This is a genomic window from Neisseria sp. P0022.S009 (assembly GCF_051956675.1).
Lineage (GTDB): Bacteria > Pseudomonadota > Gammaproteobacteria > Burkholderiales > Neisseriaceae > Neisseria.
On record NZ_JBQCXE010000006.1, the window covers coordinates 55,647 to 112,205 of the forward strand.

Annotated in this window: 57 protein-coding genes, 1 tRNA gene and 2 pseudogenes (2 of these 60 running past the window's edge); 26 read left to right on the forward strand and 34 right to left on the reverse strand. The window is 51.0% G+C overall.

The genetic code is table 11. The features are described from left to right. Together ACTHUG_RS08965 and rplQ are read left to right on the forward strand one after the other, a co-directional pair. Window positions 1–272 carry the 3' end of a DNA-directed RNA polymerase subunit alpha gene (locus ACTHUG_RS08965; protein WP_440386593.1) on the forward strand. It extends 715 nt beyond the left edge of the window, so the window shows 272 of its 987 coding nt (coding positions 716–987); its start codon lies off the left edge, out of view; its stop codon occupies window positions 270–272. Between the two features lie 24 nt (window positions 273–296). After that, a complete protein-coding gene (gene rplQ / locus ACTHUG_RS08970) occupies window positions 297–671 on the forward strand; it encodes a 50S ribosomal protein L17 (RefSeq protein ID WP_036493502.1) in 375 nt (124 codons plus the stop codon). Window positions 672–949: 278 nt separating this feature from the next. Here rplQ and cas2 read toward each other — a convergent pair whose 3' ends face one another. The 9 genes and pseudogenes from cas2 to ACTHUG_RS09015 form a co-directional block, all read right to left on the reverse strand. Continuing rightward, the gene (cas2, locus tag ACTHUG_RS08975) at window positions 950–1,276 is read right to left on the reverse strand and encodes a CRISPR-associated endonuclease Cas2 (protein WP_036493500.1); all 327 of its coding nucleotides are present in this window, start codon (window positions 1,274–1,276) and stop codon (window positions 950–952) included. Continuing rightward, window positions 1,269–2,182, reverse strand: a pseudogene (gene cas1 / locus ACTHUG_RS08980) (type II CRISPR-associated endonuclease Cas1). The gene cas2 and the pseudogene cas1 overlap by 8 nt, the downstream one beginning before the upstream one ends. A 163-nt stretch (window positions 2,183–2,345) precedes the next feature. Beyond that, window positions 2,346–2,652, reverse strand: a pseudogene (locus ACTHUG_RS08985) (type II CRISPR RNA-guided endonuclease Cas9); the annotation flags it as partial. A gap of 125 nt (window positions 2,653–2,777) precedes the next feature. Then, on the reverse strand, window positions 2,778–4,202 hold the full coding sequence (locus tag ACTHUG_RS08990; RefSeq protein ID WP_440386592.1) for an alanine/glycine:cation symporter family protein: 1,425 nt from the start codon (window positions 4,200–4,202) through the stop codon (window positions 2,778–2,780). Between the two features lie 262 nt (window positions 4,203–4,464). Next, the gene (gene lysS, locus ACTHUG_RS08995; protein WP_049331866.1) at window positions 4,465–5,976 is read right to left on the reverse strand and encodes a lysine--tRNA ligase; all 1,512 of its coding nucleotides are present in this window, start codon (window positions 5,974–5,976) and stop codon (window positions 4,465–4,467) included. Between the two features lie 75 nt (window positions 5,977–6,051). After that, window positions 6,052–6,336 carry a hypothetical protein gene (locus ACTHUG_RS09000; protein WP_440386591.1) on the reverse strand — a complete coding sequence of 95 codons (285 nt, stop codon included), beginning with the start codon at window positions 6,334–6,336 and terminating at the stop codon, window positions 6,052–6,054. Between the two features lie 70 nt (window positions 6,337–6,406). Beyond that, entirely contained in the window at window positions 6,407–6,982 is a 576-nt protein-coding gene (locus ACTHUG_RS09005; protein WP_314059357.1) for a hypothetical protein, read from the reverse strand. Window positions 6,983–7,119: 137 nt separating this feature from the next. Further along, window positions 7,120–8,562 (reverse strand): aldehyde dehydrogenase, encoded by a 1,443-nt coding sequence (gene aldA / locus ACTHUG_RS09010; RefSeq protein WP_254343434.1) that lies wholly within the window; start codon window positions 8,560–8,562, stop codon window positions 7,120–7,122. Between the two features lie 307 nt (window positions 8,563–8,869). Further along, window positions 8,870–8,945: transfer RNA gene (locus tag ACTHUG_RS09015), tRNA-Lys, on the reverse strand. Between the two features lie 182 nt (window positions 8,946–9,127). Here ACTHUG_RS09015 and ACTHUG_RS09020 point away from each other — a divergent pair. Beyond that, window positions 9,128–9,559, forward strand: coding sequence for an Ag473 family lipoprotein (locus ACTHUG_RS09020; RefSeq protein WP_003749309.1), 432 nt, complete (start codon window positions 9,128–9,130; stop codon window positions 9,557–9,559). 68 nt (window positions 9,560–9,627) lie between these two features. On the opposite strand, the gene ACTHUG_RS09025 is transcribed toward ACTHUG_RS09020, so the two are convergent. Together ACTHUG_RS09025 and ACTHUG_RS09030 are read right to left on the reverse strand one after the other, a co-directional pair. Next, window positions 9,628–10,602, reverse strand: coding sequence for a TerC family protein (locus tag ACTHUG_RS09025; protein WP_254343436.1), 975 nt, complete (start codon window positions 10,600–10,602; stop codon window positions 9,628–9,630). A 33-nt stretch (window positions 10,603–10,635) separates the two neighbouring features. Next, entirely contained in the window at window positions 10,636–11,085 is a 450-nt protein-coding gene (locus ACTHUG_RS09030; RefSeq protein ID WP_128581381.1) for a CopD family copper resistance protein, read from the reverse strand. 254 nt (window positions 11,086–11,339) lie between these two features. On the opposite strand from ACTHUG_RS09030, the gene ACTHUG_RS09035 reads away from it, so the two are divergent. Beyond that, window positions 11,340–11,552: a glycine zipper 2TM domain-containing protein gene (locus tag ACTHUG_RS09035; RefSeq protein WP_003684747.1), complete on the forward strand. Its 213-nt coding sequence runs from the start codon at window positions 11,340–11,342 to the stop codon at window positions 11,550–11,552. Between the two features lie 63 nt (window positions 11,553–11,615). Here ACTHUG_RS09035 and ACTHUG_RS09040 read toward each other — a convergent pair whose 3' ends face one another. The 5 genes from ACTHUG_RS09040 to ACTHUG_RS09060 form a co-directional block, all read right to left on the reverse strand. Further along, window positions 11,616–12,536, reverse strand: coding sequence for a hydrogen peroxide-inducible genes activator (locus ACTHUG_RS09040; RefSeq protein ID WP_003749313.1), 921 nt, complete (start codon window positions 12,534–12,536; stop codon window positions 11,616–11,618). Window positions 12,537–12,539: 3 nt separating this feature from the next. Beyond that, window positions 12,540–12,803, reverse strand: a complete 264-nt coding sequence (gene minE, locus ACTHUG_RS09045; RefSeq protein ID WP_003680625.1) for a cell division topological specificity factor MinE — start codon at window positions 12,801–12,803, stop codon at window positions 12,540–12,542. 3 nt (window positions 12,804–12,806) lie between these two features. Then, window positions 12,807–13,622 carry a septum site-determining protein MinD gene (gene minD / locus ACTHUG_RS09050; protein ID WP_440386589.1) on the reverse strand — a complete coding sequence of 272 codons (816 nt, stop codon included), beginning with the start codon at window positions 13,620–13,622 and terminating at the stop codon, window positions 12,807–12,809. A gap of 26 nt (window positions 13,623–13,648) precedes the next feature. Continuing rightward, window positions 13,649–14,368 (reverse strand): septum site-determining protein MinC, encoded by a 720-nt coding sequence (gene minC / locus ACTHUG_RS09055; RefSeq protein ID WP_440386588.1) that lies wholly within the window; start codon window positions 14,366–14,368, stop codon window positions 13,649–13,651. Between the two features lie 147 nt (window positions 14,369–14,515). Then, window positions 14,516–15,751 carry an FAD-binding domain-containing protein gene (locus tag ACTHUG_RS09060; protein ID WP_440386587.1) on the reverse strand — a complete coding sequence of 412 codons (1,236 nt, stop codon included), beginning with the start codon at window positions 15,749–15,751 and terminating at the stop codon, window positions 14,516–14,518. A 125-nt stretch (window positions 15,752–15,876) separates the two neighbouring features. Here ACTHUG_RS09060 and ACTHUG_RS09065 point away from each other — a divergent pair, with 125 nt between their 5' ends. From ACTHUG_RS09065 to ACTHUG_RS09095, 7 genes are all read left to right on the forward strand, one after another. After that, window positions 15,877–16,719, forward strand: coding sequence for an ATP-grasp domain-containing protein (locus ACTHUG_RS09065; RefSeq protein ID WP_440386586.1), 843 nt, complete (start codon window positions 15,877–15,879; stop codon window positions 16,717–16,719). Between the two features lie 303 nt (window positions 16,720–17,022). Continuing rightward, window positions 17,023–18,414, forward strand: coding sequence for an alanine/glycine:cation symporter family protein (locus ACTHUG_RS09070; RefSeq protein WP_440386585.1), 1,392 nt, complete (start codon window positions 17,023–17,025; stop codon window positions 18,412–18,414). Continuing rightward, on the forward strand, window positions 18,362–19,753 hold the full coding sequence (locus tag ACTHUG_RS09075) for a D-amino acid dehydrogenase (RefSeq protein ID WP_440386583.1): 1,392 nt from the start codon (window positions 18,362–18,364) through the stop codon (window positions 19,751–19,753). The genes ACTHUG_RS09070 and ACTHUG_RS09075 overlap by 53 nt, the downstream gene beginning before the upstream one ends. A gap of 381 nt (window positions 19,754–20,134) precedes the next feature. Continuing rightward, a complete protein-coding gene (locus ACTHUG_RS09080; protein ID WP_440386582.1) occupies window positions 20,135–21,127 on the forward strand; it encodes a WG repeat-containing protein in 993 nt (330 codons plus the stop codon). A 169-nt stretch (window positions 21,128–21,296) separates the two neighbouring features. Further along, on the forward strand, window positions 21,297–22,106 hold the full coding sequence (zupT, locus tag ACTHUG_RS09085; RefSeq protein WP_002224778.1) for a zinc transporter ZupT: 810 nt from the start codon (window positions 21,297–21,299) through the stop codon (window positions 22,104–22,106). Between the two features lie 96 nt (window positions 22,107–22,202). Continuing rightward, window positions 22,203–25,034, forward strand: coding sequence for a valine--tRNA ligase (locus ACTHUG_RS09090; protein WP_440386581.1), 2,832 nt, complete (start codon window positions 22,203–22,205; stop codon window positions 25,032–25,034). Window positions 25,035–25,279: 245 nt separating this feature from the next. Beyond that, window positions 25,280–26,788 carry an AIPR family protein gene (locus tag ACTHUG_RS09095; RefSeq protein ID WP_440386580.1) on the forward strand — a complete coding sequence of 503 codons (1,509 nt, stop codon included), beginning with the start codon at window positions 25,280–25,282 and terminating at the stop codon, window positions 26,786–26,788. A gap of 191 nt (window positions 26,789–26,979) precedes the next feature. On the opposite strand, the gene ACTHUG_RS09100 is transcribed toward ACTHUG_RS09095, so the two are convergent. Further along, window positions 26,980–27,921 carry an ABC transporter ATP-binding protein gene (locus ACTHUG_RS09100; protein ID WP_440386579.1) on the reverse strand — a complete coding sequence of 314 codons (942 nt, stop codon included), beginning with the start codon at window positions 27,919–27,921 and terminating at the stop codon, window positions 26,980–26,982. A gap of 15 nt (window positions 27,922–27,936) precedes the next feature. Beyond that, a complete protein-coding gene (locus tag ACTHUG_RS09105; RefSeq protein WP_440386578.1) occupies window positions 27,937–28,827 on the reverse strand; it encodes a DUF4743 domain-containing protein in 891 nt (296 codons plus the stop codon). Window positions 28,828–28,947: 120 nt separating this feature from the next. Between ACTHUG_RS09105 and ACTHUG_RS09110 the strand changes: the two genes are divergently transcribed. The 7 genes from ACTHUG_RS09110 to ACTHUG_RS09140 all read left to right on the forward strand — a co-directional run bounded on the left by ACTHUG_RS09110 (window position 28,948) and on the right by ACTHUG_RS09140 (window position 37,660). Next, a complete protein-coding gene (locus ACTHUG_RS09110; protein ID WP_440386577.1) occupies window positions 28,948–29,532 on the forward strand; it encodes a beta-class carbonic anhydrase in 585 nt (194 codons plus the stop codon). 17 nt (window positions 29,533–29,549) lie between these two features. After that, window positions 29,550–30,155 carry a nicotinate-nucleotide adenylyltransferase gene (gene nadD, locus ACTHUG_RS09115; RefSeq protein WP_003749340.1) on the forward strand — a complete coding sequence of 202 codons (606 nt, stop codon included), beginning with the start codon at window positions 29,550–29,552 and terminating at the stop codon, window positions 30,153–30,155. A 58-nt stretch (window positions 30,156–30,213) separates the two neighbouring features. Beyond that, a complete protein-coding gene (gene rsfS / locus ACTHUG_RS09120; RefSeq protein WP_002246503.1) occupies window positions 30,214–30,600 on the forward strand; it encodes a ribosome silencing factor in 387 nt (128 codons plus the stop codon). Between the two features lie 108 nt (window positions 30,601–30,708). Then, window positions 30,709–32,103, forward strand: a complete 1,395-nt coding sequence (hrpA, locus tag ACTHUG_RS09125; RefSeq protein WP_440386576.1) for an ATP-dependent RNA helicase HrpA — start codon at window positions 30,709–30,711, stop codon at window positions 32,101–32,103. A gap of 114 nt (window positions 32,104–32,217) precedes the next feature. Next, entirely contained in the window at window positions 32,218–32,805 is a 588-nt protein-coding gene (locus tag ACTHUG_RS09130) for a hypothetical protein (protein WP_070825797.1), read from the forward strand. 257 nt (window positions 32,806–33,062) lie between these two features. Beyond that, a complete protein-coding gene (locus ACTHUG_RS09135; protein WP_440386609.1) occupies window positions 33,063–34,640 on the forward strand; it encodes a phosphoethanolamine transferase in 1,578 nt (525 codons plus the stop codon). 65 nt (window positions 34,641–34,705) lie between these two features. Next, the gene (locus ACTHUG_RS09140; protein ID WP_440386575.1) at window positions 34,706–37,660 is read left to right on the forward strand and encodes a DUF3418 domain-containing protein; all 2,955 of its coding nucleotides are present in this window, start codon (window positions 34,706–34,708) and stop codon (window positions 37,658–37,660) included. Window positions 37,661–37,725: 65 nt separating this feature from the next. On the opposite strand, the gene ACTHUG_RS09145 is transcribed toward ACTHUG_RS09140, so the two are convergent. From ACTHUG_RS09145 to ACTHUG_RS09160, 4 genes are all read right to left on the reverse strand, one after another. Continuing rightward, window positions 37,726–38,763: a ParA family protein gene (locus ACTHUG_RS09145; protein ID WP_440386574.1), complete on the reverse strand. Its 1,038-nt coding sequence runs from the start codon at window positions 38,761–38,763 to the stop codon at window positions 37,726–37,728. Window positions 38,764–39,026: 263 nt separating this feature from the next. Continuing rightward, window positions 39,027–39,797, reverse strand: coding sequence for a ParA family protein (locus ACTHUG_RS09150; protein WP_049336841.1), 771 nt, complete (start codon window positions 39,795–39,797; stop codon window positions 39,027–39,029). A gap of 67 nt (window positions 39,798–39,864) precedes the next feature. Continuing rightward, a complete protein-coding gene (gene rsmG, locus ACTHUG_RS09155) occupies window positions 39,865–40,494 on the reverse strand; it encodes a 16S rRNA (guanine(527)-N(7))-methyltransferase RsmG (RefSeq protein ID WP_036493627.1) in 630 nt (209 codons plus the stop codon). Between the two features lie 82 nt (window positions 40,495–40,576). Continuing rightward, window positions 40,577–41,071, reverse strand: coding sequence for a hypothetical protein (locus tag ACTHUG_RS09160; protein ID WP_440386573.1), 495 nt, complete (start codon window positions 41,069–41,071; stop codon window positions 40,577–40,579). A gap of 431 nt (window positions 41,072–41,502) precedes the next feature. Between ACTHUG_RS09160 and ACTHUG_RS09165 the strand changes: the two genes are divergently transcribed. The 3 genes from ACTHUG_RS09165 to ACTHUG_RS09175 all read left to right on the forward strand — a co-directional run bounded on the left by ACTHUG_RS09165 (window position 41,503) and on the right by ACTHUG_RS09175 (window position 44,335). Next, window positions 41,503–42,975: a malate:quinone oxidoreductase gene (locus ACTHUG_RS09165; protein WP_254343461.1), complete on the forward strand. Its 1,473-nt coding sequence runs from the start codon at window positions 41,503–41,505 to the stop codon at window positions 42,973–42,975. Window positions 42,976–43,116: 141 nt separating this feature from the next. Further along, window positions 43,117–43,899 carry an indole-3-glycerol phosphate synthase TrpC gene (gene trpC, locus ACTHUG_RS09170; protein ID WP_440386572.1) on the forward strand — a complete coding sequence of 261 codons (783 nt, stop codon included), beginning with the start codon at window positions 43,117–43,119 and terminating at the stop codon, window positions 43,897–43,899. 64 nt (window positions 43,900–43,963) lie between these two features. Then, window positions 43,964–44,335 carry a DUF488 domain-containing protein gene (locus ACTHUG_RS09175; protein WP_036493639.1) on the forward strand — a complete coding sequence of 124 codons (372 nt, stop codon included), beginning with the start codon at window positions 43,964–43,966 and terminating at the stop codon, window positions 44,333–44,335. Window positions 44,336–44,407: 72 nt separating this feature from the next. Here ACTHUG_RS09175 and ACTHUG_RS09180 read toward each other — a convergent pair whose 3' ends face one another. The 5 genes from ACTHUG_RS09180 to argG all read right to left on the reverse strand — a co-directional run bounded on the left by ACTHUG_RS09180 (window position 44,408) and on the right by argG (window position 47,925). Next, window positions 44,408–45,040, reverse strand: coding sequence for a DUF421 domain-containing protein (locus tag ACTHUG_RS09180; RefSeq protein WP_440386571.1), 633 nt, complete (start codon window positions 45,038–45,040; stop codon window positions 44,408–44,410). Window positions 45,041–45,052: 12 nt separating this feature from the next. Beyond that, entirely contained in the window at window positions 45,053–45,502 is a 450-nt protein-coding gene (locus ACTHUG_RS09185; protein WP_440386570.1) for a DUF3290 domain-containing protein, read from the reverse strand. Between the two features lie 178 nt (window positions 45,503–45,680). Next, window positions 45,681–46,277, reverse strand: coding sequence for a DUF4240 domain-containing protein (locus tag ACTHUG_RS09190; protein ID WP_003749374.1), 597 nt, complete (start codon window positions 46,275–46,277; stop codon window positions 45,681–45,683). Between the two features lie 45 nt (window positions 46,278–46,322). After that, window positions 46,323–46,538, reverse strand: a complete 216-nt coding sequence (locus ACTHUG_RS09195) for a DUF4177 domain-containing protein (RefSeq protein ID WP_295700129.1) — start codon at window positions 46,536–46,538, stop codon at window positions 46,323–46,325. 43 nt (window positions 46,539–46,581) lie between these two features. Further along, complete coding sequence (gene argG / locus ACTHUG_RS09200; RefSeq protein ID WP_070583756.1) at window positions 46,582–47,925, reverse strand: argininosuccinate synthase; 1,344 nt, start codon at window positions 47,923–47,925, stop codon at window positions 46,582–46,584. Between the two features lie 109 nt (window positions 47,926–48,034). Here argG and ACTHUG_RS09205 point away from each other — a divergent pair, with 109 nt between their 5' ends. The 3 genes from ACTHUG_RS09205 to ACTHUG_RS09215 are packed head-to-tail and all read left to right on the forward strand — an operon-like array spanning window position 48,035 to window position 50,424. Then, window positions 48,035–48,835 carry a competence/damage-inducible protein A gene (locus ACTHUG_RS09205; RefSeq protein ID WP_440386569.1) on the forward strand — a complete coding sequence of 267 codons (801 nt, stop codon included), beginning with the start codon at window positions 48,035–48,037 and terminating at the stop codon, window positions 48,833–48,835. After that, window positions 48,835–49,461, forward strand: coding sequence for a phosphatase PAP2 family protein (locus tag ACTHUG_RS09210; protein ID WP_440386568.1), 627 nt, complete (start codon window positions 48,835–48,837; stop codon window positions 49,459–49,461). The genes ACTHUG_RS09205 and ACTHUG_RS09210 overlap by 1 nt, the downstream gene beginning before the upstream one ends. Before the next feature lie 12 nt (window positions 49,462–49,473). Then, entirely contained in the window at window positions 49,474–50,424 is a 951-nt protein-coding gene (locus tag ACTHUG_RS09215) for a YheT family hydrolase (RefSeq protein WP_440386567.1), read from the forward strand. Between the two features lie 94 nt (window positions 50,425–50,518). Here ACTHUG_RS09215 and ACTHUG_RS09220 read toward each other — a convergent pair whose 3' ends face one another. From ACTHUG_RS09220 to ACTHUG_RS09245, 6 genes are all read right to left on the reverse strand, one after another. Beyond that, window positions 50,519–50,815, reverse strand: a complete 297-nt coding sequence (locus ACTHUG_RS09220) for a helix-turn-helix domain-containing protein (RefSeq protein ID WP_003680641.1) — start codon at window positions 50,813–50,815, stop codon at window positions 50,519–50,521. Window positions 50,816–51,218: 403 nt separating this feature from the next. Next, a complete protein-coding gene (gene map / locus ACTHUG_RS09225; RefSeq protein ID WP_223168821.1) occupies window positions 51,219–52,019 on the reverse strand; it encodes a type I methionyl aminopeptidase in 801 nt (266 codons plus the stop codon). Between the two features lie 42 nt (window positions 52,020–52,061). Next, the gene (locus tag ACTHUG_RS09230; RefSeq protein ID WP_440386566.1) at window positions 52,062–52,667 is read right to left on the reverse strand and encodes a hypothetical protein; all 606 of its coding nucleotides are present in this window, start codon (window positions 52,665–52,667) and stop codon (window positions 52,062–52,064) included. 67 nt (window positions 52,668–52,734) lie between these two features. Further along, window positions 52,735–53,346, reverse strand: coding sequence for a BON domain-containing protein (locus tag ACTHUG_RS09235; RefSeq protein ID WP_039862284.1), 612 nt, complete (start codon window positions 53,344–53,346; stop codon window positions 52,735–52,737). A 73-nt stretch (window positions 53,347–53,419) separates the two neighbouring features. Then, window positions 53,420–54,013, reverse strand: coding sequence for a phosphoheptose isomerase (locus ACTHUG_RS09240; RefSeq protein ID WP_440386565.1), 594 nt, complete (start codon window positions 54,011–54,013; stop codon window positions 53,420–53,422). A gap of 4 nt (window positions 54,014–54,017) precedes the next feature. Then, window positions 54,018–54,365 carry a YraN family protein gene (locus ACTHUG_RS09245; protein WP_440386564.1) on the reverse strand — a complete coding sequence of 116 codons (348 nt, stop codon included), beginning with the start codon at window positions 54,363–54,365 and terminating at the stop codon, window positions 54,018–54,020. Window positions 54,366–54,430: 65 nt separating this feature from the next. Here ACTHUG_RS09245 and rsmI point away from each other — a divergent pair, with 65 nt between their 5' ends. Together rsmI and ACTHUG_RS09255 are read left to right on the forward strand one after the other, a co-directional pair. Then, window positions 54,431–55,318: a 16S rRNA (cytidine(1402)-2'-O)-methyltransferase gene (gene rsmI, locus ACTHUG_RS09250; RefSeq protein WP_440386563.1), complete on the forward strand. Its 888-nt coding sequence runs from the start codon at window positions 54,431–54,433 to the stop codon at window positions 55,316–55,318. A gap of 219 nt (window positions 55,319–55,537) precedes the next feature. Beyond that, window positions 55,538–56,158, forward strand: coding sequence for a DUF1269 domain-containing protein (locus tag ACTHUG_RS09255; protein ID WP_440386562.1), 621 nt, complete (start codon window positions 55,538–55,540; stop codon window positions 56,156–56,158). A gap of 233 nt (window positions 56,159–56,391) precedes the next feature. Here ACTHUG_RS09255 and ACTHUG_RS09260 read toward each other — a convergent pair whose 3' ends face one another. After that, on the reverse strand, window positions 56,392–56,559 hold the 3' end of the coding sequence (locus ACTHUG_RS09260; RefSeq protein ID WP_440386561.1) for an alpha/beta hydrolase. 642 nt of this gene lie beyond the right edge of the window; the window shows 168 of its 810 coding nt (coding positions 643–810); its start codon lies off the right edge, out of view; its stop codon occupies window positions 56,392–56,394.

Below are 56,559 nucleotides of genomic sequence, written 5' to 3' on the forward strand. Positions count from 1 at the left end.
AAGAGGTTGAAGAAAAAGCGCCTCCTATCGATCCTATCTTGCTGCGTCCTGTAGATGATTTGGAATTAACCGTACGTTCAGCTAATTGTCTGAAAGCTGAAGATATTTACTATATTGGCGATTTGATTCAACGTACTGAAACCGAGCTTCTCAAGACCCCTAATTTGGGTCGTAAATCTTTGAATGAGATCAAAGAAGTGTTGGCCTCTAAAGGTCTGACATTAGGTTCCAAATTAGAAGCTTGGCCGCCTGTAGGCTTAGAAAAGCCGTAAGTTTGAAGATTAAAGGATAATGACATGCGTCATCGTAATGGCAACCGCAAATTAAACCGTACTAGCAGCCACCGCGCTGCGATGCTGCGCAATATGGCGAATTCCTTGTTGACTCACGAAACCATCGTGACAACTTTGCCGAAAGCAAAAGAATTGCGCCGCGTAGTTGAACCCTTGATTACTTTGGGTAAAAAACCATCTTTGGCAAACCGTCGTTTGGCTTTTAACCGCACTCGCGATCGTGATGTTGTAGTTAAATTGTTTGACGAATTGGGTCCACGCTTTGCTGCTCGTAACGGCGGCTATGTTCGTGTACTGAAATACGGTTTCCGTAAAGGTGATAATGCTCCTTTGGCATTGGTTGAATTGGTTGATAAAGCAGCTGATTCTGCTGAATAAGCAAATTGATATGAAAGCACTACCTGTTTAGGTAGTGCTTTTTTCATTTAGGAAGTCTCTATTTTATTTTACAACGCTACAATTTTATTGTTTCATTCAATGGGGTGAATATAGTTGTAGCTCCCTTTCTCATTTCGCAGTGCTACAATAAACTTTATCCGGTACTGACCCCGTTGCGTGTTGTAGCTCCCTTTCTCATTTCGCAGTGCTACAATAATCCAACGGGAAATCCTTATTCTATAAGGGTTTCCCGTTTTATTTTGACTAAAAAAGTGGCTTTAAAATAATAATAGTTGGTCTGAATTGACCCTTTTTTCTTGGGTTTTTAGCTCTCCCAACAGCAGTTTCATGGTGGCAAATTGCTTTTCTGTTACTTCCAAACAGCGGATTGAGCCTTCTTGTGGCAGGTTTGCACATAGTCTATTGTGGTGTTTTTGCAACGAATCTCGACCTTTGACAATACGGCTGTATACGGAAAGTTGGAGCATTTGGTATCCATCTTTTAATAAAAACTGGCGGAATTGATTGGCGGCTTTGCGCTTGGCCGCCGTGGTAACCGGTAGGTCGAAGAAGACGATAATCCTCATAAATTTGGCCTCACTCATATTGGTATTCTTTCAATGGCAAGATTTCAGGCAATTTCAGCTGTTTGGCGTTTTTGTCGGTGATGCTGGCTTGAAATGAAGAAATCATTTTGTCGATAGCGGCCAAGGTGCTGAAATATTGCCGTTCGATGCAGATTTGACAGTGAAGGGTCTTGATAAGGTTTTGTTTGATGTTAGGGGTCAGATCAGTTTTCAGACGGCCTTGTTCATGCAAATGTATAACGAACAGGTCGGCCAATGGGCGTAAGGGTTCGATAAAGTCATCGGCGAGGTTGAATGGATTTAGTTCGCTTCTATGAAACAAGCCTAATGCAGGTAACCAACCATATAAGGTCAGGGTGCGTGCAACTGCTGCACGGAGTACGGCGTAGGTGTAGTTCAATGTGGCATTGACGGTATTGTTGTCATTACGGGTAAACTTTTCTCCAAAGAGGGCTTGGAAGTAGAGGGCGGCAGCTTGGGCTTCACGGTTTCCGGTGTCGCCCGAACGGACTTCGACTGCCAAAGTGCGCAGCCGTTTGGCTGCAAGATCATTGCCTGTTTCGTCTGCGACAAATGCTTGATTTAGGATTTTTTGGCGGACGATATGTTGCCAGAGTTGCTTTTTTAAGGGTTCGCTTATATTTAGCTGCAGCTTGAGGATTTTGAGTTGGCGGTGATATTGGGCATAAGGCAGCCATTGTCCGCAGGGAGGAACTGCTCGTCACATGTCAGCAGGGTTGTACCATGCTCGGCTAAGGCTGATAAGAGCGGGGCGGTAATCAGGGTTTCGCGGTTTTCGATGATGATTACGGCAATGTCTTCTAATGGTACGGTATGGAACTCACCGTTTTGTTGAATCAGCAGTTGCCGGCGTTGCAAGGATAGTTTGCCGCCGTTTTGAATGAGCAGGCTGCGCCAAGTCATGTTTTTCCCCTTATTTGTATATAAAAATCCCTGCTTCAGGCCGTCTGAAACAGGGATGGATTAATTTAACGGACAGGCGGGCGTTTTTTCAGACGGCATAGTCTGATTTCTTTGCCCAGTTCGTCAATTTGGTATTTTGGGAATGAAAGGGCGGTTTTGACACCAACATTTTGGAAAATGCCGTTTTTCCCTTTGGTGCTATCCGTATCATGTGTACGAATATCAATCGCCGGTATAAGTTAACTTTTTTATACGGCTCGTCCATAAGTATAGAACGCTCAGAATCAGTCAATGGCCGCTCGCTGCCTTGCTCTAAAATACGCAGGTTGTTCAGCTTGGTCAGCCAGATGAAACTTCGGCTGTGTAGGTGTTTTTAGCGGCTTTCGGCTCTGTCGGTTCAAAGGTGCAATGCCCCAATATTTTTTGAACAGCATCAGGCGTTGCGTCATCAGCAGGATTTCAATACTTTTTTAAGGCCGTCTGAAAAGATGTGCCGCAACGCTCTGCCCCTTAAGGCTTCTGCTTTAAGAGGCATCGTTTTGTCTAAATGGCAGGGATTAAAAAGGCCGTCTGAAATTTCAGACGGCCTTTGGTTTTACCAGATATCGGATTTGATTTTTCGTTTCAAGCCCGGGTGTTCAGAGAGTTTGAACTCTGGGTCTTTGCCCATTTTCAGCTTGGCTGTGTAGTCTTTCAACAGCAGGAAGGCAAGTGGGGACAGGAGCAGGATAGCAACGAGGTTAATCCATGCCATGATGCCCATGGCCATGTCTGCCATATCCCATACCAAGGGTACGTTGGCAACTGCACCGAAGTAGACCCATGCCAAAACCAGCATACGGAAAACGGCGGTAACCAGCCAATGGCTCTTGATGAATTGGACGTTGGACTCGGCATAGGCATAGTTGCCGATAACGGTTGAAAAGGCAAACATAAACAGGATGGCAGCAAGGAAGCCCGCTCCCCATTCGCCTACCTGGCTGACGATTGCCGCTTGGGTTAGCGCCGCACCGCTCAGGTCGCCGTAAGGCTGTTGATAGGTCAAGACGATAAAGGCGGTGCATGAGCAGACGATGATGGTATCGACGAAAACGCCCAGCATTTGAATCATGCCTTGGGAGACGGGGTGTTTTACTTCGGCTGCGGCTGCGGCGTTCGGCGCGGAACCCATACCCGCCTCATTGGAATACAGGCCGCGTTTGATACCCTGCATCATGGTGATCGAAATCAGACCGCCGAGGAAACCTCCTGCAGCCGAATCAAAGTTGAACGCGTTGGAGAAAATCTGACCGAACACGTCAGGAATCAGGGAAATATTGGTAGCAATGATGAAGAGTGCTATGACGAGATATAAAACCGCCATCAGCGGAACGATAATTTCCGCGGCTTTAGATACGCGACGGATACCGCCGAAGATAATCGGGGCAGTCAGAATGACCAGGGCGACACCGACATAGTGTTGATCCCAGCCCCATGCCGCTTTGGTGGTATCGGCGATGGTATTGGTCTGTACGGCTTCAAATACAAAGCCGAAACAGAAAATCAGGCTCAGGGCGAACAAAACGCCCAGCCATTTTTGTCCCAGGCCTTGAGTGATGTAGTAGGCAGGACCGCCGCGGAAGTGGTGGTTGTCGTAGTCCCGGACTTTAAAGAGTTGGGCCAGTGAAGATTCGACAAACGCCGAACTCATGCCGATTAAGGCGGTTACCCACATCCAGAATACCGCACCCGGCCCGCCGAGTTTGATGGCAATCGCCACGCCGGCGATGTTGCCCACGCCTACGCGGCTGGCCAAGCCGGTAACGAATGCTTGGAATGGTGTGATTCCGTGCGGATCATCACCTTGTTTGCGGCCGCCCAACATTTCTTTGATACTGCGGCCGAAGAGGCGGAATTGTACAAAACCGGTGGTAACGGTGAAAAAGAGGCCTGCGCCTAAAAGCATATATACCAACCCCGACCACATTGGGTCGTTGATGGCGTTTACCCAGCCGTGAAGCTGTTCGAAAAATTGATCCATACAAACCTTTCAGAGTTTCTGTATTTTCAGACGGCCTGTGTGTGGAGGCTGTCTGTAACTGGATGTATTCTAGCAGACTGTCAACAAACTGAAAAACGTTTACATATTCTTTTTTATATTATCTTTTTGATTATCATGTAATTTTATTATTATGGTGTAAAGGATTTATCGATTTTAATTTTCCCGTTTTACATATTTGAACAAAAAGGCCGTCTGAAAACAGAGTCTTGTTTTCAGACGGCCTTGATTTTATTTCAATGCGTTATTCGGGACGCATTTGCGGGAACAGAATCACGTCACGGATGGTTTGCGAATCGGTCAGCAACATTACTAAGCGGTCGATACCGATGCCGCAGCCGCCTGTCGGCGGCAGGCCGAATTCCATCGCGCGGATGTAGTCGGCATCGTAGTGCATGGCTTCGTCGTCGCCGGCGTCTTTTTGTGCTACTTGCGCTTTGAAGCGTTCGGCTTGGTCTTCGGGATCGTTCAACTCGGAATAGCCGTTTGCCAGCTCACGGCCGACAACGAACAATTCGAAACGCTCGGTCAGACCCGGTTTGCTGTCGGATGCGCGTGCCAATGGCGACACTTCGACAGGGTAGTCAATGATGAAAGTCGGGTTCCATAGTTTGCCCTCGGCGCAACCTTCAAACAGGGCAAGTTGCAGGCTGCCGATGCCCGGAGACGGAGGCAGACTTTCACCGTGTTTGACGATTTCTTTTTTCAGCCATTCTTCATCGTTCAACTGCTCGTCGGTGTAGTGCGGATTGTATTTTTTGATGGCTTCGAGAATGGTCAGGCGTTCAAACGGGCTTTCCAAATCGACTTCTTTGCCGTTGTAGCTGATTTTCGCCGTGCCGTTTACCGCGCGGGAAGCGTTGCGGATGATATCTTCCGCCATCTGCATCATGCGCTCGTAGTCGGAGAAGGCTTCGTAGAATTCGATCATGGTGAATTCAGGGTTGTGGCGCACGGACATGCCTTCGTTGCGGAAGCTGCGGTTGATTTCAAACACGCGCTCCAAACCGCCGACCACCAAGCGTTTCAGATACAGCTCGGGCGCGATGCGCAGGTAGAGCGGAATGTCCAAAGCGTTGTGGTGGGTCACGAAAGGTTTCGCCGTTGCGCCGCCGGGAATCGGGTGCATCATCGGGGTTTCGACTTCCAAATAATGCTCGTTCACCATGAAATTGCGCACGGATTGGATGATTTGGCTGCGTTTGATGAAGGTATTGCGCGATTCTTCGTTGGCAATCAAATCGACGTAGCGTTGACGGTATTTGGTTTCCTGATCGCTCAAACCTTTGTGTTTGTCGGGCAGAGGACGCAGGGATTTGGACAGCAGGCGGATATTAGATACGCGCACGGTCAATTCACCGTGGTTGGTTTTGAACAAAGTACCTTCCGCGCCGACGATGTCGCCCAAGTCCCAGTGGTTGAAGTCATCCAAGACTTCTTGGCTCACGCCTTTGTTGTTCAAATAAAGCTGGATTTGACCGGTCACGTCTTGAATGGTGGCGAAGCTGGCTTTGCCCATTTGACGTTTGAGCATCATACGGCCGGCCACTTTGACGGGAATGCCTTGCGGGTCGAGTTCTTCTTTGCTGATTTCGCCGTATTGGGTGTGCAGGTCGGCGGCAAAGCTGTCGCGTTTGAAATCGTTAGGGTAAGCGTTGCGTTCTTTGCGGATGTTGTGCAGTTTTTCGCGGCGCAGGGCGATGATTTGGTTTTCGTCCAACTGCGGCTCGATTTGAGGATTGTTTTGTTCGCTCATGATGTTTTCCGGAAAAATAAGTCAGGCTGCCCATGTGTTCAGACGGCCTGAATAAAGTGAAAAATTGGCTCTATTTTACGCGATGTCGGTATTTTTTTCTATAAAGGCAGAAAGGTCGTCTGAAACCTGAACTGCCTCCAAAAACAGTATTTTTGTGATCGGCTTGTCGCCGATAAAGGTATTTTTGCGGTAGTCGGTCAAGATTTTGGACTGAAGGGTTTGAGTGGGCAGATGCCGCTTTCCTGACAGGCGGTTATCCAACGTCGCAGATGGGTGCGTGAGATGCGGTATTGGTTTGCGTACGCGGACAGGTAGTGGAATACGGTTTGGTATTTTGAAGTGTAATGTATATTGGGTCATAAAAAACTGCACCTTGTTAGTTGGAGGGCAACTTTGGGGGTGCAGTTCATTCTGTCTAATATCTTGCTCTTCAATTATCAAAACCGTTGGATTGAGATACGGAAATTGCCTCAATACGTCCCGTTTGACGGTAACGCCGAGTTTGATTCGGCGCTTCACCTTTACCCGGATAAATCCCTGTTCCACGTTCCACTTCAAATGTAAAATTTTTAGGTTGGCGGGCAAATGTTACATATTCACGCGCTTCTATTTCCGACATTATGATTTTTTTGACTTTGCCCAACTTGGCTTCTGCATCTTTAATCTTCATGCCCGGGTGTACACCTGAAGCCGTGTGACAGGCGGGAGAATAGGTGCTCAAAGAATCAATTTTTTTATGGAGTTTTATAGGAGAATCAGGATCGTCGTCTCCATCTTGAAAAGCGATAACCATAACGTCTTTAGACAGCGTAATGGCAACATACGCCACACCTTCGGCATCGCTTGTTCTCTCCATTTTCGCCTTCGGGAATTTCTGTTTTACCTGCTTTAAGTTCTGCCCTAATTTAATTCCTCCGATACCATCTTTTTGAATCAAACATTCAGCAGCGGCAGGCATGGCAAGACCCAAAATCAACGCGCTCATTATCCCGATTTTGTGCAACATGGTTACTTTCCTATTTAATAAAAATTAGTTATAAAAAACTGCACCTTGTTAGTTGTAGTAGCAACTTTTTGGGTGCAGTTTAACCTGAAAAATCAGCTTCAGACGGCCTTTTGTTTCATGAAGGGCCGTATCGGCAGTTAGATATCAGTTTCCAAATAGACGACTTGGGTTTGCAGGTATTCTTCCAAACCGTGTTTACCGTCGGCGCCGCCGATACCTGATTTTTTCCAACCGGCATGGAAGCCTTGCATGGCTTCGAAGTTTTCGCGGTTGATGTAGGTTTCGCCGAAACGCAGGCGACGGGTTACATAAAACGCTTCATTCAGATTGGTGGTATAGACGGAACTGGTCAGGCCGAACTCGCTGTCGTTTGCCAAAGCGATGACTTGGTCGAGCGTGTCGAAAGTGGCAACCGGCAGGACTGGGCCGAAGGTTTCCTCTTTCATGATGTCCATGCTGTTGTCGGTATCGGTCAGCAGGGTAGGTTCGAAGAAGTAGCCTTTGCCGTCGGCACGTTTGCCGCCGCAGACCAGTGTCGCACCTTGTTTGACGGCGCGTTCCACTTTTTCAGCAACGGCTTTGACGGCGCGCTCTTCAATCAGCGGGCCCATTTCCAGCGCGCCGGGTTCGGCTTCGGCCGGGTTGCCGTAGCGAACGCCTTTCATGGCGGCAGTCATTTTTTCAATGAACGCGTCTTTCAGGCTGCTGTGGACATACACGCGCTCGGCGCAGTTGCAGATTTGGCCGGTGTTGCCGACGCGCGAAGCCAAGATGGATTTCACTGCCAAGTCCAAATCCGCGTCTTTCAAAACGATGGCAGGGGCTTTGCCGCCGAGTTCCAATGAGACTTTGGTAATGTTGGTGGCGGCAGCTTCCATTACTTGGCGGCCTGCTTCTACAGAACCGGTCAGGCTGACCATGTCGACTTGCGGATGTGATGCCAAGGCATTGCCGATTTCTGCACCCGGGCCGTTGACGACGTTGAATACGCCGGCCGGTAAGCCTGAAGCGTGAACGATTTCAGCAAAGATGTGGCAGTTGATCGGGGTAACGCTGCTTGGTTTGACGACGATGGTATTGCCTGTTACCAAAGCCGGGCCCATTTTGCGGGCGATCAGGAAGAAGGGGAAGTTCCACGGCAAAATGCCGGCAATTACGCCCAAAGGACGTTTGAACAATAAAATATTTTCGCGCGGGCGGTCGCTTTGGATGATTTCGCCTTCATAACGGCGCGCCCATTCGGCTTGGTAGTCGAGATAATCGGCAGTGAACATAACTTCTATGCGTGCCAAGTCTTTGGTTTTGCCGCCTTCGGCGACAATGGTGTCGGTCAGCTCGTCGGCACGTTCGCGTATGCCTTGGGCGATTTTGCGCAAGTATACGCCGCGTTCAACAGCAGGCAAACGCTCCCATGCGGCTTGCGCCTCTCTGGCGGCAGCAACGGCACGGTCAACATCGGCTTTTCCGCCTTTAGGCTCGCGCGCGATGACTTCTTCGGTTGCCGGATTCAATACATCGCGCCATGTACCGTTAAAATCGGTTTCAAAACGGCCGTTAATATACATAGACAGTTGTTTCATCAAACTTTCTCCTATTGTTGTAGTTGAATGTAGTTTTAGTCTATGCCTAAATTGTCTGGCATACAAGAGGATTTAGAGTGGGTTGACGGTAGGTATTTGGAAGTTTTTAGAAAAAGTTGATGGAAGGGGGAGTCGGGCTTGGTTGATTATAGGTTGGTGCTGGTGTGATGCGTTGGGTAACGTTCATACGCGGCATTGGGACAAAGCCTGTATATGGCTTGATTTTGAAGATAGGGGAGGTATCGTATGGAGAAGGGTTTGATAAAGATGTAAAAAAACCTGCTTTTTTAAAGCAGGTTTTTATATTTGGTGGGTCGTGAGCGATTCGAACGCTCGACCAACGGATTAAAAGTCCGCTGCTCTACCGACTGAGCTAACGACCCGATAAGCTGTGCATTATAGGGAGCTTGTTTCTTTTCGTCAACTGTTTTTTTGAAATTTTTTTCAAAAAACGTAAATCGGTTGTTATTTGGCGTTAATTCTCCCGTTTCCGAGTATTAATTATGTTATGATTTTTTAATCTGTCAGTTCTGATGGATATTTTTTAGACCAAAGGATATACAACATGAAAAAATTATTGATTGCTGCGATGATGGTGGCTGGTTTGGCTGCTTGTTCTCAAGAGGCGAAACAGGAAACTCAAGAAGCGGCTTCTGCCGTTGCTTCTGATGTGAACGCTGCTGCCGAACACGCGGCTTCTGCTGCTGATGCTGCTGCTTCCGAAGCTAAAGGCGCTGCTGAACAGGCTGTTTCTGACGCTAAAGAAGCCGGTGCCGATGCGAAGGAAACTGCGGAGAAAGCAATTTCCGATGCTAAAGAAACTACCGGTAAAGCCATCGATGGTGCTAAAGAAGCCAGCGACAAAGCTTTGGACGATGCAAAAGCTGCTGTGGGCGAAGCTAAAGACGCTGCCAAAGATGCGGCTAAAGATGCTTTGGGTAAAGCTGCCGATGCAACTCAAGAAGCTGCCGACAAATTGAAAGATGCTGCTAAATAAGCTGGTGTCCGATATTTGAAAAGGCCGTCTGAAAAATGTTTTTCAGACGGCCTTTTTGTATCGGCGGATTATTTTTTTTCTTGCTGACGCGTGTACACCAAAGAAGTCAGGATGGATGCGCCCAGTGCGCCGAAGACGACGGACAGGGAAATGGAAATCGGGATATGTACCCAGTGCATAATCAGCATTTTGATACCGATAAAGCTCAATACGAAGGCCAAGCCGTATTTGAGGAAGATAAAGCGTTCGGCAAAATCCGCCAGCAAAAAGTACATGGCACGCAGGCCTAAGATGGCAAAAATGTTGGAGGTAAGGACGATGAACGGGTCGGTGGTGACGGCAAAAATAGCGGGAATGCTGTCCACGGCGAAGATGATGTCGCTCAATTCGATCATAATCAATACCAGTAAAAGCGGCGTAGCGATGCGTTTGCCGTTTTCAATGGTAAAGAATTTTTCACCGTCAAACTGTGGGCTGGTCGGGATGACTTTTTTGAGCAGGGTCAGGATTTTGTTTTGGGAAAGGTCTTCCTCTTCTTCCGATTCGGGTTTCATCATGTGGATGCCGGTATAGAGCAGGAATGCGCCGAACAGGTAGAGAATCCATTCGAATTGCTGTACCAGTGCCGCGCCGATGAAAATCATGATGGCGCGCAGGACGATGGCGCCGAATACGCCATAGAGCAGGACGCGGTGTTGGAATTTGGGTTCGACTTTGAAATAGCCGAAAATCATCAGGAAAACGAAGATGTTGTCGACGGCAAGGGATTTTTCGAGCACATAGCCGGTGAAGAATTCGAGGACTTTTTCTTTGGCGACAACGGCCCCGTAAGCCGGGTTGCCCGCCAGTTCGAAATAGAGCCAGCCGGCAAACGCGCAGGATACGGCCACCCAAATGCCGCTCCAGGCGAGGGCTTCTTTGATGCTGACTTTGTGGGCGCCGTTTTTTTTCAGCGACACCATATCGATGGCGATCATGATTAAGACGGCAATAAAGAAGATGCCGTAAAACATCGGCGAGCCGACGGACGGGTATTGGGTCATAAACAATCCTTGTGTGTGGGGTATGGGTAAGGTTTACCAAGACAGGTAGAACATTGCTTTGGCAAAAAAGACGATAAATAGCATATGGCTGAATACGACGGCGTGTATGTATTTCGACCAGCCGACGGTGAGGGTGTGCCGTGCCATTTTGACGACGGCGATGGCAAAATGTACCAAAACGCTTACTGCCAACAGGATTTTGATGCTCAGCATGATGCCGAAGGAGCTGTCGAATGGGTGGTGTAGTATCGGCAGGTAGCGGTTGTACACCATCACGATGCCGCTGATGAACAGGGTAATGACGACAGGCGGCATCACGCGGACGGCACGATGGGACATGGCACGTTCGACTTCGCGGCGCGATTCGCGTGAAACGCGGCCGGTGTGTAAAACGGAGAGGACCAGCATTTCGAAAAATACGCCGCCGACAAAGGCAATCGCGCAATAAACGTGGATGATGTGTGCCAGTGCGTAGATACTCATGACGGGTGTTTCCGGTAATTCAGACAAGTCGTCATTGTATCACTACCGAATGCGGTTGATGTATGCGCAATTTTATGCCAAATATATTAAAATTTATAAATATTCTTTTGGAATTGCCGTTTGTTTTTGCATTTAACCGTTCATCAAGAGCGTTATCTTAGTTTAATCTGTCTTTACTTATCAGAAAATATATTAATGAAAGGTTGTGCCATACTGTTCCATATAAAGCTTAACCCCTGATGGAGAATCAAACCATGAAGAAAACTTTTGCAAAAACTGTGACCTTGATCATGCTGGCCGCTTCTTTGGGTGCGTGTGCCAATATGACTCAAACTCAACGCAACACTGCTGCTGGTGCGGTATTGGGCGGCGTGGCAGGTAATTTGATTGGTGGCGATACCGGCTCTACCTTGGGTGGCGCGGCTTTGGGTGGTGTTATCGGCAGTCAAGTTCATACCCGCTACTAATCCTTTATTTGGTTAAAAATAAAAAGGCCGTCTGAATGTTCAGATGGCCTTTTGTTTTACGGTTTATTCGTTGACGAACGTTACACCGGTCAGTTGCGATTGCAAAATAGCAGTGCGCAAGGCAGTCAGTGCTTTCGGACGGACAAAGTTGCGGCGATAAGCCAAAACGACACGGCGGTGCGGTGCAGTGCCTTCAAACGGGATAATGCTGAAAAGCATGTGGTCGTTTTCGGTCAATGCGGTAGCCGGCATGACGCTGATGGCCAGGCCGCTGGCAACCATGTGGCGGATGGTGTTAATGGAGCTGCCTTGTAGGGTATTGGTCAAGCCCTGGATTTTTTGCTTGGAAGCCAATTCGGAACAGCTTGCCAACACTTGGTCGCGCATACAGTTGCCTTCGGACAGCAGCAACACTTGTTCTTCGCTCAAAAGCTGAGGCGTAACGGCATCGAGTTCTTCAAAGTGATGTCCTTTGGGAACGATGACGAAGAAAGGTTCGTCATACAGAGGCTCGGTTACGATGCCCGGCTCTTGGAACGGTTCGGCAACGACGATTGCATCGACATCGCCGCGTTTGAGCGACTCGGTCAGGATGTGGGTATAGTTCTCTTCCAGCATCAGCGGCATTTTCGGCGCAGTTTCACGCAGCGCGGTAATGAGCTTGGGCAGAAGGTAGGGGGCAACGGTAAAAATCAGGCCGAGTTTGAACGCGCCTTCCAATTCGTTTTGCTCTTCATTGGCAAGGTGCTTGATGAGTTCGGCTTCTTCCAGAACCCGGCGGGCTTGGGCAACAATGCGCTCGCCCGCTTCGGTCGTGATGATGTCGTTGCTGCTACGGTCGAACAGGGATACCGACAGCTCTTCCTCCAGCTTTTTGATGGCGATGGAGAGGGTGGGCTGGCTGACAAAGCAGCGTCGTGCGGCACGTCCGAAGTGACGTTCTTGTGCGACGGCTACGATGTAACGCAATTCGGTCAAGGTCATGTGTTAAGCCTTTTTTTGTTCCGGCAGGGTGATGTTCAGCTCAAGAACGTCCAAGCCGTCTTGTTTCTCTTGGGAGATGCGGATGTCGTCCAATGATACGTTGACGTATTTGGACAGGACTTCCAGCAACTCTTTACGCAGGGTCGGCAGATAGTCCGGAGCTTGGCCTTCTTGTGCGCGTTCTTGCGCGATGATGATTTGCAGGCGGTCGCGCGCGACTGTGGCGGTTTTCGGCTTTCTGCCGAACAGCATATCGAGCAGTGACATGTATTAACCTCCGAACAGTCGTTTTAAGAAGCTTTTCTTCTCAGCTTCGAGGAAACGCATTTCGCGGTTTTCACCCAAGAGGCGGGCGATAACGTCTTTATAGGCTTCCGCGGCGGCGGCATTGTCTTGGTGGATGACAGGTTCGCCGGCGTTGGAAGCTTGCAGGACGTTTTGTGATTCAGGAATCACACCGATCAACGGAATACGCAAGATGTCGCAGATGTCTTGTACCGACAGCATTTCGCCTTTGGCCACGCGCTCTGGGGAGTAGCGGGTAATCAGCAGGTGCTCTTTAACTGTGCCGCCTTGTTCGGCTTTGCGGGATTTGCTTTGCAAAATGCCCAAGATGCGGTCGGAGTCGCGGACGCTGGATACTTCCGGATTGGTAGTGATGATGGCTTCGTCGGCAAAGTAGAGCGCCATCAGTGCGCCTTGTTCGATACCGGCAGGGGAGTCGCAGATAATGAACTCGAAGCCCATTTTTTTGCTGGACAGCTCTTTCATCACGTTGTCGACGCCGTCGCGGGTCAGCGCGTCTTTGTCGCGGGTTTGCGAGGCGGGCAGGATGTAGAGGTTTTCGCAGTTTTTGTCTTTAATCAGGGCTTGGTTGAGTGTGGCTTCGCCTTGGATGACGTTGATGAGGTCATACACGACGCGGCGTTCGCAACCCATAATCAGGTCGAGGTTGCGCAAACCGACGTCGAAGTCGATTACGGCGGTTTTGTGGCCGCGCAGGGCCAGGCCGGTTGCGATGCTGGCGCTGGTAGTGGTCTTGCCTACGCCGCCTTTACCTGAAGTTACTACGATGATTTTGGACACGATATTTCCTTTTTAAGTACTGATGTTTATTCGGCGTCGATTGCGCTGATAACCAGTCGGTTGTCTTGCAATGATACTTGTACGGGTTTTTTGTGCAGATGCTCGGGCAGGTCTTGCTCGAAGTTGCGGTAGATGCCGGCAACGGAGACTAACTCGGCCTGCATGGAATGGATGAAGATGCGCGCGTTGGTGTTGCCTTTTGCGCCGGCCAACGCTCTGCCGCGCATGGGGGCGTAAATATGGATGTTGCCGTCGGCGATAAGTTCTGCGCCTTGGCTGACGATGCCGGTAACGATGAGATCGCCGTTTTCAGCGTACACCTGCTGGCCGGTACGCACGGGCGTGCTGACCAATACGGTCGGATTGTTGATGACGGTGGCCTGTACGTCTTGCGGCTGCGGTGCCTGGCGCGGGGTGGGCGCTGCCTGTGTGTCGGCTGCCTGGGTGGCGTTGCCTTGTTTGAAGACCAAGTGGTAACGCGCCGCCGCCGCCGCCCAGGTATCGCTGATGTGGTGCAGCCCTAAAATTTGCATACCGTAACGGGCAAACAGGGAAATCATGCCGCCCAAATCGATGGATTCGGGATGGTCGAAATCTTGTACGTCTAAAATGAAGGGAACGAATTCGTCTTGGGACTGGCCTGCCAGTTGGCGCAGGAATTCTTCCAATTCGGTTAGATCTGCGGTGTGCAGATGGATGGATAAGACGTCCAAACGTGACGTTTTTATGTCGAATGCGGGTTTCATTGTAATGAAATAATAAAATTTTTTAATGACGTAAGTTTACCGTGTAAATCTTGGCTATTCAATCTGTTTGGCCGTCTGAAACCAAAATATTTTGTTTGAACGTTTTTCAGCTGTATTTAGTGTGGTTTTTTGGTGTGAACGCAGGTTTCAGACGGCCTTAGGAAAGGGATAGCCGTGTGTGTCGATGTCATCGGCGGCCGCCCACGGTGTGTGGATGAGGGTGGACGGCAGGTGTGCCAATTCGGGGAGGTAACTGCGGATGTAGCTGCCGTCGGGGTCGATTTGGTGCGAACGGTGGGCATAGCGGACGGTGGCTGTGTCTTGGGCGGCAAGGTGCCAGTTGGCTTGGTTGAGCGCGGGGTCGGTGCCGGTTTGGACGGAGGCTGTCCACGTGATACCTTGGTTGGGGTCAAGGTTGAGGGCATGGCAGAAATAGTGGGCGCACAGCTGCTGGAGAACAGGATGTAGGTGGCCGGTGGCTTCGAGGCTGCGGATGGAGGCGTCGATGACGGGTACGCCGGTTTGGCCGTTGCGCCAGTATTCGCGCACCGGGGCGGCATCGGTTGTTTCGGGCAGACGGCGGTGGTAGGCGAGCTGGTAGCAGTAGTCGCGGAAAATAAGCTTGTCCAGCCACTCGAAATGTCGGTTTGCCAAACCTTCGGCGGCCAGCAGGCGAGGTGAAATGCAGCCTGCGGACAGGTAGGCATTGAGGAGGCTGGTGTTTTTTCGTGCCGGAAAGTTTTGGGTAATCGGGTAGTGAACCAAATTTTGTTTGAACGCGTGCCATTGCGTTAAGGCTGCGGTTTCGCCGCCCTGTTGATAGGCAGGCAATACTGCGCCGCGATGGGCTGGAAATAGTGGAACGTTTTGTCCGGTTTGAACAGGCAATTCGGTTTCAGACGGCCTTTGTCCTGAATAGGTCTGCAACCATGCTTGTTTATAGGCGGCAAAATCGGTGTATGGCAGGCCGTTGGCATCCATGAGGGGAGATTTGGCCAAAATGCCGCGGTCGTTGGCGTGTTGCAGGGCAATGCCTGCGCGGTCGAAATTGTGCCAGAGGAGGTTGTCTTGGCGGATTTCGGCTTCGGTGTAGGCTTCGTCAGTGATGACGGTATGGGCATGGAGCGCAGCGGCCAAGGGGAGGAGGTCTTCGTCGGAAGCGACGGCATATAAGGGAATATGGTGTGCCGCCAGACGGGTATGCAGCTCTTGCGCGGCTTGATAATGGAACAGGCTTTGACGCGGATTGTGGTTTTCAGACGGCCTTTGGCTGACCCAGACGCAGGCGATGGGCAAACCGCTTGCAACGGCGGCATTAAGCGCGGCATTGTCGTGCAGGCGGAGGTTGCGGCGGAACCAGACAAGGACGTGGGCAGATTTCATGAGCATGTTCCGACGGAAAAGGGGGAAACCATTTTATCAGAATCGGCCTCATGTATCAGGCTGTCTGAAAAATCTTTTGGTTTGATTTCGCTATATAATTTTGGTTTTAGCAACGAGATGCAACCATGACCGAGCAAACCGTTTTGGCACTCATTACCTGCCAAACCTATCCCGAACCGTCAGACAACCTGAAAACATTGGCGGGGCATTTGGAAACCATGGGTGTGAAAACCGTATTTGATACGTGGCAAAACCATCCGTCCGCGCCGTTTTTGCTGCCTTTGTGCGCATGGGATTATGCCGCCGAACCCGAAGCCTTCCGCCAATGGCTGGAGCATGCCGGGCAGGCGGGGCAGCGTTTTATCAATCCGCCCGAATTGATGGCTTGGAATATGGAAAAGACTTATTTGTGCGATTTGGCGGCGCGCGGCGCGCAAGTGATTCCCAGCGTGTTCGTTCCCGCGCACAAAGACAAATTGGCCGATATTCTGAAACAACAAGGTTGGACGGAAGCAGTTATCAAGCCCGCATTCGGACAGAGCGGCAAAGGCGTGGTCAAAGTTTGTGCGGAGGCATTGGACGTGGATATGGCGGATTATCCGCAAGGCATGATGGTTCAACCGTATATCCGCGAAATCGAAACGGCGGGCGAAACCTCGCTGGTGTTTTTCAACGGCGCATTCAGCCATGCCGTGCGCCGTCAGCCGCCGCAAGGCGAATGGCGCGCCAACTCGGCCTATGGCGTGTCGGTGTTCGGTATCGAGCCGCCCGAGTTTGCCGTCCGTGCCGCGCAAGATGTACTGGCCGTCTTGCCGCAAATGCCGGTTTATGCCCGCGTGGACGGCACACTGATTGGCGATACCTTCCTGCTTAATGAGTTGGAACTCATCGAACCTGCCCTGTACCTGCACACCAGCGAAGGCGCGGCGGAGCGTTTTGCCCGAGTGTTGGCCGGGTTGCTGAAATAGGGTTGCGGCACGCACATTCAGGCCGTCTGAAAGATTTTTTTCAGACGGCCTGAATTTTTTTAAACAGTTGGCAGGAAGATGTTTTAAAGCATGCTTTTATTTGTCATTTTAATTGGGCTGGGGTCTTGGCCTGCTCTGGATTGTAAACAATTTTCTTGGTGTCGATTAGGTTTTATTTAGGGTAAAAATACGAAAAGCTTTTGAAAATAAATATGTTGTAATCTTAAACATTCTGTGCTGAAATTACAGGACACTACAAAAAAGTGGTGTTTTAAAAAATAAAACAGACAAAGGAGAAAAACCATGCAATTGCTTTTAGACAATCTCAAAGCTTTTTTTGAAACCATCAGCGGCTGGGTCTGGGGGCCTATTATGTTGATGCTGCTGGTCGGTACGGGCATTTTGCTGACCGTTTTGCTGAAAGGCTTGCAGTTCACCATGCTGGGTTATGCGTTGAAACAGGCGTTTGTGCCGTCAAAGAAGCATGAAGACGGTGAAGACCACGAAGGCGATATTTCCCATTTTGCAGCGTTGATGACCGCGCTGTCGGCCACCATCGGTACGGGCAATATCGCCGGCGTGGCGACTGCGGTGGTAACCGGCGGCCCGGGCGCGGTATTTTGGATGTGGATGACCGCCATTTTCGGTATGGCCACCAAATACGGCGAGGGCGTGTTGGCGGTGAAATACCGCGTGACCAACTCCAAAGGCGAGATGTCCGGCGGCCCGATGTATTACATCGAAAAAGGCTTGGGCAAAAACTGGAAATGGATGGCTGTCGCATTTGCGCTGTTCGGCACATTCGCTTCCTTCGGTATCGGCAGCTCGGTGCAGTCCAACTCGGTTGCGCAGGCAGTGCAAACCAGCTTCGGTGTTGAACCTGCCTACACCGGCGTGATATTGACCGTATTAACGGCCATTGTGCTTTTAGGCGGCATTAAGGGCATCGCCAAAGCGGCGTCCTTTATCGTGCCTGCCATGGCAGTATTTTATGTAGTGGGCGGTATTTCCATTATTGTCGTGAATTCTGACACACTGATGCCTGCCGTCAAACTGATTTTCTCCGATGCGTTTAGCGCACAGGCCGTGGCTGGTGGAGCCATCGGCACGGTCATCCGCTACGGCGTGGCACGCGGCGTGTTCTCCAATGAGGCGGGCATGGGTTCTGCGCCGATTGCCGCCGCCGCCGCGAAAACCGACCACCCCGTCCGTCAGGCTTTGGTTTCCATGACCGGTACTTTTTTGGACACCATTGTTGTCTGCTCGATTACTGGTATCGTGTTGGTCATGGGTCTGCTCGGCGCAGGCGGCGAGTTTGTGAAACCTGAATTGAGCGGCGCGGCGCTGACAACCGTCACTTTCCAGAAAATGCTGCCCGGTATCGGCGGCTGGATTGTTACCATCGGCCTGATTTTCTTTGCCTACTCAACCATTCTCGGCTGGTGTTATTACGGCGAGAAATGCGCGGTGTACGTTTTCGGTGAACGCTTTGCCGGACTGTACCGCGTGGGTTACGTCTCTTCCGTCATGCTGGGTACCGTGTTGAGCCTTGATTTGGTGTGGCTGGCTTCGGATACGTTCAACGGCTTGATGGCCTTGCCCAACCTGATTGCGCTTTTGTTGATGGCGAAAGTCATCGTCAATGAAACGCGCGACTTCAAACAAAAAATCAAAAACGGCGAATTGCCGCATTGATGTCCAAGGCCGTCTGAAACGGAACATTCAGACGGCCCGATGTATATCAGTTTGTTTTGAAAAAAGTCAGAGGAGGAGAAAAATGAAAGTGCTGGTTTTAGGTGCCGGAGTTGCCGGCGTATCTTCCGCGTGGTATCTGGCAGAGGCCGGACATGAAGTAACGGTCATCGACCGCGCCGAGGGCGTGGCGATGGAAACCAGTTTTGCCAACGCAGGCCAGCTCTCTTACGGCTATACCACGCCCTGGGCTGCACCCGGCATCCCGACCAAAGCGCTGAAATGGCTGTTTAAAAGCCATCCGCCTTTGCTGTTTCGCCCCGACGGCAGCCTGTATCAAATCGAATGGCTGTGGCAAATGCTGCAAAACTGCACGGCAGCGCGCTATCAAATCAATAAAGAGCGCATGGTCAGGATTTCCGAATACAGCCGAGAAATGTTCCGCCGTTTTGAAGTGCAAACCGGCATGAATTTTGAAGGGCGCAAAAAAGGGACGTTGCAGATTTTCCGCCAAACCAAAGAAGTCGAAGCGGCAGAACAAGACATTGCCGTTTTGGAACGCTACGGCGTGCCCTACCGCCGTCTGAAACCCGAAGAATGCGCAGAATTCGAGCCTGCGCTGGCGCGCGTTACCGCCAAAATTGCCGGCGGCCTGCACCTGCCTGCGGATGCGACCGGCGACTGCCACCTCTTCACCGAAAACCTGTACAAATTGTGTCAGGAAAAGGGCGTACAGTTTCATTTCAACCAAACCATCCGCCGCATCGAACACAACGGGCTGCGCATCAGCGCAGTGGAAACCGAAACAGAACGGTTTGAAGCAGATGCCGTTGTCTGCGCACTCGGCTGCTTCAGCAGGACGGTTTTGGCGCAGTTGGATCTCGATCTGCCCATTTATCCCGTCAAAGGCTATTCCTTGACCCTGCCGGTCACAAATTCCGACGGCGCGCCGGTTTCCACCGTTTTAGATGAAAGCTACAAAGTCGCCATCACACGATTCGACAACAGAATCCGCGTCGGCGGCATGGCGGAATTGTCGGGCTACGAAATCAAACTGCCCGAAAAACGCCGCGAAACATTGGCTTTGGTCGTCAACGATTTATTCCCCGAAGGCGGCGATTTGAATCAGGCATTGTTCTGGAGCGGCCTCCGACCGATGACGCCCGACAGCACGCCGTTAATCGGGCGCACCCGCTTTGAAAACTTATTCCTGAATACCGGCCACGGCACTTTAGGCTGGACCATGTCGCTGGGTTCGGCAAAATTGACCGCCGATATCGTGAGCGGCAAAGACACCGAAATCCGCAGCGACGACTTGAGCCTGTCGCGCTATCAGGCTTAAGCTGGAAAGCGATAAGGTTTGGTGATATTTCAAACTTAAGGGCCGTCTGAAAACCATTTTTCAGACGGCCTTTTGTTCCCAGTATGTCTTGTTATACTGCAATCAGACTGACGTAAAGATTTTTTGTAAAAGAAATACGGATGGATTTGAAAAAAGTTTGTGGCCTGTTCTTCATGTTGGCGGTATTGCCGGTATTTTCCAAAGGCAGTGTGATTTAGCAAAACAACCCGGTTGCGGCTATGTTGAGGGACGGTAGCAGCTTGGGAAAAGCATAGGAGATTGTCCCATATTTCCTTTCAGTAACATTGCCGTTTTTGAAGATGGACATGCCTTATAATTTTTTTATAGAATCTATACATCATTTTTTAAAAAGGTTAATGTGTGAAGAAAATATTTTTAGGTGTTTTTATTGCATCAGTGTATATGCCTCTTGCGCTGGCTGATACTTGCGAAGAACCAAAATTAACCGGTAGAGAAGGTTACAGCACGGTTGATTGCCTTAGTGAAGAAGGCCTGTCTATGGTTACTAAGCCGGGTAACAAGAAGGCTCCTTATTTGTATGGTTTTGTCAATCGACAAGGGAAAGTTGTTGTTCCGCTCAAATATTACGTTGCTCGCGATTTTTCTGAAGGATTGGCGGCAGTTTGTAAAACAGTAGGAAAATCAGATCAGCTTTTATGCGGCTACATCAACGCCAGTGGTAAAGAAGTGATTCCTTTGAAATTTGAGGACTTGCCTGGTGATTTTGCACAAGGTCTTGCTCCTGCCAAACAAAAAGGCAAATGGGGCTTTATTGACAAAAATGGCAAAGTTGCCCTCCCATTTCAATATGATAAAGCCGATTCATTCAGCGAAGGATTGGCTGCGGTTGTCCCTGCTGATACAGATAAATATGGCTATATCAATACAAAAGGTGAGATGGTTATTCCACCAAAATATGAAAATGCCTTTTATTTTAATGAAGGATTAGCTGCTGTTCAGATTCTTGATAAATGGGGTTATATCGATAACAGAAATCAGTGGGTAATTCCTGCGCGATATAAAAGTGCTTCTAATTTTCAGGATGGTATGGCAAAAGTTGTACAAAATGATAAATACGGTTATATCGATAAAAAGGGAAAGGTAGTTATCCCTTTTAAATATACGTATCTAGGTTCATTGAGTGAAGGTTTGATCGGTGCAGAATTAAACGGCAAATTCGGTTATTTAGATAAAACTGGTAAAGTAGTTATACCGTTCAAATTTGGTACTTTCAATGATTTCCAAAATGGTGTGGCACTTGTTAATATGAAGAATAAATTTAAAGACGAAGATTTTAGTGAAGATGAATTCTTTTATATTGATAAGCAAGGCAAACCAGTTGAGATTGAATAGCAATTCCTGAATTTTTTGTCAGTAGGTAGGGTCGTCTGAAAACTATTTTTCAGACGACCTTATGTTTCAAAATCCGGGTATCTAATCAATAAAATAAATAATAACTATTATCATACGTATTAAAAAGTGTTAGTCTGAACCTGTCCCAGCTTTTAGCGCAGGTTTTCTCATGCCCGATTTTTCGATGTCCAATTTGGCCGTTGCCTTTTCTATCACGCTGGCTGCCGGTTTGTTTACCGTATTAGGCAGCGGTTTGGTGATGTTTTCCAAAACGCCCAATCCGCGCGTGTTGTCGTTTGGTTTGGCATTTGCCGGCGGTGCGATGGTGTATGTTTCCCTGACGGAGATTTTCAGTAAATCCAGCGAGGCGTTCGCTGAAATTTATGATAAAGACCATGCGTTTGCGGCGGCGACCATGGCATTTTTGGCCGGTATGGGCGGCATTGCGCTGATTGACCGCCTGGTGCCGAACCCGCATGAAACCTTAGACGCGCAAGACCCGTCGTTTCAAGAAAGCAAACGCCGCCATATCGCGCGAGTCGGTATGATGGCGGCGTTTGCGATTACGGCGCACAATTTCCCCGAAGGTTTGGCGACGTTTTTTGCCACCTTGGAAAATCCGGCGGTCGGGATGCCTTTGGCCTTGGCGATTGCCATCCATAATATTCCGGAGGGCATTTCTATCGCCGCGCCGGTTTATTTTGCCACCCGAAGCCGTAAGAAAACGGTATGGGCGTGTCTGTTATCCGGTTTGGCCGAGCCTTTGGGGGCGGCTTTGGGCTATTTGGTTTTACAGCCGTTTTTGTCGCCTGCCGTGTTTGGCTCGGTGTTCGGCGTGATAGCCGGTGTGATGGTGTTTTTGGCGTTGGACGAGCTGTTGCCGGCCGCCAAACGCTATTCAGACGGCCATGAAACCGTTTACGGCCTGACAACGGGCATGGCGGTGATTGCCGTCAGCCTGGTATTGTTCCATTTTTAAAACCCGTATGCCAAAGGCCGTCTGAAATGATTCAGACGGCCTTTTTGCGTTATAATCCGCACATCAAAAATAACCTTAATTTCACAAAGTTCCATCATGTTAGACAAATACAATCCAGCCGAAATCGAATCCAAACATTATCAAAACTGGGAAGAGCAGGGCTATTTCCAGCCTGATATGGATTTGACCAAACCGTCTTTCTCCATCCAACTGCCGCCGCCCAATGTAACCGGCACGCTGCACATGGGCCATGCCTTCAACCAAACCATCATGGACGGTTTGACCCGCTACTACCGCATGAAAGGCTGCAATACCGCCTGGATTCCGGGCACCGACCACGCGGGCATCGCCACGCAAATCGTGGTCGAGCGTCAGCTTGCCGCACAAAACGTGTCCCGTCATGACTTGGGCCGCGAAAAATTCTTGGAAAAAGTATGGGAATGGAAAGAAGTTTCCGGCGGCACGATTACCCAACAAATGCGCCGCGTGGGCTGTTCTGCCGACTGGACGCGCGAGTATTTCACGATGGACGATGTTCGCGCCGAAACCGTAACCGAAGTGTTCGTGCGCCTGTATGAGCAAGGCTTGATTTACCGCGGCAAACGCTTGGTGAACTGGGATCCGGTATTGGGTACCGCAGTGTCTGATTTGGAAGTGGAAAGCGTGGAAGAACAAGGCTCTATGTGGCACATCCGCTATCCGCTGGCCGACAATCCTGCCGAAGCCGTTATCGTGGCAACCACCCGCCCTGAAACGCTGCTGGGCGACGTGGCCGTTGCCGTCAATCCCGAAGACGAACGTTATACCCACTTGATCGGCAAAGAATTAATCCTGCCGCTGACCGGCCGCACCATCCCCGTGATTGCTGACGAATACGTTGAAAAAGATTTTGGCACCGGTTGCGTGAAAATCACGCCTGCACACGACTTCAACGACTACGAAGTCGGCAAACGCCACGACACGCGCCTGATTAATGTGTTCGATTTGGAAGCCAAAGTGCTGGCAAACGCCGAAGTGTTCAACTTCAAAGGCGAAGCGCAACAAGGCTTTGTCCTGCCTGAAAAATACGCAGGCTTGGACCGCTTTGCCGCGCGCAAACAAATGGTTGCCGATTTGCAGGAACAAGGTTTCTTGGTCGAAATCAAACCGCACACGCTGATGACGCCGAAAGGCGACCGCACAGGCTCAGTGATTGAGCCGATGTTGACCAGCCAATGGTTTGTCGCCATGTCCGCCACACCAAACGGCGGCGAGCCTGACAGCGAGTTCAAAGGCTTGAGCCTCGCCGACAAAGCCAAAAAAGCCGTCGACAGCGGCGCAGTGCGCTTTATCCCCGAAAACTGGGTCAACACCTACAACCAATGGATGAACAACATCCAAGACTGGTGTATCTCGCGCCAACTGTGGTGGGGTCATCAAATCCCTGCATGGTACGACAACGAAGGCAATGTGTATGTTGCCCGCAATCAGGAAGAAGCCGAAAAACAAGCCGGCAAAACCGGTTTGACCCGCGAAGAAGACGTACTGGATACATGGTTCTCCTCCGCGCTCGTGCCGTTCTCCACACTCGGCTGGCCGTCTGAAACCGACGAACTCAAAGCCTTCCTGCCGTCCAATGTCTTGGTCACCGGCTACGAAATCATCTTCTTCTGGGTGGCGCGCATGATTATGATGACCACCCACTTCACCGGTAAAGTACCGTTTAAAGACGTGTACATCCACGGCATCGTGCGCGACCACGAAGGCAAAAAAATGTCCAAATCCGAAGGCAATGTCATCGACCCTGTGGATTTGATCGACGGCATCGACTTGGAAAAACTGCTGGTGAAACGTACCACCGGCCTGCGCAAACCCGAAACCGCGCCGAAAGTGGAAGAAGCCACCAAAAAACTCTTCCCCGAAGGCATTCCGAGCATGGGGGCGGACGCATTGCGCTTCACCATGGCAAGCTACGCCAGCCTCGGCCGCAGCGTCAACTTCGACTTCAAACGTGCCGAAGGCTACCGCAACTTCTGCAATAAATTGTGGAACGCCACCAACTTCGTGTTGATGAACACCGAAGACAAAGACTGCGGTCAAGACGAAATGCAGCCGTTGGCGTTTACCTTCGCCGACCAATGGATTATCGGCAAACTGCAACAAGCCGAAGCCGCCGTTGCCGAAGCCTTTGAAACCTACCGCTTCGACCTTGCCGCGCAAACGCTGTACGAATTTGTATGGAACGAATATTGCGACTGGTACATCGAGCTGGCAAAAGTGCAAATCCAAACCGGCTGCCCGACAACCCAGCGCACCACACGCCGCACCCTCGTGCGCGTACTCGAAACCATCCTGCGCCTGCTGCACCCAATCATGCCTTTCATTACCGAAGAGCTGTGGCAGGTCGTTGCGCCTCTGGCGAATGCCAAAACCGCCGACAGCATCATGTTGGCCGCTTATCCGCAAGCCGATAAAGAACAAATCGTTCAGACGGCCTTCGACAAAATGGCCGCATTGAAAGACTTGGTGGAAGAAGTGCGCAAACTGCGCGGCGAAATGGGTATCGCGCCAAACGTCAAAGCGCCGCTCTTCGTCGAAGGCAGCGCAGAACTCGAAGGCCTGCTCAAATACCTGCCGTCGCTGACCCGACTGACCGAAGCCAAGCTGGTGGACAGCCTGCCCGAAAGCGAAGACGCGCCTGTCGCCGTCTGCAACGGCGCGCGCCTGATGCTGAAAGTCGAAATCGATAAAGCCGCCGAAACCGCCCGTTTGAGCAAAGAAGCCGAGAAGCTGCAAAAAGCCTTGGACAAACTCAATGCCAAACTCTCCAAACCCGGCTATGTGGACAAAGCCCCCGCACATCTGGTGGAGAAGGATAAGGCGGAATTGGCTGAGTTGATGGATAAGATGGGGAAAGTGGAAGGGCAATTGGCGAAGTTGAGAGGGTGATTGGAAGGCAGCCTGAAAACGGTGGAGTGGTTTTCAGGCCGAAACACAGCTTTCATATTTTAAAAATTCAAAAATGTACGGAGACTATCATGGATATCGCTGCTTCTATTTTAGACCAACAGCTTTTAGGTATTCCGCAGGAAACCAAAGATGAAGTATGCCAAATTTTGAACATCAACCCAAATGACACGGACAAACTCAAATCCGCCCTGTTTACTTTTATCTGTATCAAAGACATTTTGGATTTGGATGAAGAAACAGCCTTGGATTGTCTGGTTGACGGAGGCGGAGATTTTGGAACGGATGCTGTTTATATAGATGAAGAAAACGATGGGGAATTTTCCGTTGTCCTTATCCAGTCAAAATACGCCAAGAGTTTGGACGGAAATAAAAATTTCCCACAAACCGGCATAGAAAAATTAATCAAGGCCGTTCAATATCTGTTTAATCCGGCTGCCGATTTGGGCGGCATCAATATGCGCTTGAAAGCCAAAGTCGAAGATATCCGCTCACGTATTCGGGACGGGCAGATACCGCAGATTCGGGTTATCGCCTGCAACAACGGGCTGAAATGGAACCGGGAAGCGCAAACCGATATTGACCGCGAATTTCAATCTGTATCCCAAGTGTCATGGGAGTATGCCAACCATGAAACCCTGCTGGCTATCCGTAGCCGCACAAAACCTGTCGATGCCGTATTGCGGCTGAAAGGCAAAGCAGTAATTGAAGATATGAATTTCAGCCGCGTCTGTATCGGGCGGATTCCTGTTAAAGAAATTGCCCAATTAATGAGACAGCATGGCGAAAAACTACTGGAAAGGAATATCCGCCGTTATCTCGGTTTGACAGGAAACCGCGTTAATCAGGATATCCAAAGAACCCTGCAACACGAGCCGGATAATTTCTATTTTTACAATAACGGGCTGACTTTGATATGCAGAAGTTTTTCCTATAATGCCTTGCAGACATCCGATTACCAGGTCAATGTTACGGATTTGCAGATTGTAAACGGCGGTCAGACATCCATGACCCTGATGAACGCAATAGCAGATTTTTCCGATATTTCGGACAATGCCAGCGTGTTGGTGCGCATCTACGAGCTGCCAAAAGAGCAAAACGATTTGGTTATGAAAATCACCCATGCCACCAACAGCCAAAATCCTGTGGATTTGAAGGATTTGAGAGCCAACGATCCCCAGCAGCAGCGTTTGGAGATATCGATTGCAGAGTTGGGTTACACCTACCGACGCAAGCGTAGCCAGGAAGCAGGAAAAAACGATATTACATCAGGCACGGTTGCCGAAGCGGTACTTTCGGTTGTCAAAGAAAAACCCCAGCAGGCGAAATTTTTCACCAAGGAGCATTTTGGTAAATTGTATGGCGAAATTTTCGATAATTTGAACGGGGCGCAGGCGGTATTGTCCGTATTGATTTACCGTATGGCAGAGAACAGAAGAAAACGCCCGCAGGAAAATGATCCCGACTTTGTCCGTTATGCTTCCTGTTTTATTGCCATGCAGATTGGCAGGAAACTTCTTGCAGATTTAGGATTGGCATCATTTGATTTGGTTAATCATCAAAATTTCGTTTCTTTGCAGGCACGGCTGGATGAAAAGGGCGAAGCCTACCTTCAAGCAGCAATACAGGACATCCGGCAGGCACTTGCTGCACTTTACAACGATAGCTCAGAAATTTCTTTACAACAACTTGCCGCCACGTTTAGACGTGGAGATTTAATTAATTACTTGAAGTAACCGACTAACCAATGGGGAGGTCGTCTGAATCCGTCTTTCAGACGGCCTCCCCATTTTCAGGCTGCCCTTCCCAAGTCAGCCTGAAACCTTTCCCCCGCCCCAAACCCATCCGCCGTCATTCCCGCCTGCGCGGGAATGACGGTGTTTGTTGCTTTTCAGACGGCCTTTTTCTTTTTTTTAATCCATCACATTCAATCAAACCAAACAATCTGATTTTCATCCACGCTGATGCTGATTTCCTGTCCGGTTTGCGGTTTGTCCGTATCGTGGTCGGCGTGGGGATACCAAATCAAATCGCCGTATTGCGGATGGGCGAGGGTGAGGCGTGTGCCTTCGGCAAGGGGGACGGCTTCGCTGATGCGGACGGCTGTGCCGTTCGGGTCGAATCGGATGGCGTGTTGGGGGATGTAGCGTGTGTCGTCGGTGTTGGACAAACCGAGCAGCAGGGCGGCTTGGGCGTTGACGGGGCGGCGGATAAGGGTTTCCGGCGTGCCGTGTTGGAGGATGCGGCCTTCGTGCATGATGGCGATGGTGTCGGCCATGGTGCAGGCTTCCTCGGCGGAGTGGGTCACGAGGATGGCGGGGATGTTTTGGCTGCGGATGCGTTCGGCGGTCAGGGTGCGCAGGTGGCGGCGCAGGTGGGTGTCGAGGCTGGAGAAGGCTTCGTCCAAGAGCAACAGCGACGGGCGCGTGATTAGGGCGCGTGCGAGGGCGAGGCGTTGCTGTTCGCCGCCGGAGAGGCTTTCGGGTTTGCGTTGCGCTTCGTGTTCCAAACCGATGTCGCGCAAGGCCTGCATGGATTGTTCTTCGATTTCGGCTTTGGGCAGACGGCGCATTTTGAGGCCGAAACCGACGTTGTCGAGGGCGGTTAAATGCGGCAAAAGGGCGTAGTCTTGAAACATCAGCGAGATATTGCGTTTTTCAGACGGCATGTCGGTGATGTTGTCGCCGTTGAGCCAGACTTCGCCGCTGTCGGGACGCACCAGGCCGACGATGGTTTTGAGCAGGGTGGATTTGCCGCAGCCGGAGCGGCCGAGTACGGCGAGGATTTCGCCTGCTTCGACGTTTAGGTTGATGTCTTGGGCAACGGTTTTGCTGCCGAAGCGTTTGTTGATGTTTTTGAGTTGCAACATGGTTTCAGACGGCCTTTAAAAATGGGGTCGGCAACGGATGCTGTCGAGCCATGCGGACAGCGGATGTTTGGGGTTGATCAGGCCGTATCGCCGGCAGGCTTCAAGCGTAACCATCTGGGCATCGTGCATCATGTGTCCGCCCAACATGGCTTCGAGCAGGGTGGGGATGTCCATCAGTTCAAAACCGGCGACTTCGCCGTCTTGGTTGGCGGGTTGGAAGTCTTCGGGCAGGATAATGTCGAAGATATGCAGGATTTCGTTGTGGACACCGCGGTTAACGGGGCGCAAACTATATATTTGGGCGGTCGGTCGGATATGGGGGGTTAACGAAGCGGGAATGCCTGCTTCTTCTTCGCCTTCGCGGCAGACGGCTTCAGACGGCCTCTCGCCGCTGCTGATGCCGCCGCCGGTCAGGTTGTCGAGTTTGTTTGGATCGACGGCTTTGTGCGGACTGCGGCGGCCTATCCAAAAGCGCAGACGGTTTTCTGTTTCGACCAATCCGTTCAAATGCACTGCCTGACTCATCAGGCCGAACGGACGGAAGGCGGCGCGTTCGAGTGCGCATAAAGGCTTGCCCGACTGGTCGCAGATGTCGAACTTTTCATCGCGCCAACCTTTGAGCCAACCGCACTCGCGCCATTGTTGCGCCAGCGTTTGCAAACTGTCGCCCATTTCCGCCCAGCTGTCGGTTTCCAAATTCAGGCCGTCTGAAAGGGTCGACTGCCTGCCTGTCCAATCTTGCCCGAGGCGTTCGCGCCATAACGGGTTCAGACGGCCTAAAGGCAGGCCGTTGAGATACAGAATGCACCAATCGTCGGATGCGCCATAGCTGGTTTGTGCCCAATCCCACAATGCGTCGTGGACATCAGGCGCGAATACCTGTTCAAAGCGGAAAGACTGAGACACGGCACATCCTCCAAAAGAACTAAAGATACGTCGATTTTAGCCGTTTACGGCGAATTTGCAAAACAACCATACCCCCTGAAAACCGCTATAATAGAGTAAACCATCCGAAACGAGCACATCATGAGCGAATTGAGCGAAATCCTCGCCTATAACCAACATTTCGTCGAAACGGGCGAATACGAAAAATACTTTACCAACAAATACCCCGGTCGCGAGCTGGCCATCCTCTCCTGTATGGACGCGCGCATTATCGAGCTGCTGCCCAATGCGTTGGGCTTGAAAAACGGCGATGCCAAGCTCATCAAAAACGCCGGCGCGCTGGTGACCCACCCTTGGGGTTCGGTGATGCGCAGTTTGTTGGTGGCCGTATTTGAACTCAAAGTCAAAGAAATCATGGTCATTGCCCACCACGACTGCGGTATGCGCGGATTGCACGCCGAAGAGTTCCTCCAACGCGTACATGACAGCAATATCCCCGACGACCGCATCGAAACCCTGCGCAACGCCGGTATCGATTTGGACAACTGGCTGACCGGTTTTGACGATGTCGAAGACAGCGTGCGCCATACCGTCGAGCTGATTCGCAAACATCCGCTGATGCCCGACAACATCGCCATCCACGGCCTGGTCATCCACCCGACCACCGGCAAGCTCAACCTGATTGTTGACGGCAGCCTGCCTGCTTCAGACGGCCAAAACATCTAACGCAGACACTACCCAAAATGAAAAACATCGGATTATTCGGCGGCACGTTTGACCCCATTCACAACGGCCACCTCCACATCGCCCGCGCCTTTGCCGACGAAATCGGTTTGGACCTCGTCGTCTTCCTGCCGGCAGGCGACCCGTACCACAAAGACAGCACGCGCACGCCGGCACAAGAGCGCCTCAATATGGTCGAACTCGCCATCGCCGACGAGCCGAAATTCGCCGCCAGCGACTGCGACATCGTCCGCGACGGCGCGACTTATACGTTTGACACCGTCCAAATCTTCCGCCAGCAGTTTCCCGGCGCGCAACTGTGGTGGCTGATGGGCAGCGACAGCCTGATGCAGCTGCACACATGGAAAAAATGGCAAACCCTTGTGCGCCAGACCCATATCGCCATCGCCATGCGCCAAGGCGACAACCTCAACAAAACCCCGCGCGAATTGCACGCATGGCTCGGCGAAGCCCTGCAAAACGGCAGCGTCCGCATCCTCAACGCGCCGCTGCACAACACCAGCTCCACCCAAATCCGTGCCAATCTTGCCAAAACGCACCATTCAGACGGCCTGCCGCAACCCGTTGCCCAATACATCCGCCAACACAAACTCTATGAAAAATAGCGTTTATTCAGGCAGATAAGCTATAATGCCGTCTGAAAACATTTCAACTAGGAAAACAATGAACGAACAAGAATTGCAAGACCTGCAAAAAATGGTCGAAGTGGCCGTAAACGCCCTCGAAGACATTAAAGCCAAAGACATCTCTGTTTTGGAAACTCAAGACAAAACTTCCCTGTTCGCCCGCATGATTATTGCCAGCGGCGACAGCACACGCCAAGTCAAAGCACTGGCGAACAACGTTGCCGTCGATTTGAAAGAAGCCGGTTTCGAAATCCTCAGCACCGAAGGCGACAGCGGCGAATGGACGCTCGTCGACGCAGGCGACCTCGTTGTCCACGTCATGCTCCCTGCCGTGCGCGACTTCTACGACATCGACACCTTGTGGGGCGGAGAAAAACCGAGTTTCCACGCCGGTATGCAAAAACCTTGGCACGCCGCCGACTAAAACGGTTTATCCATACAAAGGCCGTCTGAAACTTGAAAGCAAGCAAGTTTCAGACGGCCTTTTGCTATAATTCCATTCTTTTCACATTATTCAATTTATTGCACCATCATGCCGCAACCCGATTTCGCCCAAACCCTCTCCAAAGACCGCCATTTTCTGCAATCCGCCTTTAAAAACCCAAAAAAATACGGCGGCTTGGCCAAGGTTGAAGAAAAATACAAAAAATCGCACGATCTTTATCTGCAACGCCTGTCCAAACTGCCCAAGCCCGAATTCGATAACACGCTGCCCGTTCACGAAAAACTCGACGAAATCAAAAAAGCCATTGCCGAAAATCAGGTTACGATTATATGCGGCGAAACCGGTTCGGGCAAAACCACGCAGCTGCCCAAGATTTGTTTGGAACTCGGACGCGGGGCGGCGGGTTTGATCGGGCATACCCAACCGCGCCGTTTGGCCGCGCGCTCGGTGGCGGAGCGAATTGCCGAAGAATTGAAATCGGAAATCGGCAGCGCGGTCGGCTATAAAGTGCGCTTCACCGACCACACCTCGCGCGATGCCTGCGTCAAGCTGATGACCGACGGCATCCTGCTGGCGGAAACCCAGACCGACCGTTATCTCGCCGCCTACGACACGATTATCATCGACGAAGCGCACGAACGCAGCCTGAACATCGACTTCCTCTTGGGCTATTTGAAACAGCTGCTGCCGCGCCGCCCCGACTTGAAAGTCATCATCACCTCGGCAACGATAGATGCAGAACGCTTCTCCCAACACTTCAACGGCGCGCCTGTGCTGGAAGTGAGCGGGCGCACCTATCCCGTCGAAATCCTCTACCGCCCGCTGGCCAGCAAAGACGAAGACGACGCAGAAGTCGAGCTGACCGACGCGATTGTCGATGCAGCCGACGAATTGGCGCGCTACGGCGAAGGCGATATTTTGGTGTTCCTGCCGGGCGAGCGCGAAATCCGCGAAGCCGCCGAAGCCCTGCGAAAATCCACGCTGCGCCGCAACGACGAAATCCTGCCCCTGTTCGCACGCCTGTCGCACGCCGAACAGCACAAAATCTTTCACCCCACCGGCGCGAAACGCCGCATTGTGTTAGCAACCAACGTCGCCGAAACCTCACTCACCGTGCCGGGCATCAAATACGTCATCGACACCGGCCTCGCGCGCGTCAAACGCTATTCCGCACGGGCAAAAGTGGAGCAGCTTCATGTCGAAAAAATCTCCCAAGCCGCCGCCCGCCAACGCTCCGGCCGCTGCGGCCGCGTCTCCGCAGGCGTATGTATCCGACTGTTTTCAGAAGAAGATTTCAACAGCCGCCCCGAATTCACCGACCCCGAAATCGTCCGCAGCAACCTCGCCGCCGTCATCCTGCGCATGGCATCGCTGAACCTGGGCGATGTGGCGGCGTTCCCATTCCTCGAAGCACCGGACCAGCGGTATATCAATGATGGTTTTCAGGTGTTGCTGGAATTGGGGGCGGTGGAGGTCGTCTGAAAAACGTAGGTCGGGCATAAATGCCCGACGAAGATGGATGAGCTATAAAAAATATTGGACATAAATGTCCGACCTATCTGTTAGAAAATTAACAAAAATATATGGAGTATAAACATGAGTGATTATGATTTTTTATGGGAAATGCGAGACCGTGGTTATAGTAATGAAGAAATTATGGAAGCCGCAGTTTGTGGATATGCACCTTACGAGGCTGTTTATTTAGATGATGATAGAAATACCCAAATTATTGATAATTTATTTGATGATATTAAAGATTGGGATACGGATGTTCAAGTCAGTTATGAAACAATTGAAGACGAAGAAACTGCTTATTTTAAAGAGCAAATATTTAATAGTTTAATTGAAAATGCAAAAGAATATTATTCACTTACAGGAAGATATTTACAAATTTGGGGAGAACTAGGTGAACTTTATGCTGAATTAGAATACGGATTAAAAAGGCATAAGGACGTTAACCACGAAGGTTCTGATGGTTTCATTAACGGAAAACTGGTTGAAGTGAAAACCATATCTCCTTTAAAACAACATAACCAAGTAGTCGTGAAGAAAAAAGGAAGTTTTGAACAACTATTAATTGTGCGAATCAGTAAAAATTTTGAATTTAAAGCCAAATTAATTTCAAGAGATAAACTGAATGGAACGACTGGAAAATTCTTAAAAGGAAAAATTATAGTGGATTAAAATAAAAATGAGACAAGGCGGCAACGCCCGCCGTGTACGGGTAGTACATAAGGGCGTTGGCAACGCCGTATCATTGCAATTTTAATCCACTATAAATAGAGTAGATTGGGTATTCATGCTCGACACAATCTGACAAATGACAAACCACTTTCAGACGAACTCGTTTTTTGAAAAACAATCTGTAAACAGATAGCTGCTGAAGAATACCGTTGCCGCACACCCAAAACCCGGCATGCAACTTTTATTGTGAACTTCCTATTATGAAAAAATCCCTTTTCGTTCTCTTTCTGTATTCATTTCTACTTACTGCCAGCGAAATTGCCTATCGCTTTGTATTCGGGATTGAAACCCTGCCGGCGGCGAAAATGGCGGAAACGTTTGCGCTGACATTTGTGATTGCTGCGCTGTATCTGTTTGCGCGTTATAAGGCGACGCGTTTGTTGATTGCGCTATTTTTCGCGTTCAGCATTATTGCCAATAATGTGCATTATGCGGTTTATCAAAGCTGGATGACGGGCATTAACTATTGGCTGATGCTGAAAGAGGTTACCGAAGTCGGCAGCGCGGGCGCGTCGATGTTGGATAAGTTGTGGCTGCCTGTGGTGTGGGGCGTGTTGGAAGTCGTGTTGTTTTGCAGTCTTGCCAAGTTCCGCCGTAAGACGCATTTTGCCGCCGATATTTTGTTTATTGCGGCGATGTTGCTGATTTTTGGACGCTCATTCAGTACGACGCAGGAACACGGTATTTCGCCCAAACCGACATACAGCCGCATCAAAGCCAATTATTTCAGTTTCGGCTATTTTGTCGGGCGCGTGTTGCCGTATCAGTTGTTTGATTTAAGCAAGATTCCTGTGTTCAAACAGCCTGCGCCAAGCAAAATCGGGCAGGGCGGTATTCAAAATATCGTCCTGATTATGGGCGAAAGCGAAAGCGCGGCGCATTTGAAACTGTTTGGCTACGGGCGTGAGACTTCGCCGTTTTTGACCCAGCTTTCGCAAGCCGACTTTAAGCCGATTGTGAAACAAAGCTATTCCGCCGCGTTGATGACGGCTGTGTCCCTGCCCAGCTTTTTCAATGCGATACCGCATGCCAACGGCTATGAGCAAATCAGCAGCGGCGATACCAATATGTTCCGCCTTGCCAAAGAGCAGGGCTATGAAACGTATTTTTACAGCGCGCAGGCTGAAAACGAGATGGCGATTTTGAACTTAATCGGTAAGAAATGGATAGACCATCTGATTCAGCCGACGCAGCTTGGTTACGGCAACAGCGACAATATGCCTGATGAGAAGCTGCTGCCGCTGTTTGACAAAATCAATTTGCAGCAGGGCAAGCATTTTATCGTGTTGCACCAACGCGGTTCGCACGTCCCATACGGCGTATTGTTGCAGCCTCAAGATAAAGTATTCGGCGAAGCCAATATTGTGGATAAGTACGACAACACCATCCACAAAACCGACCAAATGATTCAAACCGTATTCGAGCAGCTGCAAAAGCAGCCTGACGGCAACTGGCTGTTTGCCTATACCTCCGATCATGGTCAGTATGTGCGCCAAGATACCTACAATCAAGGCACGGTGCAGCCCGACAGCTATCTCGTGCCGCTGGTGTTGTACAGCCCGGATAAGGTCGTGCAACAGGCTGCCAACCAAGCTTTTGCACCTTGCGAGATTGCCTTCCATCAGCAGCTTTCAACGTTCCTGATTCACACGCTGGGCTACGATATGCCGGTTTCAGGTTGTAGCGAAGGCTCGGTAACGGGCAATCTGATTACAGGCGATGCAGGCAGCTTGAACATTCGCGACGGCAAGGCGGAATATGTTTATCCGCAATAAGCGGCGTGAAAACCAATAAAGACAAATTTAGATGATGTCGGGGAAGATGCCCGACCGACAAGACTATGCAAAATATGAAAAACCAAGTACGCGGATCAGGCATGGATGCCCGATCCAACCCAGTCAATGTTTCAGACGGCCTGCAGAACAGTTCGGGCCATATCGGTACCAACACGCGCTACCGCCTGACCAAGCTCGGCGAACAAATGGCGCGCCTGCCCATTGACCCGAAAATCGCGCGTATTTTGCTGGCGGCGAAGAAGCACGACTGTATGGCGGAAATACTGGTGATTGCGTCCGCGCTGTCGATTCAAGACCCGCGCGAGCGGCCTTTGGAAGCGCGCGATGCCGCCGCCAAGGCGCATGAACGCTTTACCGACAAGCAATCCGACTTTCTTGCCTATCTGAATATTTGGGACAGCTTCCAGCGCGAGCGTGATAAAGGTTTGTCCAACAAGCAGCTGGTGCAATGGTGCCGCCAATATTTCCTGTCGCACCTGCGGATGCGCGAATGGCGCGAGCTGCACCACCAGCTTGCCCAAACCGCGATTGAAATGGGCTTAACCACCAAAGAAGCCGCGTTTAGACAACCTCCTTCCCAAGAACAATTAAGGCCGTCTGAAAGCCAAGGTGACCAAGATTTAGCGGCCAAACTCAAACAAAAACAACTGGATAAGAAACAACACCGCGCCCAAATCCGCGCCGCAAAAGAAGCCGGCTACGAACAAATCCACCGCGCCCTGCTGACCGGCCTTATCGCCAACGTCGGCATGAAATCGCCCGACGGCAACGACTACACCGGTGCGCGCGGCAGCCGCTTCCACCTTTTTCCCGCCTCCGCCCTGTTCAAAGCCAAACCCAAATGGGTGATGGCGGCAGAATTGGTTGAGACCACGCGCCTTTACGCGCGCGACGTCGCCGTTATCCAGCCCGAATGGATAGAGCAGGAAGCGCCGCACCTCGTCCGCTACCACTATTTCGAGCCACACTGGGAACAAAAACGCGGCGAAGTCGTCGCCAGCGAACGCGTGACGCTTTACGGCCTGACCGTATTGCCGCGCCGCCCCGTGTCTTACGGCAAAGTTGCACCCGAAGAAGCGCGCGAAATCTTTATCCGCGGCGCATTGGTGGCGCAGGAAAGCAATCTTCAGACGGCCTTTTTTGTCCACAATAAAAAGCTGATTAAAGAAATTACCGAACTCGAACACAAATCGCGCAAGCAAGACGTATTGGTCGATGACGAAGCCCTGTTTGCGTTTTATAACGAACGCCTGCCCGAGCTGGTGTGGAAAGATGCGAAAGGCGGCGTTTGGGGAAGTGAAGAGGGCGGACAAACCCAGTCGGATAACGTAGCCGGACAAAACGGACAAGCAAACCAGCGAAACGCAGGGCGTGTGGCGCAAGCCGCGCACGCAGATGCCAAAGATGCGTCCAACCGCGAGCGTGAACCGAGTTCACATACCCGACAAAATGTTTCAGACAACCCCAAACCCAAAAAGCAGCCAGCATCTCAAAAAGGCCGTCTGAAACCTTTGCCCCTTGCCGATATCCGTACCTTTGAAGCCTGGCTCAAAACCGCCGAGCGCGACAATCCGCGCCTGCTGTTCCTCAGCCGCGACGATCTGATGCAACACGCCGCCGCGCACATTACCGAAGAGCAATTCCCCAAATTCTGGCAAACCGCAGACGGCAAGTTCAAACTTTCCTACCGCTTCGAGCCGCACCATCCGCTCGACGGCGTGACCATGACCGTGCCGCTGACCGTCCTCAACCGCCTGCACGCGCCGTCGCTTGAATGGCTGGTGCCCGGTATGTTACGTGAAAAAATCCAGCTACTGATTAAAGCACTGCCGAAGCAAATCCGCCGCATTTGCGTGCCCGTACCCGATTTCATCACCAAATTTCTCGAAAGCAATCCTGACCGCCAAGCGGCCATCATTCCCCAGTTGGCACACTTTATCGCCAAGAGCGCCGGCGATATGCGGATTCTCGAGCAAATCGACCAAGACGCATGGGCGGCGCAAGAATTGCCCGAACACTGCTATCTGAATCTGCGCATTATCGACGACGGCGGACAAGAGCTTGCCGGCGGCCGCAAACTGCACGAATTGCAACAACAGCTCGGCCAAGCCGCCGCCGTCACCTTCCGCGACAACACCCAAGAATTCGAGCGCGACAACGTGACCACATGGGACATCGGCACTCTGCCCGAATCCATCAAGTTCGCACGCGGCAAACAACAGCTCACCGGCTACCTCGGCCTGCAAAAAGAAAAAGACGGCCGCATCGCCCTGCGCCTGTTCGACACATCTGCCGCCGCCGAACAAGCCCACAGATTAGGCGTGATCGAACTCATGAAACTGCAACTAAAAGAACAAGTTAAAGACCTGAACAAAGGCATCCAAGGCTTCACCCAAGCCGCCATGCTGCTCAAACACATCAACGCCGACACCCTGCGCGACGACCTCACACAGGCCGTCTGTGACCGCGCCTTTATCGGCGAAGACGAGCTGCCGCGCAACGAAAAAGCCTTCAAAGAACAAATCAAACGCGCCCGCAGCCGCCTGCCTGCCGTCAAAGAAGCCCTCAGCCGCTACCTGCAGGAAACCGCCGCCGCCTACGCCGAACTCAACGGCAAACTCGGCAAACACCCGCTTACCCACCTCCTGCGTCAACGCCTGCAAACCCTGCTCGCCGCCGGCTTCGCCACCCGCACCCCGTGGGCACAATGGCCGCGCCTCCCCATCTACCTCAAAGCCATGACCCTGCGTCTTGAAAAATACAGCAGCAACCCATCACGAGACGCCGCCCGCGAAGCCGATATCCAAGAGTTGGAACAAATGTGGCAGGAAAAAACCGACAGCTTGGTGAAACAAGGACTACCCGTTTCAGACGACCTTGCAGGGTTTAAATGGATGATTGAAGAATTGAGAGTGTCGCTGTTTGCGCAAGAGTTGAAGACGCCGTATCCGGTGTCGGTGAAGAGGTTGTTGAAGGAGTGGGAAGGAATATCTAGGTAACGCATTTCACCCACAATGCTTTGCTTTATACTTATAACATTGTGGGTTTTAAATCAAGTTTCAAATTATATTTTTTTTACTAATTCTCCGATATGAAATTGAATTGTATCTAAATACTCACGTTTCACAACGATTCGTTTTTTATTCACAGTTAGAGTACCAGAGCTCATATTAATAAAAGGACAGCCTCTTGCAAAAGAAACAACACCTGTAGTGCCAAAATCTTTAATGCTTACCGTACCTTTTTCTAAGTTATTAAAGTCAAAATATTCAGGATATGCTGAAATAGCATCTTGCAGATCATCATTAATACCTTGTAATACTGCATTATAAGCAGATGCTTCCCCCATATATTGGGTCATCCTATTTCTAACAATAAGTTTAATTTTAGGTACTCTTTTACCATATGATTGCATTTTAGTAGCAAAAGTATATTGCTTATATACATCAGAAGGTAACCTTATACCATATAACAGTGCTAATACATTTTGAAAAGCTCTTCTTGATGAGTCATCAGCCATAACTGGAACAATTACGCCATCAGCAGCAGCTAGGGCAATTTGCGTATATATCGAAAAACTTGGATTCGTATCAATAAACACTTGATCATACATACCTTCTGTCGCATTTAATAAATCATTCAGCCAATCAATAATTTTTTCCCAGCTATTTATTGTTGGAATTTCTGTATTTGATAATGTATTCATTGCACTGGTTTGTAACTCAATGAGTGGGTCTCCACAAATTAAATCAATGTTACTGGCAATATTATTATTTCCATGTTGTGTCTCTTCATGGTATGGAGTAATAATATAATCATTAGGATTTATATTATTTGCATCAAACGGTGATGATAATCTTTTATGAAAGTAACCACCAATACTTTTACGGGTATCCACACCATGGATAATTTTCATGAATCGTTGTGTTCCTCCACCTGATTGGCCTCCAAGCAATAACTCAGATAGATTTGCTTGTGGACATAAATCTACAACTAGAATTCTTTTTTCTGGGTATTTTTGTGCATAAGTACAAATAGTTTGAAATGCCAAACTAGTTTTACCTGTTCCACCTTTATTATTCCAAAAGGCAAATTTGTTCATAAGTAGTCCTTTTTCTAAATAGTTAAAAAATATTTTTTCACTAGCTATCGTGAGATTTTTACACTATAAGGTAAAAATTATACATTGTAAAGTATTTATTTTACCATTTGCTTTTTGCGCATTAGTAAGCCGTAGCCTGCAACCGCGTGTGTGCGGTACGCACGCACGCGGTCTTTTTTAAAAATGTTCTTCCTAACTAAACCAAAGGCCGTCTGAAAGTATTTCCCAACTTTCAGACGGCCTTTTTATATTCATATTTCTGTTTATTTTTCCAACCGTGCAATCAGTTCATCGGCCAAGTCGAGATAAGCCTGGGTGCCTTTGGCGTGGGCGTCGTAGGCGAGGGCGGGGAGGCCGTGGCTGGGGGCTTCGGCGAGGCGGATGTTGCGGGGGATGACGGTATCGAAGAGCAGGTTGCCGAAGTGTTGTTTGAGCTGTTCGCTGACTTCGACGACGAGGCGGCTGCGGCTGTCGTACATGGTGCGGACGATGCCGGTTACGTCGAGGTCGGGGTTGATGGCTTGGCGGATTTTACGGACGGTGGCCACTAAGTCGGAAATGCCTTCGAGGGCGTAGTATTCGCAAAGCATGGGGACGATGACGCCGTTGGCGGCGACCAGGCCGTTGAGGGTGAGCAGGGTCAGGGACGGGGGGCAGTCGATGAGGACGTAGTCGTAGTCGTCGGCAACGAGCTGCAGGGCGTTTTTGAGGCGGATTTCGCGTGCGATTTCTTGGACGAGTTCGACTTCTGCGCCGGCCAGTGTGCGGTTGGCACCCAATACGTCGTAGCCGCCTTCTTTGCTGCGGACGACGGCGTTGGGGATGTCGGTTTCGCCGAGGACAACTTGGTAAACGCCGTTTTCGATGGTGGCTTTGTTGATGCCGCTGCCTGTGGTGGCGTTGCCTTGGGGGTCGAGGTCGACGACGAGGACGCGGCGGCCTTTGGAGGCCAGGGAGGCGGCTAGGTTGACGGTGGTGGTGGTTTTGCCGACTCCGCCTTTTTGGTTGGCGACGGCGAGGATTTGTGCGCTCATGTGCTTTGCTGTCGTGTTAAGTGTGGATGGCTGGATTGTACCGTTATTCGGTATGCTTGGGTTGTTTTCAGACGGCCTTTTTGCGGATGATGACGATATGGCGTTCGGCATTGAGTTGGGGGACATGCAATGCTTCGACTTTTTCGACGGCGACGCTTTCGGGCAGTTTGTCGATTTCTTCTTGCGGGTATACGCCTTTCATGGCCGCCCAGTAGCCGCCGTCTTTGAGGAGGTGCTCGGTCCAGTTGACGAAGTCGGCGAGTTCGGCAAAGGCGCGGCTGGTGATGACGTCGGCGCGGCAGTCGGCGGCGGCTTCTACGCGGCCGCTGATAACGCGGACGTTTTTAAGGCCGAGTTCGATGACGGCTTGTTGTAAAAAGGCGGTTTTTTTGGTGTTGGCATCGAGGAGGGTGATGTCGAGGTCGGGGCGGCAGATGGCGGTGGGTATGCCGGGCTGTCCGCCGCCGGAGCCGACGTCGAGCATGGTTTGCGCGTGTTCGATATAGGGCAAGAGGGTCAGGCTGTCGAGCAGATGATGGCTGACGGTTTGGGCGGGATCGCGCAGGGCGGTCAGGTTGTAGGTTTTGTTCCACTTTTGCAGCAGGGCGGCATAGTCTAGCAGTTTGGCCTGTTTGGCTTCGTCGATGTCCAAACCCAATGCCTGTATGCCGTCGCGGAGCTGTTGCGCCTGATTCATTTGTTATTCCTTATTGGTTAAAACGCGTTGGATGTAATGGTAACGGAAAGCATGCCGTCTGAAAATGTTTGCGCCTGTTGAATCAACGTTTCATTTTGTGAAAGACGATGGGCTGCTCCGGCGCGCGCGTGAGCTGTTTGGGCAGGGTCAGCATGGCAATGATCCATACGGAGAGGGTGTAATAGAACACGCTTTGTCCGCGCATACCGGCCAATGCGGCATTGCCTAAGATGGCTTCAAAAATCAAGCCTGCCGCCGCTGAGGCACACGCTGCGACACCGGCAAGGAATAGGGCGTAACGCGAATGCCGGCGCATCATTTTTTTATACGCCAGCTTGGTCAGTCCGCCGGCAATCGGCAGGTTGAGGAAGGCAAACATGCCGCAGACGAACCATGCGACGGAATCCTGCCAGCCGCTTTGCCATGCCCACGCGCCGTCTTTGACCGTTATCAGCAGGCCTTGGCCATCTGAAAAGGCGATTTGCACGATATTGTGCAATATCATCGCCAGCGGCAGGGTGAGGAACATCAGTGCGACCAATAGGGGGCGGTAGGGTTTTTCTTGTGTCAGATACATGGCGGTTTGCCTTGTTGCAGGATAAGTCGAAATGATAGCAGATTGGCGGTTGATTCACGTTTGTTAGCGCTGAAATTGCTGACAAAAACGGTCAATTAAAAAAGAAATGAAAAATTCTTTTTTCTTGGAAAACGTTGGTGGATAAAGGTTAAAAAAACGTTTTCAGACGGCCTAATCTCTTATTTTTATATGAACCGAACAGAAAATCTTTGCATTTCTCCGTAAAATCTACTAAATTCTCAATAACATATTATAAAGACCTGAAATCTGGAACCCAAACCGAAACTGCCTCCCGCCCTTTATGCTCGGAAACTCAGCAGGCAAAAAAGTTTCACACACTACAAAAACAAAACAATTCCTCTGAAATCAGTTGTTTATAATGATAGATAACCACAAGGCAAACCATGCCTGACTTTAGTAGGAGTAAAACCATGGCTGAAGCAACCGATGTCGTATTAGTAGGCGGCGGCATTATGAGCGCCACTTTGGGCGTATTGCTCAAGGAGCTCGAACCATCTTGGGAAATTACCCTGATCGAACGCCTGGAAGATGTAGCGTTGGAATCATCAAATGCATGGAACAACGCCGGTACGGGACACTCTGCCCTGTGCGAATTGAACTATGCCCCCCTGACTGCCGACGGTACGATCGATCCGACCCGCGCCCTCAATATTGCCGAACAATTCCACATCAGCCGCCAGTTTTGGGCATCTTTGGTTGAAGAAGGCAAACTGGCCGACCGCTCTTTCATCAATTCCGTCCCCCACATGTCGCTGGTGATGAACGCCGATCATTGCGATTATCTGCAAAAACGTTTCGACGTGTTCAAAAACCAAAAACTCTTTGAAAAAATGGAGTTTTCTACAGACCGCGCCAAAATTGCCGAATGGGCGCCGCTGGTTGTCAACGGCCGTGATGAAAACCAATCCATCGCCGCCAACTACTCCGCCGAAGGCACAGACGTCGATTTCGGCAGCCTGACCCGCCAGATGGTCAAATACTTGAGCGACAAAGGCGTAAAAATCAAATTCAACCGCCATGTCGACGACCTCAACCGCGAATCGGACGGCGCATGGGTGCTGAAAACCAGCAGCACCAAAGACGATGACGACCCGTTGACACTCCGCACCCGTTTCGTCTTCCTCGGCGCAGGCGGCGGCGCACTGACCCTGCTGCAAAAATCCGGTATCCCCGAAGGCAAAGGCTACGGCGGCTTTCCGGTTTCCGGCCTCTTCTTCCGCAACAGCAATCCCGAAACGGCCGCGCAACACAACGCCAAAGTGTACGGCCAAGCCTCCGTCGGCGCACCCCCAATGTCCGTTCCGCACTTGGATACCCGCAACGTGGACGGCCAACGCCATTTGATGTTCGGTCCGTATGCAGGCTTCCGCCCCAACTTCCTCAAACAAGGCTCGCTCATGGATTTGCCGATGTCCATCCACATGGACAACCTCTATCCTATGCTCCGCGCCGGTTGGGACAATATGCCGCTGACCAAATACCTCTTGGGCGAATTGCGCAAAACCAAAGAAGAACGCTTCGCCTCGCTGCTCGACTACTATCCCGAAGCCAACCCTGACGATTGGGAACTGATTACCGCCGGTCAGCGTGTGCAGATCATCAAAAAAGACCCGAAAAAAGGCGGCGTACTCCAATTCGGTACCGAAATCGTCGCCCATGCCGACGGCTCGTTGGCCGCATTGCTGGGCGCGTCTCCCGGTGCATCGACAGCAGTTCCGCTGATGATCAGACTCGTCCACCAATGCTTCCCCGATCATGCCGAATCATGGTCAGGCCGTCTAAAAGAATTGGTGCCCGGTTACGGCATCAAGCTGAACGACAATCCGTCTTTGGCAGACGAAATCATCAGTCACAATGCGACCGTTTTGGGCATACACCACTAATTGAAGCAAGCACAAAGGCGGGCATTCTTGCCCGCCTTTTTTCAAACCATTAAAATAACGGCATTCAGGCCGTCTGAAACCTAATCGGCAACGGCATGTTGCACGATTCAAACCCGAAAATCAGCTCAGTAGAAAAACGCCATGACCGATATTCTCAACAAAATCCTTGCCACCAAAGCAGAAGAAGTGGCCGTCCAAAAAGCCGCCGTTTCCTTGGAAGACATCAAAGCCCAAGCGCAGGCAGCCGCGCCAGTTCGCAGCTTTATCGGCTCGATCCGTGAAAAACACGCGCAGAATCTGCCCGCCATTATTGCCGAAGTCAAAAAAGCCAGCCCGAGCAAAGGCCTGATCCGCCCTGATTTTCATCCTGCCGAAATCGCCGCCGCCTATGAAAAAGCCGGCGCGGCCTGTTTGTCCGTGTTGACGGACGAACCTTACTTCCAAGGCTCGCCCGAGTATTTGAAACAGGCGCGTGCGGCTGTGGCGCTGCCGGTCTTGCGTAAAGATTTCATCATCGACGAATACCAAATCTATCAGGCGCGCGCGTGGGGTGCGGATGCAATTCTCCTGATTGCCGCCGCACTGGAAGCCGGGCAGCTTGAGCGTTTTGAAGCCGTTGCCCACGAATTGGGCATGACCGTATTGTTGGAGTTGCACGATGCGTCCGAGCTGGAAAAATGCCGCAACATGACCACGCCGTTGTGGGGCGTCAACAACCGCAACCTGCGTACGTTTGAAGTGACCCTGCAACAAACCCTCGACCTCTTGCCCGAATTAAACGGCAAAACTGTTGTTACCGAAAGCGGCATCCGCAACAAAGAAGACGTTGATTTCATGCGCGGCCATGGCGTGCATACTTTCCTGATCGGCGAAACCTTTATGCGTGCCGACGACATAGAAGCAGAAGTCAAAAAACTGTTTTAAACCCTAAAAAACATCAGGCCGTCTGAATTTTCAGACGGCCTGAATCCATTGGAGACGAGAAAAAATGTTTACCGTACAGCGCATTTACGCCTATCAACCCGATTCTAAACAAACCGCCGTCTTTATCGACCGCCTCTATCCGCGCGGCGTCCATAAAGAAGTTTTCGCTACGGCACTTTGGTTGAAAGACATTACGCCCAGTGCAAACCTGCGCCGCTGGTATCATGAAAATCCGGCTCAAAATTTTGACGGTTTTGTCAGCCGTTATCACGAAGAGCTGCAAGGCGATGCCGAGCAGGCCGCCATCAAGCGGCTACTGGATTTGGAAAAACAACACGGCAATATTTTGTTGCTGACCGCCGTCAAAGACCCCCGACATTCCCACGTTTCCGCACTGGCTCAATTTTTGGGCGCAACGTTTGAATATCGTGATTAAAAAATCAGTGTTTGAGCTGAATACAAAAAGGCCGTCTGAAATCAAGGTTTCAGGCGGCCTGCTATTTTCAAATCAAGAAGGATAAGGGTGTGCCACCAATTTTCCGTCTATGTATTCGCCGATATAGACTTGCGAGGCTTCAAGGTGGAGGCGGTCGAGTTCTTGTTGCAGCCACTCTTCGTCACGCTTAATGATTTCGAGGATGTCGGGGTCGACTTGGCCGTCTGTAATCAGCGGATAGCGCAGGCTCTCGTCGCCGTACTTAATGACGGCGAGCTGGCCGTTTTGTTCCAACACGGCACGTTTGACGGCAGAGATTTCGTAGATGCCGGCGGCGCGGAGTTTGAACATGAGGTCGTGTGCGCTGATGCCGTTTTTCATACATTCTTCTGCTTGGACTTCGCCGTTGACGATGATCCAAACGGATTTACCGTCAATCACGGATTTGACCCAGTGGTTGTGGTTTTTGATGAATTTCAGGCTCAAGACCAACAGCGTCCACAAAATCAGTACGAGGAAAAATTGCAGCAGGCTGACGCTGTCGCTGTAAATCACGCCGCCGATGATGGCGCCGAGTACATAGTTTTGCACTTGGTCCATGGCGGAGGTCGGCGCGAGGTTGCTTTTGGCTAAGAGGTGGATTTGCAAAATCAAACCTAAAATACCCATCAGTAGTTTGAGGGCGAGCAGGGAGTATGCTTCCATGTGTGTATCCTGTTATTCTTTATCGATGAGTTCGATATTGTTGTTGACCAAATTGATGGGCGTCAGCGTGTAGGCGGAGAAGTCTTGATTGAAATGGACTTCATAGTATTGGCTTTTGATGCCGATAATCATGCCGTCGAATAGGCGCGTGCTGTTGACGATGATGTCTTGTTTTTCAACTTTTTGTTTTTCAATCAAGGCATTGAGAAAACCCACCATGCTCGAAGTATCGGAGGCAAAGTTTTGACGCTCGCTGTACGAAAGATATTGCGTGCTGCCGATGAGGATGAGCAATAGCAGCGCAATAATGCTCAGGTCGCGGTATTTGGTGTCCATGCGGTGGCGCAGGTATTGCGATACGGCGAGCATGAGTATGACGAGGGTGGCGAAAATCAGGACGTATTTCAAGTAGTCGTCGAAATACATATGGTTTTCAAGATAAAAGAGGGAAAAGAATTTCATGGTATTTGATAAATTTGGGAGGGGTAATCAGGCCGTCTGAAACTTACATTTCAGACGGCCTCGTCTATTAAACAAGGATGTTGCGTTAAGTTTTCAAAATAGGGTGTTTTTAAAGCGGTATCAGTTGATAAATCCATCGTCTTTCATTTTCTTTTCGGATATGTATTTAATTGTACATTCATACACATATATATTTTTGATAGGTATTGGGTAGTATCACGGCAAGATCTTCCAGTGTCCAATTTCTATTGGACTGAAAGGTGGGAGAGTTTAATTCTTGCTGTTCGATTTTTTGCCACTCTGTGTTGGCTTTTGGGGCGAATTCTTTGGTAGTTTTTTCGAATGCGCGAATACCGATACGGTTTCTCTTGCTGTATATTCTGCCTGCCAAGTAACGTTGTTCAGGAAACTCATGCTCATGCCCCTTCAAGTTACCACTGCAATAGTTTTGAGTAGCTTCAGTATCAGCCAGCCGATCGGCATCGTGTAAAACAGCAAGATAGTGGCTTTTACCTTGCAAAATCAGCCAAGCTGCGAAGCCATAAGTATTGTATTTATGCTTACCACCGTACACCAAAGATAGCGCAGACCAAATTAATCTATTGGGACTGGCAATAATTGTGCATTCGTACATCTTAAAGAAATAATCAAAATATAATAAATCCTCATCTGGTAAAGATTCCAATAACCGATTCAAGTTTTGGTTGAATTCTCCAATATTGCGAGATTCAGGACGTGCTTGATCAATGATGTTCCAAAAATCGTTGATTGTCATGGCTCCAATCTTCCGAACAATCCGAGACAGGCATAGACGCCGAGCTTAAACACGTTCTTTTTCCAAAATGACGACGTAGGCTTCACGCACGAAAAACAGCAGCATGCGGCGCTGGTCTTTTTCCATGGTAACAACCTTCCAGCCTTGTGAGGCGTGGCTGTTGAGGAAATCGCTGAATTTGACCGGATTGATTTTGGCGCTGCCGAAAATCAAGCTGGAAAGCAGGTTCTCTTGATAAATGATGGCTTTATATTCTTTCATTTTATTCCTTTGAAAAATCAGGGGGCTTTAAAGCCCCCTGATTCTACTCCTTATTATTCAATTGCGGTAATACGGAGCCTTCGCCCAAGGACAACAAACCGCTTTGCGAGTAAATACCCAGTTTGGCGCGGGTGTCGGTGATGTCGAGGTTGCGCATGGTCAGTTGGCCGATGCGGTCGAGCGGTGTGAACGCTGCGTCTTCGACTTTTTCCATGCTCAGGCGTTCCGGTTGGTAGGTCAGGTTGGGCGATTCGGTGTTCAGAATCGAGTAGTCGTTGCCGCGGCGCAGCTCGAGGGTTACTTCGCCGGTGATGGCTTTGGCGACCCAGCGTTGGGCGGTTTCGCGCAACATGAGGGCTTGGCTGTCAAACCAGCGGCCTTGGTAGAGCAGGCGGCCGAGGCGCAGGCCGTTGATGCGGTATTGTTCGATGGTGTCTTCGTTGTGGATGCCGGTCACCAAGCGTTCGTAGGCGATGTGGAACAATGCCATGCCCGGGGCTTCGTAGATGCCGCGCGATTTGGCTTCGATGATGCGGTTTTCGATTTGGTCGCTCATGCCCAAACCGTGGCGGCCACCGATGCGGTTGGCTTCGAGGAAGAGTTCGACGGGGTCGGCGTATTCTTTGCCGTTCAGTGCAACGGGCACGCCTTCTTCAAAGCGCACGCTGACTTCTTCGGGTTTGACTTCGACGTTTTCGTCCCAAAAGGCAACGCCCATGATGGGTTTGACGATTTTGATGCCGCTGTTGAGGAATTCCAAATCTTTGGCTTCATGTGTCGCGCCGAGCATATTGGAGTCGGTGGAATAGGCTTTCTCCACCGACATTTTGTAGTTGAAGCCGTTGGCAATCAGAAATTCGCTCATTTCGTGACGGCCGCCGAGTTCGTCGATAAATTGTTGGTCGAGCCAAGGTTTGTAGATTTTCAGCGCGGGATTGGTCAAGAGGCCGTAGCGGTAGAAACGCTCGATGTCGTTGCCTTTGTAGGTGCTGCCGTCGCCCCAGATATTCACATCGTCTTCTTTCATGGCGGAAACGAGCATGGTGCCGGTAACGGCGCGGCCCAGAGGCGTGGTGTTGAAATAGGCGATGCCGCCGGTGGAAACGTGGAACGCGCCGCATTGGATGGCGGCGATGCCTTCGTGTGCCAACTGCGCGCGGCAGTCAATCAGGCGGGCGTTTTCCGCACCGTATTCCATCGCTTTTTTGGGAATGGCGTTGTAATCGTCTTCGTCAGGTTGACCAAGGTTGGCAGTGTAGGCATAAGGCAGCGCGCCTTTGAGTTTCATCCACAACAGCGCGGCAGAGGTATCAAGACCGCCGGAGAAGGCGATGCCGACTTTTTGACCGATGGGGAGATTTTGTAAAATGGTATGGTTTTGGCTCATGGGAATTTCTCCAGACTTGAAAAGTTGAAACCATTATCTTATAAATGGAATACATTGTCAGCAATAGGCCGTCTGAATGTTCGGAGGGCCGTATTAAAGAAACCTCATCATGAACGCTTTTAACCTCATTATCATCGGCGACGAAATCCTGCACGGCAGCCGTCAAGACAAGCATTTCACCTTTTTTAAATCTTTATTGGAATCGCACGGGCTGAAACTCAATCAGGTGCAATACCTGCCTGACGAGCCCGATTTGCTGGTCAAACAGCTGCGCCGCAGCTTTTCAGACGGCCTGCCAACTTTCGTTACCGGCGGCATCGGCTCTACACCTGACGACCACACGCGCCAGGCCGCAGCGGCTGCTTTGGATTTGCCCGTCGTCCGTCATCCTGAAGCCGCCAAGTTTATCGAAGGCGTAACCCTGAAACGTGGCGAGCCGCTCGATTCGCCGGAACACACCCAACGCCTGAAAATGGCGGATTTTCCCGAAGGCGCGGAATTGGTACCCAATCCGTTTAACAACATCGCCGGATTTTCCATCCGTGAGCATTATTTCTTCCCCGGCTTCCCCGTGATGGCGCACCCGATGGCCGAATGGGTATTGGAAACTTATTACGCCGACCGCTTCAACCAAACCGAACGCGGCAGCCGCAGCGTGTATGTGTTCGACCAACCCGAATCGCGCATTACGCCGATTATGGAACATCTTGAGCGTACCTACGCCGGTGTCCGTTCGTACAGCCTGCCCACCGTGGGCCGTACCGCTTCAGACGGCCGTTATACTCCGCCGCATATCGAGTTCGGCATCAAAGCGGAAGGCGAGGCCTGCCGCTTGCTGGATGCAGCGTGGGCAGATGCGTTGCAGGGTTTGCAGGCAATTGGCGCGACTTTGAAAGAAACGGTGGAATAATGTACTTGTCTCCGGCCCAATCCAGACGCGCACTGATTTTTGCCTCTTTGCTGTTTTTACCGCCGACCCTCATCATCGGCATTTGGCTGGCGCAATATGGCGGCTTCGCTTTTGAGCCGCCGCTGATGCACGCTGTCCATGCCCACGCGGGAACATGGTTTGACCCGATTGCCACCGTGTTGCACTATCTGGGCAAAACCGCGATTGCCGTGCCGCTGATCGGCGCAGTCGCCACAGCCCTGTATTTCGCCAATAAGAAGCGCGAGGCACTGTTTTGCGTGTTGGCGGCATTGGTGCCGACTGTGAACATGCTGATTGTGAAGGTTTGGTTTGCCCGCGAACGTCCGCTGCTTTGGCCGCGCCTGATTGAAGAGAGCAATTTTTCCTTCCCCAGCGGCCACAGTACGTTTTCCGCCGCCATTGCCGTCATGCTGATATTGCTTTGCCGCCGCACGCGCTACCGCCGCGCCGCTTGGGTGGTCGGTATTGCCTTTGCCCTGTTGACCGGGTTTTCACGCATTTATTTGGGCGTGCATTATCCCACCGATGTTTGGGCAGGTTGGACAAACGGCACGCTGACTGCCTTGCTGGTGTATATGCTTATCTTCAGGCCGTCTGAAAAATAGAAGAAACGAATTATGAATACACGTTCACCCAACACGCCTTATTGGCTCAGAAACGGCCATGCCGACACTCTGTTTGCCAAATTGCTGCAAGGCAAGGCGCCCGACTACCGCCGCGAGCTTCTGCCCGACAGCACCGGCAAAACCCAAGTTGCCTACGATTTTGTCGACAGCGCCGACCCCGATGCGCCGTTGGTGGTTTTGTTCCACGGATTGGAAGGCAGCAGCGAGAGCCATTACGCGGTCGAGTTGATGAAAGCCGTGCAGCAGCGCGGTTGGAACGGCGTGGTTGCCCATTTCCGCAGTTGCGGCGGCATCGCAAACACCGCGCCCGTGTTCTACCACCTCGGCGATACGCCCGAAATCGCCTTTATGCTCAACACGCTGGCACAACGCTATTCAACCATCTACGCCGTCGGCGTTTCTTTGGGGGGCAATGCCTTGGCCAAATATTTGGGCGAGCAGGGCAGCAATGCTGTTCCGCGTGCTTCTGCCGTCGTTTCCGCGCCGGTTGATGCCGTGGCGGCAGGTACGCGTTTTGACCAAGGCATGACGCGACTGATTTACACGCGCTATTTTTTGAATTCGCTGCTGCCGAAAGCCCGAGCGATTCCCCGGTTTCAGACGGCCTTGAGCCGGCAAAACTGCAAAACGCTTGGCGATTTTGACGACTGCTTTACCGCGCCGCTTCACGGTTTTGCCGACCGTCATGATTACTACCGCCGCAATTCCTGCAAACCGTTTCTGAAAGGCGTGGATACGCCGTTGCTGCTGCTCAATGCCGTCAACGACCCCTTCCTGCCGCCGGAAGCCCTGCCGACCGGGCGGGACGTGTCTTCGTCCGTTACGCTGCTGCAACCGGCATACGGCGGGCATGTCGGCTTTGTCAGCCGCGATCAAGGTCGTCTAAATCTGCAATGGCTGCCGCAAACCGTGTTGGACTATTTCAAACAGTATCAGCCGTAAATGAAAAAGAGCATGTATGCAGACATGCCCTTAGTGTGTAGAAAGTAAAAAGGCCGTCTGAAAAGAGTTTCAGACGGCCTTTTGAATAGCTTGATTATTTGCCTTTGTTGTCGGCTTTGGCTTCTTTTTTCAGAGAAGCATACAACTCAGGGTCGCGGTTTTTCAGCAGGGAAGCAACGGCCAAGTCGTCACGGTTGACTTTAGCCAAATCTACGCGCTCAATGTGTACCAAACGCAGCAATTCGCGTACAGGTTTAGGCATATTGCGGCCGGATTCGTAACGGGAACCACCGGATTGAGTCACACCAATGCGGCTCCAGAAGTCCATTTGGTTCAGGCCAAGTTTTTTACGGATATCGCGGATGTTTTCAATTTTTTCGAACGATTTCATGAATCTTCCTTATTGTGGTATTTGTTGCATGCCTCTAGGCATAAAAATGGGTCTGCAAGAATGCCGGCATCCCTTTCCTGTAGGCTTTGGGGTGATATGTGGGCGTATTGCAAATGACTGATCTAGATAATTAGACAGTATATTCGAAAGAAGTTTTCTGCTGTCTGCCATAATTTGTGTAAATATTTCTTAATTCATTATTTCGGATAATTTTCATCATATAAATCATTAAATTATGCGCTTATCTTAAATATGGCGTAAGCAAATTTTTACATAATTAAACAATTCGATTTGGGTAAAAACTTAATTTCGAGTTTTTATTCGGTTTTCTAGGTTGAGAATGCGAATAAATTTCAGGCCGTCTGAATCTATGTTTTCAGACGGCCTGAAGGTTTTTTCAAAGTTAAGGCTTACCGCTGGCAGGGCTGATGGTAAGGATTTCGTAGCCGGTTTCGGTAACCAAAACTTCGTGTTCCCACTGGGCGGAGAGTGAGCGGTCTTTGGTGACCACTGTCCAACCGTCGTTCAGGATACGCAGATGACGTTTACCTTGGTTGATCATCGGCTCGATGGTGAAAATCATGCCCGGTTTGAGGACGAGGCCCTCGCCTTTGCGGCCGTAGTGGACTACTTGCGGCGCTTCGTGGAAGCCGCGGCCGATGCCGTGTCCGCAGAATTCCTGTACGACGGAGTAGCCGGCATTTTCGGCAACCTGTTGGCAGGCATAGCCGACATCGCCGAGGGTGGCGCCGGGTTTGACCGCTTCGATGCCCGCCATCATGGAGGCGTGGGTCACGTCGATCAGGCGTTGGGCAATCGGGGAGACTTTGCCGACGGTAAACATACGGCTGGAGTCGCCGTGGAAACCGTCTTTTTTAATGGTCAGGTCGATGTTGACGATGTCACCTTCTTTCAGCGGCTTGTCGTCGGGAATACCGTGGCAGATAACGTGGTTGACGGAGGTGCAGCAGGATTTCGGGTAGGGTGGGTTGCCGTAGTTGAGGGGGGCCGGATAACCGCCTTGAACGTTGACGTGGTAGTCGTAAACGAGTTTGTCGATTTCGTTGGTGGTGACGCCGGGTTTGACGAATTGGCCGATGTAGTCGAGGGCTTCGGCGACCAAGCGGCCGAGTTCGCGCATTTTTTCGATTTCTTCGGGGGTTTTGATGATGACTTTGTCCATGAGGTTTCCTTCTTGTTTCAGACGGCATGGGGGCCGTCTGAACGGGACGGGTGTGCCGTCTGTTTAAAACAGGTTGTCGAGATTGTCTTTATTGCGCGGTTTGGCTTGTGGTTTGGCCTCAGGCTCGGCTTTGGGAGTCGGTTTGGACTCAGGGGCTTTGGTTTTTGCCGGTTTGTTTTCTGCTGCTTGTGCGGCCGGTTTGTTGTCTGCGGCTTTGTTTGCTACCGGCTGGCTGTCTGTTTGAGGTGTGTTTTGAGCGGCAGGGCTGCTGTTGTCGGATTGTGTTTTTTCTGATTTGTCGGTTTCGGCGCGTTTGTTTTCTGTGCGTTTGCCGCGGTGTGTAGTGGGGCGGTCATTTTTTACACCTTCTTCCGCTTTTTCGCCTTTTTCGTTTTGTGGGACGACAGGATTGCCGGAGGCGGTTTTTTCGTCGCCTTCTTGGGCGAGTTGGACGGTTTCAGGTTCGACAGTGCCGTTGGGGCGCCAAACTTCAATGCGTGTGTCGGTTTGTTCGGCAGGGCTTTTTTCGGGTACGTCGGTTTTACCGGAGTTTAGGGTGCTGAATACGCCGGCGACGAGGGCTGCGACGGCAATAAAGCTGACAAGGAATAAAGCGCGGATTAGGTGTTTGGGCTTAAGTTGGAAAGGGGTTTTATTATTCTTGGACATGATGGGTCGGGTAATCGTTGGAGGAATGGCCGTCTGAATATTCAGACGGCCCCGGGTTGCCTGTGAATCAGTTGGCAACGTAGTTTTGATAGAGGGTCACGACTTTTTGTACGCCGACGGTCGTGCTGACTTTTTGGGTCACGCGGGCTTGTTCGTCAGGCGTGAGGATGCCCATCACATAGGTCACGTTGCCGTAAGTCACGATTTTGACGCGTGCTTGGGTGGCCGGGCTGAGGCCCAACAGGGTGGCGCGGACCTTGGATGTGCCCCAGGTATCGTTAGTCACATCGCCGAGCGAACGCGCTTGTGAGGCAACGGTGATGTAGTTGTACACGCCTTCTGCGGCTTGTTCGGAACGGGCGATGCGTTCAACAAATTGTTTTTCGCCTTCGGTAGCCACTTGGCCGAGCAGGAGCAGGTGGCGGTTGTAGCCGACAACGTTCAGTTTGGGCTTGTAGCCTTGAACTTGGTTGTTTTGGCGCAGGTAGGAGCGTGCGGTGGTTTCGACGCGCAGTGCCATAACGTTGTCGTCGGTTTGCGCGCCGGTGGTGCGGCGGTCGACGGCGGATTTGGTGCCGACGGCTGCACCGCCGATCAGTGCGCCGACGCAGCCGCTCAGACTCAGGCTCAAGAGGGTCGCGGTCAGAACGGGGAGGGCGTAGCGTTTGATATTCTTCATATCCTTTTCCTTGGGTATGGACGGTTGGGTGTTCAGACGGCCTTTAAGGGATGGGCCGTCTGAAAAGAAAGGGTTACATGCCTTCAAGCAGGACGGAGTCGATGCAGTCGCACATGGCGTGTATCAGCAGGATATGGTTTTCCTGAACGCGGGCGGTGCGCGGATAAGGGACGTTGAGCAAAACGTCGGTATCTTTGAGCATGGCGGCGATTTTGCCGCCATCGCGGCCGGTCATGGCGATGACGTGCATGTCGCGTTCGTGTGCCGCTTTGATGGCTTCGATAACGTTGGCGGAATTGCCGGAGGTGGAGATACCGACCAATACGTCGCCGGCACGTCCGAGCGCGCGCACTTGTTTGCTGAATACATGGTCGAAACCGTAGTCGTTGCCGATGGCGGTCAGGGCGGAAGTGTCTGTCGTCAGCGCGACAGCGGCCAATTCCATGCGTTCTTTTTCAAAGCGGCCGGTCATCTCGGCGGCGAAATGTTGCGCGTCGGCAGCCGAACCGCCGTTGCCGCAGGCCAGGATTTTGCCGTCGTTCATCAGGCATTGCAGCATCAGCTCGGCAGCCTGTACAGTCGGCTCAACCAGTACTTTTTCGGCTTCCTGCTTGGCGCGGATGCTCTCGGCAAAATGTGCGGAAACGCGTTCTTGTAATGTTGTCATGAGGTTAACCTGTAATATTTTGAATCCATTCGGGTTGGCCGTCGCCTTCAATCAGTACCGCATCCAGGCGGCAGGGCGCATGGTTCAACCCGTGCTTTTGCAGATAATACTCTACACTTCGTTGCAATTTCAATAATTTGGACGGCGAGATGCTGTATGCGGCACCACCGAAACCTCGGTTTTTGCGGTATTTTACTTCAACAAACACAATCGTACCGCCGTTTTTGACGATTAAATCGATTTCGCCGTAGGCGCAATGCCAGTTCCGCGCCAGCAGCGAGCAGCCTTTGTTCAGCAGGAATGCCAGCGCCGCATTTTCGGCCGCCGCCCCCTGTTTGTGGTTTAAGCGCATGAAAAGTTTACCCGTTATATAATCATTGTTTTTAAAGAGACGCCGTTTCAGACGGCCTTGAATCTATGTACACAAAACATCTGCAAAAAGCCGTCGACAGCATCGAAAAACAGACATTATACGTTGTCGCCACGCCCATCGGCAATTTAGCCGACATAACGCTGCGCGCGCTGGCCGTGCTGCAAAAGGCCGATGTTATCTGCGCCGAGGATACCCGCGTTACCGCCCAGCTTTTGAGTGCGTACGGCATTCAGGGCAAACTCGTGAGCGTGCGCGAACACAACGAGCAGCAAATGGCCGACAAAATCATCGCCCATCTTTCAGACGGCCTGAGCGTCGCCCAAGTTTCGGATGCGGGTACGCCTGCTGTTTGCGATCCCGGTGCGAAACTTGCCGCCCGCGTGCGCGAAGCCGGATTTAAAGTGGTGCCTGTGGTCGGTGCAAGTGCGGTCATGGGGGCGTTGAGCGTGGCCGGTGTGACGGAATCCGATTTTTACTTCAACGGTTTCCTGCCGCCTAAGGCCGGCGAACGCCAAAAGCTGTTGGCCAAATGGGCGGAAGCCGATTTTCCGATTGTGATGTTTGAAACGCCGCACCGTATCGAATCAAGCCTTGCGGATATGGCCGCGCAGTTCCCCGAACGCCGTTTGACTTTGGCACGCGAAATCACCAAAACGTTTGAAACCTTTCTCAGCGGCACGGTTGCCGAAATCCAAGCCGCCCTCAAAAACGACAGCAACCAAACGCGCGGAGAAATGGTGCTGGTGTTGCATCCTGCGGTAAAAGAGAAGCACAGTGATTTGCCCGAGGCGGCGCAAAATACCATGAAAATCCTTGCGGCTGAGTTGCCGACCAAACAGGCCGCCGAGCTTGCCGCCAAGATTACCGGCGAAAGCAAAAAAGCCTTGTACGATTTAGCGTTGGAGTGGAAACGGATTTCAGACGACGCTTGAGGTCTTGCAGGCTTATTTCTCTCAACCTGTGGTGTGAACGATGCGACGATTTCCTACAGGCAAGGCTGGGTATTGTTCGTTATCCGTTTGCCGGTTCTACAGGCTTTATATAGGCAAAGTTTTGTTTGCCGCATTGCTTCCCCCCCCCCCTTGCAATTTATAATGACACTGCATACAACTAGTATGTTCTTAAATCTTTCAATCTACGGGAGTGGACTTATGAAACAAAACATCATCGTTGCCTTATTCAACATCTCCAGCGAAGCTTATCAAGCCTTTTCTGAATTGAAAGCTTACTCGCAGACAACAGATACTTTGGTGGCACAAGCCGTTTTGGTTAAAAAGGAAAATGACCTGATTATCCCAGCAGAAAGCACCGACTTTACCGCCAATACGGTCGAAGGCACATGGACGGGCGGCCTCATTGGTTCGCTGGTCGGCATCCTCGGCGGTCCTATCGGTGTTCTGTTGGGTGGAGCTACTGGCGCACTCATCGGCAGTGATGTAGGCACTGCCCAAACATTGGGAGAGGGGGCGTTGCTAGAAAATACAGCCAAAAAACTGGATAACGGCAGTACTGCGATCATTATTTTGGCGCAAGAATCCAACGAAGCTGTATTGGATGCTTTCTTCCACCGTTTCAAAACCGTTATTCTCCGACAAGATGCAGCCGTTGCCCAACAGGACGTATTGGCAGCAATAGAAGCGCAGGAAGAAGTGGCACGTCAGGCACACGAAGCTTGGAAAAAACAGCGCAAAGCCGAACGCAAAGAGAAAGTGGAAGCCTTCAAGGCCGACATCAAACAAAAATTCGACGAATTGGCAGCCAAGTTGAAATAACACTGCCACCAACCCAAGGTATGTAACCGCTCAAATTTTCCGTTTCGGATGCATGCCAAACCGGTTTGAGGCTACCTGAAAATCTATTTTTCAGGTAGCCTCTCCCTTTTTCATGCCCCGAGACCTTTGCAAAGGTCTCGGCCTTTTTATAATTGGATTTTAGATCGATCCAATAGGTTCAATACGCTTCTAAGTTTGCGTTTCAGACGGCCTCAATGTTTGGCAAACCTGTTTTAACGCTGCCATGCGCTGCGCAAATATTCGATGCAGTCGGTCAGGGCGTAAAACGGGGCGTTGCCGTGATTAGCGTTGGGGTAGAGGGTGAAGCGGACATCTGCGCCGAGATGGTGCAAAGTGCCGGCAAGGATTTTGGCTTGTGCAACCATGCCGCGGCTGGTTTG

Coding starts and splice junctions, on each gene's coding strand:
- rplQ (WP_036493502.1), top strand. CDS start 297: ATGCGTCATCGTAATGGCAACCGCAAATTAAACCGTACTAGCAGCCAC.
- cas2 (WP_036493500.1), bottom strand. CDS start 1,276: ATGAGTGAGGCCAAATTTATGAGGATTATCGTCTTCTTCGACCTACCG.
- ACTHUG_RS08990 (WP_440386592.1), bottom strand. CDS start 4,202: ATGGATCAATTTTTCGAACAGCTTCACGGCTGGGTAAACGCCATCAAC.
- lysS (WP_049331866.1), bottom strand. CDS start 5,976: ATGAGCGAACAAAACAATCCTCAAATCGAGCCGCAGTTGGACGAAAAC.
- ACTHUG_RS09000 (WP_440386591.1), bottom strand. CDS start 6,336: ATGACCCAATATACATTACACTTCAAAATACCAAACCGTATTCCACTA.
- ACTHUG_RS09005 (WP_314059357.1), bottom strand. CDS start 6,982: ATGTTGCACAAAATCGGGATAATGAGCGCGTTGATTTTGGGTCTTGCC.
- aldA (WP_254343434.1), bottom strand. CDS start 8,562: ATGAAACAACTGTCTATGTATATTAACGGCCGTTTTGAAACCGATTTT.
- ACTHUG_RS09020 (WP_003749309.1), top strand. CDS start 9,128: ATGAAAAAATTATTGATTGCTGCGATGATGGTGGCTGGTTTGGCTGCT.
- ACTHUG_RS09025 (WP_254343436.1), bottom strand. CDS start 10,602: ATGACCCAATACCCGTCCGTCGGCTCGCCGATGTTTTACGGCATCTTC.
- ACTHUG_RS09030 (WP_128581381.1), bottom strand. CDS start 11,085: ATGAGTATCTACGCACTGGCACACATCATCCACGTTTATTGCGCGATT.
- ACTHUG_RS09035 (WP_003684747.1), top strand. CDS start 11,340: ATGAAGAAAACTTTTGCAAAAACTGTGACCTTGATCATGCTGGCCGCT.
- ACTHUG_RS09040 (WP_003749313.1), bottom strand. CDS start 12,536: ATGACCTTGACCGAATTGCGTTACATCGTAGCCGTCGCACAAGAACGT.
- minE (WP_003680625.1), bottom strand. CDS start 12,803: ATGTCACTGCTCGATATGCTGTTCGGCAGAAAGCCGAAAACCGCCACA.
- minC (WP_440386588.1), bottom strand. CDS start 14,368: ATGAAACCCGCATTCGACATAAAAACGTCACGTTTGGACGTCTTATCC.
- ACTHUG_RS09060 (WP_440386587.1), bottom strand. CDS start 15,751: ATGAAATCTGCCCACGTCCTTGTCTGGTTCCGCCGCAACCTCCGCCTG.
- ACTHUG_RS09065 (WP_440386586.1), top strand. CDS start 15,877: ATGACCGAGCAAACCGTTTTGGCACTCATTACCTGCCAAACCTATCCC.
- ACTHUG_RS09070 (WP_440386585.1), top strand. CDS start 17,023: ATGCAATTGCTTTTAGACAATCTCAAAGCTTTTTTTGAAACCATCAGC.
- ACTHUG_RS09075 (WP_440386583.1), top strand. CDS start 18,362: ATGAAACGCGCGACTTCAAACAAAAAATCAAAAACGGCGAATTGCCGC.
- zupT (WP_002224778.1), top strand. CDS start 21,297: ATGCCCGATTTTTCGATGTCCAATTTGGCCGTTGCCTTTTCTATCACG.
- ACTHUG_RS09090 (WP_440386581.1), top strand. CDS start 22,203: ATGTTAGACAAATACAATCCAGCCGAAATCGAATCCAAACATTATCAA.
- ACTHUG_RS09100 (WP_440386579.1), bottom strand. CDS start 27,921: ATGTTGCAACTCAAAAACATCAACAAACGCTTCGGCAGCAAAACCGTT.
- ACTHUG_RS09110 (WP_440386577.1), top strand. CDS start 28,948: ATGAGCGAATTGAGCGAAATCCTCGCCTATAACCAACATTTCGTCGAA.
- nadD (WP_003749340.1), top strand. CDS start 29,550: ATGAAAAACATCGGATTATTCGGCGGCACGTTTGACCCCATTCACAAC.
- rsfS (WP_002246503.1), top strand. CDS start 30,214: ATGAACGAACAAGAATTGCAAGACCTGCAAAAAATGGTCGAAGTGGCC.
- hrpA (WP_440386576.1), top strand. CDS start 30,709: ATGCCGCAACCCGATTTCGCCCAAACCCTCTCCAAAGACCGCCATTTT.
- ACTHUG_RS09130 (WP_070825797.1), top strand. CDS start 32,218: ATGAGTGATTATGATTTTTTATGGGAAATGCGAGACCGTGGTTATAGT.
- ACTHUG_RS09140 (WP_440386575.1), top strand. CDS start 34,706: ATGCAAAATATGAAAAACCAAGTACGCGGATCAGGCATGGATGCCCGA.
- ACTHUG_RS09145 (WP_440386574.1), bottom strand. CDS start 38,763: ATGAACAAATTTGCCTTTTGGAATAATAAAGGTGGAACAGGTAAAACT.
- ACTHUG_RS09150 (WP_049336841.1), bottom strand. CDS start 39,797: ATGAGCGCACAAATCCTCGCCGTCGCCAACCAAAAAGGCGGAGTCGGC.
- rsmG (WP_036493627.1), bottom strand. CDS start 40,494: ATGAATCAGGCGCAACAGCTCCGCGACGGCATACAGGCATTGGGTTTG.
- ACTHUG_RS09160 (WP_440386573.1), bottom strand. CDS start 41,071: ATGTATCTGACACAAGAAAAACCCTACCGCCCCCTATTGGTCGCACTG.
- ACTHUG_RS09165 (WP_254343461.1), top strand. CDS start 41,503: ATGGCTGAAGCAACCGATGTCGTATTAGTAGGCGGCGGCATTATGAGC.
- trpC (WP_440386572.1), top strand. CDS start 43,117: ATGACCGATATTCTCAACAAAATCCTTGCCACCAAAGCAGAAGAAGTG.
- ACTHUG_RS09175 (WP_036493639.1), top strand. CDS start 43,964: ATGTTTACCGTACAGCGCATTTACGCCTATCAACCCGATTCTAAACAA.
- ACTHUG_RS09180 (WP_440386571.1), bottom strand. CDS start 45,040: ATGGAAGCATACTCCCTGCTCGCCCTCAAACTACTGATGGGTATTTTA.
- ACTHUG_RS09185 (WP_440386570.1), bottom strand. CDS start 45,502: ATGAAATTCTTTTCCCTCTTTTATCTTGAAAACCATATGTATTTCGAC.
- ACTHUG_RS09190 (WP_003749374.1), bottom strand. CDS start 46,277: ATGACAATCAACGATTTTTGGAACATCATTGATCAAGCACGTCCTGAA.
- ACTHUG_RS09195 (WP_295700129.1), bottom strand. CDS start 46,538: ATGAAAGAATATAAAGCCATCATTTATCAAGAGAACCTGCTTTCCAGC.
- argG (WP_070583756.1), bottom strand. CDS start 47,925: ATGAGCCAAAACCATACCATTTTACAAAATCTCCCCATCGGTCAAAAA.
- ACTHUG_RS09205 (WP_440386569.1), top strand. CDS start 48,035: ATGAACGCTTTTAACCTCATTATCATCGGCGACGAAATCCTGCACGGC.
- ACTHUG_RS09210 (WP_440386568.1), top strand. CDS start 48,835: ATGTACTTGTCTCCGGCCCAATCCAGACGCGCACTGATTTTTGCCTCT.
- ACTHUG_RS09215 (WP_440386567.1), top strand. CDS start 49,474: ATGAATACACGTTCACCCAACACGCCTTATTGGCTCAGAAACGGCCAT.
- ACTHUG_RS09220 (WP_003680641.1), bottom strand. CDS start 50,815: ATGAAATCGTTCGAAAAAATTGAAAACATCCGCGATATCCGTAAAAAA.
- ACTHUG_RS09230 (WP_440386566.1), bottom strand. CDS start 52,667: ATGTCCAAGAATAATAAAACCCCTTTCCAACTTAAGCCCAAACACCTA.
- ACTHUG_RS09235 (WP_039862284.1), bottom strand. CDS start 53,346: ATGAAGAATATCAAACGCTACGCCCTCCCCGTTCTGACCGCGACCCTC.
- ACTHUG_RS09240 (WP_440386565.1), bottom strand. CDS start 54,013: ATGACAACATTACAAGAACGCGTTTCCGCACATTTTGCCGAGAGCATC.
- ACTHUG_RS09245 (WP_440386564.1), bottom strand. CDS start 54,365: ATGCGCTTAAACCACAAACAGGGGGCGGCGGCCGAAAATGCGGCGCTG.
- rsmI (WP_440386563.1), top strand. CDS start 54,431: ATGTACACAAAACATCTGCAAAAAGCCGTCGACAGCATCGAAAAACAG.
- ACTHUG_RS09255 (WP_440386562.1), top strand. CDS start 55,538: ATGAAACAAAACATCATCGTTGCCTTATTCAACATCTCCAGCGAAGCT.